We start from the raw sequence: 55,986 nt of genomic DNA, 5'->3' as shown, positions 1-55,986 counted from the left end.
GAATGCCTGAGCATCAAGACGCAGAAGAACCCATTCGCACTTTGCCGCAAGTTACTGATCAACGCCTCCCGCGCGGCTTATGATCAGTTACAGCTGCTTCTCGCAGCTACTGCGTAACATCAGTTACGTTTTGAAATGTCCACCACGACGGCAAGCACCATCAGGCCGGCTTCGGTTTCGATGGGGTTTAGCCCGATTTCAATGGGGAATTCGCGCCCATCCTGATGCATGCCGTACAGGTCACGGCCTATCCCCATTGGCCGGGGGCTGGGCGTAACAAAATAGTTGTTGCGCAGCGAAGGGTGATGAGGTCGAAAACGATGCGGTAGCAGGATTTCAATCGGTTGGCCCAGTATGGCATTACGCGCGTAGCCAAACATCTGTTCTGTTTGGTTATTCACCATTTCTATCTTGCCACTGGCGTCAATCATGACCATACCGTTGGGGGAGGATTCCACCACCAACCGGAAACGGTCTTCCATGCGTTGACGCAGGGTGATATCGCGTATCACCTTGATGTACCCGTTTAATTTGCGACTGCTTCCCCATCTTGGCATCATCATTGCCTGGGCCAGAAACAGGGTGCCATCCTTACGCTTACACCAAAATTCCCTTTCAACAAATCCCAATCCACGGGCCTTTGCCAATTCATCTTGCGCAGCGTCACCGCTGGAAAAGATGGAAAAATGCTGGCCGATTATCTCCTCTGCGGCGTAGCCATACAGGCGTTGGGCACCAATATTCCAGCTGGCTACCAGTCCATCGGTATCCAACAGGTAAATGGCATATTCCTTGGCGTAGTGGATGAATAAGTCGAAGGCGGCGGCTTCGTCAGAGGAATAGGAGTGGTTGCCTGCTTCTATCATGGGCGTGGCCAGGATGTAGATGCGTGATAGAACAATGCAGCACACGACATGCGGCGAATTGAAATAATGGGGGGCCAAACTAGATAAATAGTAAGGGCATCCTCCAACGCTTTATTCCCGTCGCAATACAGGTACTGCCCACGGAATCTTCTTAATTTTATGGAATTGATATGCGGGTCAATCACTTTGCGTGGCATATCTTTCCTGCTATTTTCATAGCAAAGGCTTGGCCTATCAGGCAAGTTTGCATTGCATGTCGTACTGCAGCGGGACGTTGGTATTGCCCTGATTGGCATCCAGGCCTCAGGCAGGGGCGGTTGGACCACCCGTCGATTAGTATCGGCGCGGTATCAAAATTTGGCTGCCGTGGGTGAGTTTGCTTGCGCTTGGCAATGCGTCTTTAGAACCAGTCTAAAGTCTGCTGCGCGTCGGCAATATGGCGTTGAAAACACCCTCGGAATGCTCATTTACCCTGTGTAAACTCCGCATCCTCGGCTGTTTTCGCCTTATCTTGCCCTAGCTCGCGAGACTTTAGACAGGTTCTTAGGTGGGAGGAGGGGCTCAGGGTTTCATTGGGCCAATGTACTTACGTGCGATCACCACGTTGTCGATATATAGCGACATATCGTGTGGACTGGGGGATATGCCGCCGTGGTACACGTCGAGCCAGACGGTCTCGATTTTGAGTTCGGGTGTATTGCGAAAGCGGATATTGGTTTTGTCCATCACCAATTGGCCATTGATCCAGGCGCGCATTACCCCATCCTTGATACCGGGAGTATTGAGCTTCAGGTATTGCTCGACGGCATACCAGCGGTTGTTTTCCAGCAACGCAGCCGGGCCTTTACCCCACGCCCAGATATCGCCCGATGCGTCGTGGATGTCGGCATGGTAGCTATAAGAATTCAACGCGGTCAGGTTGCGCATATGCTTGGCCTCGGCAGGCCGGGCGAAAAAGCCTCCCCGGGCAGACCAGCCGTTATAGCCATCGGTCTTGCGCATGCCCCAGCCTGCGCGGCCGTAGGTGCCGGAAATACCGGGCATCTTGCCGCCGTCCAGCGACGGGTTCCAGTCATCGGCAAAGCGCAGGTAATAGCGGAAGAAGATTTCTTCGGGCTCGGGTTTGCCATCCTTGGCGAACTGATAGCGTAGGTCCAACCCCAGGTTCTTGCCTTTCAGCAGCGTGACGCGCAGCGCTTTGCCCGATAGCGGTACGAACAGGCGCTGGCTGTCTTCCTCCACCGCGGAGGCTTCGCTGCGCAACGACCAGTCACTCCATTCAGTCATCCATAACTTGCTCTCAAAGCCATGTGCGAAGACCACGTCCGGGTCTTTTTCGATGCCTTGATCGCGCGGGTATTTATTGGCCAGCCCTTGCTGTACCTCATTGCTTGCCCTCTCGAACGGTGTTTGGACCCGGAATACACCTATCCTGCCGCCGCTGCCGTATTGCACGTTGGAAGCAAGGTAAAGCGTGGCTTCCTGCAACGAGCCCTTGGTAGGCGGCAAGTCAAAGCGCAATAGGGCATTTTGCTTGGCGCTGACCTTCATCTCGGGCCGGCCGCCCAGGCTCGACAGCGAGGTGCAGTCGAGAAAGGTATCGGCTGCTGGAGACAACCTGCTGCGGCTGCCATCTTTCCATTGCAGCTTCAGCATGGGCCGGCCGCTCAGGTCGGGCGATTCCTTGCTCAGAAACTCAACAACGCCGCTAAGCGGGCCGGGCAGGCTGCGCAACAGCATGCCTTGGTTGGGTTGGCTGGCCGACAGCCATTGTTCTACCAGCGGGGTGACATTGAACTCGATCAGCTGGCGGCCTTGTTGCGCTTTTACATCTTGTGTGGCGTAGGGTTGATTGCCGTAAAGCGTGCCGGCCTTGTCCACCCAGTCGCCCATCGGCTTCTCCCAGGGGAACTTGCCCATGAGCAGGTAGTTTTCGCAAGTAGCGCCCACCATGTCGTCGCTGATAACCAGACCTTTGGGCACTGCCCAAGCCATAGGGAGGGTTTGCAGCAAGAGCAAAGACAAGCAGCAGATACGGTGCAGGCGCATGGCGGGACAGCCTTGTCGGTTTACCCTGTGCGCAGCCGGTCGTCCAGCCACGGTGAGGGGGAGAGGGTTTGCTTTAGTTGTAGATTGCGCAACAAAATCGTTATTTACACATTGGATACGGACGGCCAATTCAGCATGGAACCTCGCCTGGGGTTATTCCTGCGGCCCTGTTTTTTCTTGTTTTGTCGGGCTCGGTTTCTTCTTGGGCAGGGTCCACCAGATAATCAACACTAACAATAGGCCGGCAACGCCCGCCTCTAATAAGAACCACACCATCATTACACCTTGATATCTGTGAGTAAGTCGCCATGATAGCGGGATCGTCCTCGCTACTGAATGCGCTTCATGTCCGCTATGGTTCCGTCCAACCCTGCCCGCACAGCGCGCAGCGATTGGCAAACGCTCAAGACCCTGCTGCCCTACCTTTACAACTATAAGGGCAGGGTTACCCTGGCGCTAAGCTGCCTTGCCCTTGCCAAGTTCGCCAATGCAGGGGTGCCATTGCTGTTGAAGGGTATTGTTGATCACCTCACCGCCAAGCCGGGTTTGGTATTGGCGATTCCTGCGGTGCTGATTCTTGGCTATGGCCTGTTGCGGCTGGCGGTAACCAGCTTTGGCGAGCTGCGTGACGCCATCTTTTCCAAGGTAGCCCAAGGTGCTATTCGTCAAGTGGCGTTGGAAACCTTTCGCCACCTGCATCTGTTGAGCCTACGCTTTCATCTGAATCGCCAAACCGGCGGGGTGACGCGTGATATCGAGCGTGGCACGCGTGGCATTGGCACCTTGTTGCGCCTTATGCTGTTCAATATTCTGCCCATCATCCTGGAAATCGGTCTGGTGACGGGCATTCTGGTGTGGATGTACGACTGGCGCTTTGCTGCCGTCACCTTGGTGACGATTCTGTTATATGGTTTGTTCACCATCTGGGTGACGGAGTGGCGCACACAAAACCGGCGCAAGATGAATGAACTCGATTCCAAGGCCAATGTGCGTGCTGTGGATTCCTTGCTCAATTACGAAACCGTGAAGTATTTCGGTAACGAGCGTTATGAGGCCAGTCGCTACGATGAGTCGATGGCCCGGTGGGAAAAAGCGGCTGTTTTGAATGAAACCTCGATTGGTCTGCTCAACAGCGGCCAAAGCGGCATCATTGCAATGGGGGTGACGGGTTTGGTCTGGCTGGCGGCCGACGGGGTGGTGAAGGGCACTATGACGTTGGGCGACCTTGTAGCGGTCAATGCCTTCCTCATCCAACTCTATGTGCCACTCAACTTCCTGGGCATGGCGTATCGCGAAATCAAACAGTCGCTGACGGACATGGAAAAAATGTTCAGCCTGATGGTGGAGCATGCCGAGATACAGGATGACCCATCGGCCACTGCCTTGCAGACATCTGCCGCCGCAGTGCAATTTGAGCAGGTGGATTTTGGCTACGAAGCAAACCGGCAGATCTTGCAAGGAGTGGACTTCAGCATCCCGGCGGGTAATACGGTAGCGGTCGTGGGTAGTTCCGGCGCGGGTAAAAGCACACTGTCGCGGTTGTTGTTCCGCTTTTACGATGTGAATGGCGGGGCCATTCGCATCAATGGGCAGGATTTGCGCCAACTCACGCAGTCGAGCCTGCGTGCCCACATTGGCATTGTGCCGCAGGACACAGTGCTGTTTAACGACAGCATCTATTACAACATCGCTTATGGCCGGCCTAGTGCCACCCGGGCTGAGATTATTGAGGCCGCGCGGTCGGCGCATATTCTCGGCTTTATCGAACAGTTGCCTGATGGCTGGGAAACCACGGTGGGCGAGCGGGGCCTCAAACTATCGGGCGGTGAAAAACAACGCGTGGCCATTGCGCGCACCATCCTTAAAAACCCGCCCATCCTGATTTTTGACGAGGCGACCTCGGCGCTGGACTCGAAAACCGAAAAAGCCATTCAAGTCGAACTGGCGGCGATTTCGGCCAACCGCACTACGTTGATTATCGCCCATAGGCTGTCCACCGTCGTCGATGCGGATGAGATATTGGTTTTGGAGCAAGGCAGAGTAGTGGAGCGGGGCAGCCATCGCAGCTTGTTGGTGCAGAACGGCGTATATGCTCGTATGTGGGCGTTGCAGCAAAGCGAGCTGGAACAGGAAACCGATACGGCATAACGGAGCACAGCGGCTGCTAAATAAAAATCCACGCGGTGCCATGCGTGGATTTTTTGCTTAATTGCTTAGCCAGGCATCCAATTTACGATTCACTGTCGGGTGCTGCCGCACAGGGCGGGGCCACGGCCTGATTACTGCCCGTGTTGATGAATCCGTCGCTAACCCAGGCATTGATACTCAACCAATTCCACAGCTGGGTTCGCCCCCAAACGCCTTCTACCCAATCACCTTGTACTGTGCAGATAATGGTGACGGTTTCTCCTTCAGGTAAAGAACCAACAATGGGCGCGCTTAAGGAAGGGGATTCACGCAGATTGACCTTGTCGTTGCCTTTGCCCGGCGTAACGATGCCCATAGGTAATGAGCTACCACCGCCATAGTTGCGCAGACTCCCCCCGACATTGACACGCGTGCCATTGCGTATTGCATAGCCCTCATAAGGACGGCTGCCCTCGCGGAAAGTCCAACCTCCAATGATCTTGCTGTCGACGGCAGTCTTGTTGCCGCCATGTTTAAGTGCAAAATGCACGTGTGGTCCTGTCGTCGAGCCACCACAAGGCAGCCCTACGCCGATACGCCCAAGATAGGTCCCCTTGGTAATGGCTGCGCCATTGCCCAGGTCGGTCAGGTTCTTCATATGGTAGTAGCTGGTGCTGAAGCCATTGTCGTGAACGATAGAGATCAGTCCACTGCCATTGCGTACGCAGCTCTGGTACACCCGGCCATCCCGTGGTGCACGCACCACGCCGTCACCGCCCGCGAAGTCGAGCGAGTTATAGGGGCGGCTGGTCTGATCATCGCCATGCGCCCCACCAGTCAACCGCCAGCTATCGTTTTCTGCCCATGGCAGACCCAAGCCCGTCTGTACATCCGCGAGCAACCTGTCCTGTAACTCGGGGGGCAATGGCGCATTGAGCGACTTGAGCAACCAAGGCTTCTCCCCACTGACAAAAAGGTTGTCGGGCGCCTGTTCGATTAGCTGTTTGAACTGCTCAGTGCCCTCGACCCCAACAAGCCAATTGTTTTTCACATACTGGCCCATGAAGAGGCGCGTTTCGGGTGCCTCATCAACTTGGTCAGGCAAGAGCAAGGTGGCACTCCCCATTACCCATTGTTTGCTGGGGTGCGTTTTCTGCACCTCGACCAATACCCCTTTATGCTGTGCCGGCTGCAATTGCAGCAACATGGCCTGGCTGGTGGCCCTCTGTAATTCGGCTTGAAAGTCGGGGCTCGTTTCTGTTGCCAGGAGACGGCAAGGTAGGGCGGCGGAAAAAAGTAGCAAGGCAAGCTGAGTAACGCGATGACTATGCATACAGACCTCCTAGGGAAATACAACGGCGGCCCTGAACGGATTGTTTGGCCGCCGTCGGGCGTTGATTTTCTTTTTGTTGTGCAATAAAAAAATCAACCGTGCCATGGTCGGTAAATGCGTTTTGGTAGTCAATGCTTCAGGCTTGAGTTAAGTACTTGGCGATAAATTAACGCGGCCGGTTCCTGTTGATTCCTTTGGGTAATTGTCTGGTTACAGGCAGCAGTTATTAGCCGAGCGGTTGTTGCTGATAGGTTTGAAAACACCCTCGGAATGCTCATTTACCACGCGTGAACGCCGCATCCTCGGCTGTTTCCGCCTAATCTTGCCTTAGCTCGCGAGAGCTTTAGACAGGTTCTTAGCGTAAAGTCATCAGTGCTTGATTAACGCACACTCACCGTCTGCCCTTTCCAAGCAGGGCTTTGCCAGCGGTAGAAGGTACTCAGGTTGTTCGGCTTGTCGGCCTGCTTCTCTACCGCCAGCGTGTCCATACGCCGCAAGTCGAAGCTGCGCTTGTAGCGATCTTCCACTCTGGTTTCCCGTGCGGTAAGCATCTGGGTGTTGCCTGGCACCCAGCCCGCGAATTCAACGTAGCCAAGGTTGGGGTTGTCCAAGGCCGGAGGCAGTGCCTGCACGTCCCAACCCGCTTGCCCTTGTCGGAATAGCCACATTTCACGCCATGTATCGAGCGGCTGTACCGCCAACGCCAGGGCGGTGCCTTGCGCGTTGGTGGTGGCAGAAGCCGGCCACACGACGCTGAAGGTGCAACGAGTGAGCAGTGGCTTGGTCTGGTCGTGCTTGGCATCGACCAAATGCACACACGTTTCCCCTGGTTGACCGGGGCTGACCGCTATCGACAGCTTGGTTGGCGCCTGTGCCGTATTGCGCGCCAGTGTGGGCTCGGCTGCCCAGCGCGAGGCGCCCACCCGGATCGCGGCATCGTTGTAGGCGGCCTCGTCGGTTTCCATCAGTTCACTTTTATTGATGGCGGCCAATTCGCTTAGTGCCCGGCTGCCTGCTGCTTGCAAGGCGGCGGGGGCAAACTCCGGACGTCTTGCCCGCTGGTAGGCAAGGCTGGCCCAGACGCTGGCCTTGCGTAGCCTAAGGCGATTTTTCAGTACTTCGGGCAGATCACGGGTTTCGATACGGTCCAATACTTCTGCCCGCCAGTTGTCGAGGGCAAAGCGTTCTACCGGCGGTAGGGTGGGCGAGATGCAATCCTCCCGAGTCAGCGCCAGTGCAGCCGTGGCCTTCTGGTTATCGGTAGCCGGCATAGCCAGCACCCGGCGATGCGCGTCACCGTTGTAGCAAAGTTGCATCTGGCCATTGCGCTCGAAGCTGGCCATGCCGACGCCGTAGCTGGCAGCGACTTCCAAATGGGCAGCCACCATGTCGTTCGCGGTGTTGGCGCGGTTGGCGGAAGCACGGCGGGCCAGTCGTTCGGCCATGGTCCCCAGGGCATCGAAGGCCTCGCCATTGATTGCTGCCGCCGGGGCTGCCCGTAGGTAGGTGGCGACATAACTGATACCCAATGCTTCCGAGCCGGGCATATCGCGCAAGAAGCGCACCACCGAGAGCAATTCCGGCGCGGATTCTGGCGTTAAAGACTGGTTGCGTACCTGTGTGGCGCGGACATAGCCCGCACGTTCCCGGCGATGGTCGTATACCTGTAGGTAGTCACCCTTCTGACCTCGAACTTCAAGGCTATCGCCTTGCCACAGAACCGCCTGCCGCGGCGCAGATTCGCGGGGAGCGGCACGCAGTGCGGATTGGTCCTGGCTGACAATGGCGATGGTGGCGAGTGCGGCGGCGAGCATGCTTATTCTCCCTCTACATCGGTGTTGTCCTGCTCGCCCAGGTCTTGGTGGTCTACTTGAGGTGTTGATTGCGCGCTGCCTTGTTTGCCGCCACCAAGTAGGGTGGCGCCGATGAAGCCGCCGTCGGCAGGTGGAGGCGCGATGATGACGGAAACCTTGTCTGAGAGCTTATCTGCCAGGGTCTTTTGGATCAGCAGTGGGTTCTTGGAAATAAGGGCGCCATCACGGGCTAATTGCTCGCTGGCGATCTTGCCGATACGGTCTTGGCGGTAGGCTTCGGCATCGGCCAGCTTTTGGCGCGAATCGGCTTCGCCGGCAGCTTCGATACGGCGGGCCTGGGCATTGGCTTCGGCATTTTTGATGCGGGCGATTTTTTCTGCTTCGGCTTCCAGGCCTCGCTGCTGGATCTGTTTTTCCTTGAACGGCAGCACATGCTTCATGGCTTCGGCTTGTGCTTTGGCGGCGATGATCTGCTCTTCGCCGGCGGCTTCAGCGGCTTTTTCGCGTCGCACTTTGTCGGCCAGGCCTTCCAATTCAGACTGCTTGACCTGCTTGTCTTTCAACTCCAGGGTATAGCGCATCTGCTCGGTCGCCAGTCCTTGCGCCAGCAGCTTTTCCATGCCTGCCTTGTAGTCCGCCGGCAGATCAACCTTGCCCATGGTGACGGTTTGTAACTTGATGCCATCGGCAGCCAGTTTCGGCTTCAATTCGGCTTCTATCAGCTGTTGGATTTCCTGGCGTTTGGTGGAGAAAATCTCGCGTACCGTGTAATGGGCCAGGGTCTTGTAGAGTACGCCCTGGATCACGGGTTCGATGATCTCACCGTTGATGTCTTCCGGCAGGCTGCGAGCCATGCTGGGGATTTTGCTGGCGTCGAGGGCGTAGCGGACGGAAATATCCACGCCGAGAGAAAGCCCTTCCACCGATTGAAAAGCGCCGCTGCCACTGGCGTTGCTCGGGGATGTTGGTCGATAGATCTGATCGCGCAGCGGAAAGCGCCGCAGTTCGTGAAGACCGGGAATCACCAGCGCACTACCATCGCGTACTTCTGTAGACGCTCCGGTCAGCTGGTTCAGCCGAATGCCGATTTCACCGCGGCCTACTCCTTGCAATGGGGGATGCGTATACAGCGTGTATCCAACGATGGCCGCTACGCTCACCGCGAGGATGCTACGGCGCGAGCCCCGCAGATGTTGCGACAGGCTCTTGGCACCGGCTGCCAGGCTGCCTATGGACTGTTGAATACTTATGACAAGGTTTTTGATTCGGGCCGACATGATGTGTTCTCTACGAAGTGGTTGATCTTCAACGGTGGGGGAGGTGCCCCGTCGGAGAGGCGTGAAGATCGCGCTGCCCTCCGTCTTGCATTGAGGGCTATCGTGCCGCAGAGGCCACGGAGCGAGCCATGCCGCCGGCAGGGCTCATCGGTTATCCGGTTGTGGTGATTGTTCCGCCGTGTTTCGGTTTGTTTGCAGGTGTGAGCAAACACTCACACTGCTTGCCGTGATTTAGCGGCGGAAAAGCCGGATACTGGACTGGTTAACTGCCGGATCAATCACCATGTTCAAAGTCGCCGTTGTGGAAGATGACCTTCCCACCAGCCAGCAGATCAAGGGTTGGATACTGTCCACCCAAGAAGGTATCGAGGTGGACCAATGGTTTACCCGCGACGATGCCGAGTCCGCCATTGCGCGCGAAGCGTACGACTTGGTCGTGCTCGATATCGAGTTGGGGCGCGAACGCCATGCCGGCGTTGCCATCATCAATGCCATCAACAAAGGTTGCCGTGGCACTCCAGTGTTGGTGGTCTCGGCCATGCCGGCCACCATCTACCGCAGCATCATGAAAGCCCTGGACGCGTGGGACTATTTGCAGAAAACCACTTTCGAGGAGGCCGATTTCATCGATACCTTCTTGGAAATCATACGTGCGTCCCGGAATAGAAACCGAGACAGCGCTGAGCCCGCGCCCGTGTTCAGCGACGAGCTGTCGATTGATCCGCTGCGCCAGAGCACGCCTTTGTGGCAAGGCAAGCGGGTTAATTTGCCGCTTACTGCCCAGCGCATCCTGGCTACGCTTTACGCGCAACGTGGCCAGGTGGTGTCCTACGACGAGTTGTTCCAGGTGGTGAAGAGTGGCCGTAACCGCGACAACATCAGAAAACACATCAGTACCATCCGCGATGCTTTTCGCGAACTCGATGAGGATTTCGACCGTATCGAGAATATTCCCATGCGTGGTTTTCGGTGGTCCGACCAAACATTCAACGGCCCTCGCAAATGAGGGCAGCCCTGGCTTGGCTAGCTTCTTTTCGCCTGCGTATCTTGTTTCGTTCGGCTTTCCTGTTGCTGGGCTTGGCCATCTTGACCATGGCGGTGTACGTACTGCAGGAGGAAAAACAGCGTAACTACGATAACTATCAATCCGGCTTTGTCAAGACCAAGGAGCAGATATCGGCTAAGTTACGCCACCCTACTGGGCAATTGGCCCTGCTTAATCCACCAGGGCGGGCGTTTCAGACCACGCCGCTTCACCCGGTGCTGCTGCCTTTTTCTGCAATTGATTTCGATGATCAGACCAAGGTACGCAATGCGGTTGAAATGGCAGGCTGTTTGGTTCAGTACAAACATTACGGCAGCCTTTGCGTGGCGATCGGCAACAATCCCTGGGCGGGTGGGTTTATCTATGCTGCCGGCACTTTCGCCAGTACCACGCTGGTGCCCCATCGTATCGGCGATGAACTGCTCGACTCCGCTCACCGTCTGCGGGTAGTGGTTACCTTGCGGGGCCAGACTTACCGTTGGATTGCGCCATTTGAGCCCTTGACGAGCGCGGGCAATCCGCAACGTGAGGGCACCCGTGGCCGGCTTACCGGTTATGTGGATATAGGCAGCCGTAACTACAAAGGTGCACGGCCGGTAAAGGAATTCCGCGGCTGGGTGTGGCAAGGCAGTCAATGCTTGATGGCCGAACAGGCAGGCGGGGGCGATTGCGAAAGGCAGTCCTTTTTCTCCTTGCGCTTGCCGGTCGAGGTATTGCGCGACGCGCTGTTCCAGCGGGAAAAACCGGTATGGCCACCTCCCGATCTCGATCTGATTCAGGTGCGTGTCGAAGCGCTGGCCCCAGGCGATGGCGCGGCATTGTTCGACAGCAATGCCGACGGTGCCATTGCGCCCTTTTCCCTTAACGATTTGCGCCCCTTGCTATTGCCTGGTGAAACCCTGCGCATACGTAAGACGACTGCCGCCAGCGACACCGATTTGGTGCGTCTTGCCGGCAGTGAAGGCACCGAAGGCGAAGTAAGCTCGCCGTTGCTTACCCGCCTGATTCGTTATCTGCCGGTGGAGCGCTATGAAGCCCCCATCGAATTAGAGGATGAAATTGCCACACCGCTCGGCAATTTCACCGTCTACTTCAAAGGTGATGCCCGTAGTGTCAATAAAAGGCTGAGCGCGGTGGCCACGCGCCTTTCGTGGTTTGTCGGTGCGATGCTGTTGGCCATTGGGCTTGCCTGGTTGATTATCGAGATCGGCATTATCCGACGCATCGCCCAGCTGACGCGACGATCAAACCAGCTTTCAAGAACAGCCAAGACCACCAATGGTCTTGCAGACTTCGAGCTGGCCGACCTGCGTGGCAGCGATGAGCTTGGCATCCTGGCCAATTGCCTTAACGACTTGCTACGCCGCGTGAAGGAAGACGCCGAGCGCGAACAGATTCGCGCCGAGCAGGAAAAGGACATGTGGCATGCCGTGGGCCACGAAATCATGTCGCCTTTACAATCGCTGATGGTGTTGCATGGCAAGGCAGACGACCCCAGCCACCGGTATATCAACCGTATGCAGCAAGCCGTTCGCATTCTGTATGGTAGTGCCAGCCCCAGCGAAGCCTTTCAGTCGTCCACCCTGGCAATACAAACGGTGGATATCAATGCATTTCTCCGCAACGTGGCCAACAACGCGGCTTGCGTCGACATCGCCGAGGTTTTTTTTACCGACGGACCCGATTCGATTCTGGTGCGTGCAGACGAATATTCGCTGGAAGACGTCGTCACCCACGTTTTACGCAATGCTGACCGTTATCGGCCGCCCGGCACCCCGATCACCTTGACGCTAACTACCAGTGAAACGACAGCCAGCGTCGCCATCCACAACATCGGCAAGCCCATTCCCCCAGACCTTATTGGCAAGATCTTCGAATATGGCATCTCAGACCAAGCGGAAGCCGCCGCCAATGGCAACCGTGGCCAGGGCTTGTTCGTGGCTAAGACTTATATGGCCAAGATGGGCGGCACAATTACTGTCCACAATGTTGATGATGGGGTGAGCTTTGTGCTGGGATTGCAGCGGGTGATGGGTAGCTGAGGTGGGTACTAGCTTGAGATTTTGGGGTATCACCGTGATCATTTTTAGAGCCTGTTTAGCGTCTCGCGAGCTAAGGCAAGATAAGGCGAAAACAGCCGAGGAAGCGGAGTTTACAAGTGGTAAATGCGCATTCTGAGGGTGTATTCAATGCCATATTGCCGACGCGCAGCAGACTTTAGACAGGTTCTTAAGGGGCAGTCGATATCACCTATGCTCTGCGGTATTGACAGCAAATCTAGTAAACAGGACATCTGGTGACCATATATCGGTAAATTCGGCAGGGCAGGAGCGGGAGCCTATAACCTAGGGTACCCCGCTACGCGGGTTGTTTGTTTTGATAGCAAAATTAGGCTGCATCAAGCAGTCCTTAAAAAATTTGCAGGAGGACCTATGGGTACACCGCCCTTTCCTTATGCCATTCCATTAAAGCTTTGCACCGCGCGGCCATTGGGTCGCAAGTAAGTATTCGTGAAGTATAAAAATCCAATGTAATCATTGATGCGGGTGTGGTTTTATTGTTGGCTGGCGATAAATGGTTTATTCAATCTGCCAGGCCGATATACGCCCATCTGATTTTTATGCTTTGCGGGCACAGGCTGGCAATGGGGATGTTTTGGTAATTTTATTTATTTCCAATGTGCGAATTCAACAAGAGGCGATATTAACAATGACAATTCGCCTTGGTATTGAATGACAACTGCAGTATTGGTACGCAGCGCCTTGCTGTACTTATTTACCTTGTGGCATGAATAGGCGCTGCATAAGCTGTGGAAAAGAAAATAACAGAAATAACCTGATAGGACATTGCCGACATGGGTTGGCAATGTAATTAAAGGAGGATCATCATGCATCTAATAAAGAAGCACGGACAAAGTGCAATAACGGCGGCATTATTCTGTATTGGGTTATTGCCTGCCCAGGCAGCGGAGACAGGTATTACGATTGAAGCAGTCGATGCTTATTCCTGTGGTGCACTATCAAATGATATACCCAATGTTGATAATTTCCGCACTCGAATGTTATCGATAGGGGGTTATACCGCAGGGCTTAGGTATGTGAATGGATTGGTATATCCGACAGACTTTACCGATCCGCAAGTGTTAAGCGGGGGCGCGGATACGTTTAATTTTGACCGTACGGGCGATGCTATTGCCTATTTCAGCGGGCATGGCACATGTGATGACCAGACCAACACCGCTTGTACTACCAATGCAGGTTGTCCCACTGTGGCAGGCTTGCAGAAACAATGTCTCAGATTCACCGATAGCCCGCTTACTGGCCGTTGCGTCTATTCCCGGCCCAGAAATATCGTGGTTGATAAAACAGGGTCATCCTGCCAATTGGTCAATTATTCCACGGGTGGGGTACGCTGGGGCGAAGACCCCACCGCGGGTACCTGGGCAGGTGCGGGCACCAATGGCGGCATTAATCTGGCGATAATAGATAATAGCTGCGGTATTACCCCTGGCATGTATATTCCGCAATTATTGAAGACATTTGCCGGTGTATCTAGCATTGCTTTGATAATGCCTACCCGTGTGGGGTCGGATACCGCTGACGTAGCAAATCGTGGCCGCGCTTTTGCTGATAGATATGTCGCCAATGTTAATTCAGCAGTAGGCCCTTCTTGGACCAGTGCTATCAATTCGGTAACGGGTGGTAGTAGCTGTGCCTTTGGGGGGGGTAGCCACGGCGTAGTGGGGTGCGGCGCGCATATTTATGTATCGCTGGAAGTTAATCAGGCACGGGCAGAATGGGCTAATAGAACAGAATCATGGGTACAGCTTAGGAATGAGGCGAATGATGGTATTGGTTCAGGCTGGATGTCCTGGCTTTATACCTGCAATTACGATTGCAATAATCACCCCTTCTTTTTGCCTTGAAAAAAATAGCCATTAAGCTGGAGGATCAATCATGAAATTGAATAGCGTGAATATTTGTTTATTGCTTGCCTTGGGTACATTGCAAATACCCTTGGCAATGGCGGATGACCTGGAGTTACAGGCGGACAATACGCCTTTGCTAAATACCGAGGGCTTTAAATATGTGCATAGTGTCGAGAAGTCGCGTTTCAATCAGGGCATTGCAGCTCAACGCGAGACGGAGGGACCCTACTTGCGTGTTGTGGGGGACAAAGGCGTATTCATGGAAGACACGGTGACTGGTGCTACATTGCTGGTGCCAAATGCCGTGGCTGGCGGACCTAAATCAACCGCGGCACTTCGGGCGGACCTGCCCCAGTTTTTGACTGACAACCCGGATAAACATAGTGCTGCGGTTAAGGTGTATCTATTGGGCGCGGGGATTCCAGCCAATGAAGTGAGTGGGATGCATGTCACCACGACGATGGGCGGTGGCGGGCCGGCCCTGGCAGGTGTTCAACCGGCTGAGTCGAAGTTGTTGTGGTATACGACTCATCTGGAGCGTTCCTTGAATGGCATACCGGTAGAGGGCTCGTTTGCCTTTGCCACCCTCGACAGCCAGGGAAAGTCCTTTACTGAGGGCGTGTACTGGCCGGCTATCTCGGCACAGGTTGTTCGCAAAGCGGTAGCCTTGAAGCGTAAGCTCAGTTCGCCTGCGGCATTACAGCAGTTCATGGGCAGCGCCAAGGCGGTTCGGTCCGATTTGGCAGGCGCTGAGGCTGGAGAAGTGAAGATTGTGCATACCAGTGCCGGCCACCATGGTGACTTCGAGGCCCAAGCGGTTTACTCCCTGGTCGTACGCAATACAGGGCTCGGTAAAGCCCAGATTGTACGCTTGGATGAGACGGGGGCACCCATCACGCTGGGCGATGAAGTCAAGATGGCGACCAAGAGCGTCATGAAGGTGCAGTAATGATGAAGCCTGAGCTTTACCCGGGCTGATATATCAAGATTTGCTGTCTATTGGGCCTGTATTCGCCCAGATTAAGCGGGCGAATAGAGGCCATCTTCCATCCTTTATGTTGTGCTTCGCCGCCACATACTGCTTTCGGTCGTGCGCTAGCCATGCTTTTTACGCGCGCTCTTTTTTCCGCTGGATTTGGTAGATGGTTTCTTTTTGGCACTCTTTCTGCTCTTCTTGTGGCCCTTCTTGCTGGTTTCTACTTTTTCCGCTTCCTGCACAGGTTTGCCGGCCAGCTGGCTGCGTTCCGCCACGCTTTCATGCGTTACACGACGGCCGCCGTTATAACGCTTGGCCCAGTACGCATCGGTGATTCGCACCACCTGCACTTTGCTGCCCTTGCGTGGTGAATGGATAAAGCGGTCGTCGCCCAGGTAAATGCCCACGTGGGAAAATTTTCGCCCGAGGGTGTTGAAGAACACGAGGTCACCGGGTTTGAGGGCTTCTTTACCCACATCTTCCCCTAGGCGGCTGATGGCGAAAGCATTGTGGGGCAGGGCGATGTTGAGCGACTGCTGGAAAACGTAGCGAATAAACCCGCTGCAATCGAGACCACTTTCGGGTGTGCTGCCACCCCAGCGATAGGTGACACCGATCAGGCCCAACGCTTGCAACATGATGTCTTGCGTGAACCGGGACCCGGCTTGGCTTTCTAACTCGCTTAATGCGTCATCGGCCTGCTCGGGGGCAGGCTGCACGGCAGGGGGGAGAGGCGCAGGAAGCGGCGTGGGTGGGTCTTCATTAGGCTTGGCCAGCGCGATACAGGCCAATGGAATAAGCAGTAAATGGCGAAAATTAAATGACATCCCGGCAACGTAAATGGCTAAAAGGGTTACTGTAAAGAATGGCCGGTAATGGCGATTCCTGCGTATTTATTGAAGCGGGCAGGTTGGTGAACAGCCTGTCGCATTCACAGTTATCCGGCGCTCGTCGACTAGAATCGAGAACATGCTAAAAGAGACAATCAGCTTGATGCGCGATTTACCGCGCATCCGCGAAATTATCGGGGTATTCGCCAGACATGGATTTGGCGATTTGGTTCGCCGCTTGAATGTGCAACGTACCTTCGAGCGGGCCGGCGAATCACTGAGCGTACCTGATGAAGATGCACCACCGGTGCTCGATCCACCGGTACGTGCCCGGTTGGCGCTTGAGCAATTAGGGCCGACATTTATCAAACTCGGACAGGTTTTGGCAACCCGGGTGGATGTTTTTCCACCCGAGTGGGTAACGGAATTTGAGAAGTTGCAGTCCAGTGTGCCGGCCACCGACTTTGCTGAATTGGAGGCAGAGTTGACACGCGCCTGGGGACGACCACCCAGCGAGCGCTTCAGCGAGTTGAGCCTGGAACCGATCGGCTCCGCTTCCATCGCCCAGGTGCATCGGGCCAAACTGCCGGATGGCCAAAACGTCATTCTGAAGATTCGCCGGCCACATATCGTAGCCAAAATCGAGGCGGATTTGCGCGTATTGCACCATCTGGCCACGCTGGTTGAATTTGAATTTCCCGATAGTCGCCAATACCAACCCGTGCGGATTGTCGAGCAGTTTTCCAAGTCGCTTCGACGTGAACTCGATTTGGCCCAGGAAGCCCAACACCACCACCGCTTTGCCGAAAACTTTGCGAATGATCCCTATATTGTCATTCCCACGATTTATTGGGAGTACACCAATGAGATCGTCAACGTGCAGTCCTATATCGATGGGGTGGCCGGCAATGAGCTGAGCCTGCTGGAACCTGCTGGATTGGACCGCAAGCTGCTGGCCCAGCGTGGTGCGAATGCTGTATTGCAGATGATCCTGATCGATGGTTATTTCCATGCGGATCCGCATCCGGGCAATGTCATCTATCTACCCGACAACCGCATTGCCTTTATCGACTTCGGTATGATTGGGCGCTTGCCCGCGCCACGGCGTGACGAAATTGTCGATTTGCTGGCAGCGCTGGCTGGGCGTGACGAGCGGGGCATCCTCAATGTGTTGATCGACTGGACCGCCGACGCGCCGGTTGATGAGGAAAAGCTGGCCAGGGATCTGGCCGAGTTCATGTTCAATTATGAAAATCTTTCCCTGAAGGACATCCGTTTCGGCCAGTTGCTCAATGATGTGATCGCCATCATGCGTGAGCATTCGATCACCCTCCCGGCCGACTTGACCCTGTTGTTCAAGGCACTGATCACACTGGAGGGGCTGGGCCGTCAGCTTGACCCGGATTTTCAGTTGGTGCCCCACCTGACACCCTTCGTGCGCCAAGTGTTGCTGAGCCGCTACGCTCCTTTGGCGTTGCTCAAGAAAGGACAGCGCAATATCTGGGAGCTGGCATCACTGATTGGCGGTTTACCGCGCGATGCGTCGCGACTCATCAAGGCTGCCCGGCGCGGCAAGGTAAAGATCGACCTGGACTTGAAGCGGCTAGATCACTTTGGGCAACAAGTAGACCGGGCAGCCAGTCGGCTGACGTTGGGTATCGTGACCGGTTGCCTAATTATCGGGTCGAGCATTGTGATGACCGTACCTGCCGGCCCACGGCTATTTGGCCTGCCTGCTTTCGGTTTTCTCGGCTTCCTGATTGCCTTCCTGAATAGCCTCTGGCTGATCTGGTCAATTTGGCGTGCGGGTAAGACACCGCTTTAGCCAAGACTGGCAAATACTCAACCCTAAGTTGGAAGATCGGTTTGTAATATCAGGTGCGTAGATGGCGTGTAATATGCTGACTCGAGAGCACAGCCTGATCGGAGCTGATTCTGATGAAGCTGGGCATACTGGCCTGCAGCGCAAGCGTATCTGCTTTCTTGGCAAACAATGGATATATCCGTCTAAGGCTTAATTTCGTGCTTGGGCTTGAATCGTCTCTCATGCCTAAACCTACTAGCCGCTGTATTGGGTGTATGACGAGCTTGTTTTAGATTTCGTGGGGTCTCTACATGTCTTTCGAGCTTAGTCGTCGACACTTCCTTGCACAGGCCTCCGTCTTTCTTGCAGCTGTTGCATCGCCACCCAGCGTATTTGCGGCGAGCGACTTAGTTGATGTTTTGCTTGGCGGCTGTCGTTACAAGGATATCGATAAAAATGTCGTCAAGTGTTCTCTCGTACGTGTTGTGCCTGCACAGGGTGATGTGCAACACGCCAGCGTAGATTTCTTCCCGCATGGTCTGGCGTTCATCGGCAGTATTCGGAAGTGCGTGTTTGCGTTTGAAAAAATCGGCCCAGGTGCTGGGCTGGTTGACCTGGAAAAAATGCAATTAGTTGAGTCAATCCCTCCAGTAAAAGGCCGTTTATTTTATGGTCACGGGGCATGCAGTATGGACGGCCAATTACTTTATTCCACTGAAACTGCCATAACCGGGATGGGTGCTATCGGTGTGCGGGAGATAAACAGTTTGCAGTATCTGGGAGACTTCCCAACATATGGCAGTCATCCCCATGATTGCCACTTAATTGAAAATGGTGATGTACTTGTCGTGACTAACGGCGGGGGAGATCAAGCCAGCGGCCAGCTCGCATCCATCTGCTATATCGATGTCCAGTCTCAAAAGCTTTTAGAGCGTATTGAGATGACCGATGAGCGCTTTAATGCAGGGCATTTATTTCCGCTGGCGGGGCGTCAGTCCATTCTTCTTTCGGCGCCACGCCGTAACTTGAACGAGGAGCATCTCGGTGCAGTGAGTATCCAGCGAAACAATCAAGCGCTGGACGTCCTGAGTCAGCCACCTGATGTGGTTAACAATATGTTTGGTGAGGCTTTAAGCGTGCTGGCTCTCCCCGGGGCAGATTTTTTTGTTGCTACTCATCCTACGCCAGGCATGGTCACCATCTGGCAACTGAGTTCGGGTAAGCTGCTTAAGCGGTTTGATTTACCTCGCACTCGTGGCCTTGCGCTGTCTCGTGACCAGAAAGGTATCTGGATCAGCCATGGCGTGGGAGCGGGGCTGGTGCAAATGAAATTGGCCGATTTCAGTCTGGGTTCACATATGCCTGCTACCTACATTACAGGTTCACACCTTTTCTCTCTTTAACGAGGCAGGTGTGGCAAACAGTAAACAGCTTCTTAGGGTATTTCAACGGCCAGATAACCCCGCAAAATATGCTGTTCTGCATTATGGCGCCGGTTGGCTTCTGCTGGTACGTGGACGATCAGCACCAGTTTGTCAGCTTCTTTTAGCTGTAAGGTGACCAGGGGTTCGGCCACGGGTATTTCCAGCGCGTGTCGTTCGGCCATTTCACGGGCAGAAGCCATCATCGCGACTTTGCAGCTGGCGCAAGCCTCGCGGGCCAGTTCCAGCAGGCGTGCTTCAGCCCCGCGCCAGTCTTGGCCGCATGCAATGGGGACGCTGAACTGATGCATGATGAAGTCTCCCATCAAGCTGTCGCGTACTACTGCGTGGCTCCAGAGTAGGCTGTTGGGAATAGCGATGGCGCGGCCGGTACGTTGATGGCTTTCAGGGTCGTCTTCGATCAGTGTGGTGGAGAACAAATTGGTATCAACCACGCTACCTCTATGTTCGCCAATCTGTATGCGGTCGCCCACCACATAAAGCTGTCCGCCACTGCGCAGCATGGAACCTGATAGACAAAGGATTATTTCCTTACCTGCCACGACCAGTGCTACCGCAAAGGCGGCCAGTGATACCAACAGGGCGTGCAGCTCGCTAGCCCAGACCACCACCAAGCCAATAATGAATGCGGCAATCAGACTGTTTCGCAGCGTAACCTGCCAACGCCGTCGTTGCTCCAGAGTGAAATTGGGGTTATGCGTGATGAGCTTGCCGAGACTGTAACGTATCACCAGCAAAGTCAGCAGTAGCGCAAGGCTGGCGAGCCCATCCGCCAGTGTGGTGCGATCAGAAAGATAGGCCTGTAGGGGTAACGCGGACGGCATTGACGACTTCTAATTAGTAGATCTTACGATTGAGATTGGCTTTGTGCAGGATTGTAGACGCAAGTTCCTCTATGGACTTGCTGGTCGTATTGAGGTGCGGAATGCTGGCGTTACGATACAGCGCTTCCGCTTCTGCGACTTCAAAGCGGCAATTGTCCAATGATGCATAGCGGCTGTCTGGTTTACGTTCCGAGCGAATTTGCGAGAGCCGGTCTGGGCTGATGGTGAGGCCGAACAACTTGTGCCGGAACGGTTGCAGGGGCTTGGGTAAGCCCGACTGGCCAAAGTCGTCGGGCGTTAATGGGTAGTTTGCTGCCTTGATACCATATTGCAGTGCAAGGTAGAGGCAGGTTGGGGTCTTGCCAGAACGTGATACGCCCACCAGGACAATATCCGCGGAGTCCAGATCGGCGGGCTTGATGCCATCATCGTGCGCCATGGCGAAGTTCACGGCTTCGATACGCGTGTTGTACTCATGGAAGTTCTCGATGCTGTGGCTTTTGCCGACGGTGTGTGAAGACTCTTGCTGCAGCTCGGCTTCCAAGGGTTCGATAAATGCTTCGAAGAAGTCAACCACATGGGCTTGTGGGACATGGATGATGTCGCGGATTTCTGTCTTGACAAAGGTGGAGAATACCAGTGGGCGCGCGCCTTCTGCTTCGGCGGTCTGGCGTATCCTATCGGCAACCTGGTGCGCCTTATCGAAGGTATCGATAAAGGGTAGGGTAATGCGCTTGAATTCGATGCCTTCGAACTGCGTGATCAAGCTATGTCCAAGCATCTCGGCAGTGATGCCGGTGCGGTCAGAGATAAAAAATACGGTACGGCGATTCTGCATGGCGGAGCTTTCTTGAGGCGGTTTTTTTAATCATCTTGCCACAGGCTGTCAATGTGCCGCTAATCGGTTGTGTGGGGGCAATTCAGCCCTTGGCAGTTTGGTCTTTTATTCCAACCAGGCGGTCACATTCAAGGTAAGCGATATTGCCGTAATCGCCAGCGTGGTAATTAAAACGACCTTATCTACTAAGGCGGCATTCCACGCACGCTTAGTAATATTCTGCAATAGTTGGTGGATATATGTACCGTTAGGTTTCCCTTCACCCAGGGCTGCCTTGATTTTCCAGTGCCAGTCAGAAATGGGGCAATAACCTGCTCCAAACCATATGCCCAGAATGAACCATGAGCCCAGCGTAAGTAGGATCAAAACAAGATGCATTGGCCGAAGTGACGGAAATGCCCAGCCGATCATGACAAAAATAATGATAGAGATATGCACAACATGGAATATCCCATTTAAAAGCGAGTAGAAAATTACGTGTCTTTTCATTTTGATGCGTGAGTATGCCGGGCAATTTTGTTGGCATGTTGAAGCACTTTTTTAAATGCCAGCAGGTATTGATCCAGCAATGCGGCGAAAGATCATAGTTAAGAAGGGAAATTCTATCATGCGGCCATTGTCCCTTTCAGTGATCGGCACGGAAATGGCGAGTAATCTGGCCGTATCCCCAATATTCATCATGCCGGCACAGCAGCATCTTGCCCTCGCCAGCAGACGCAGGCTTGCTGCGTATGCATGTCAGTTAAGCCTTTTCCTTTATCGGCGGGAAATCATACAGGGGCCGGAAGCGGATAGTTTTGGCTAACGAAGTGCTTTGGGAAGGCACGATGCCGCATCACTAAAAGTAGGAAGCAAGAGGCAATATCTGTTCGTTTTGAACGCCGCTTCCCTATTCCTTGCTGAAGAAATGGGGGCTGGATGTCAGGAGTCTACTCGGTGTTTTTCTTGTAGTTTCGCAGTCCGCACTACATTTTTTGATGTACCGGGGCGTGCGCCCCATGAGGAATTACCCTAAATAGCCTGTTCCTACGCTATTTTACGGGCTGCAAGGCCCGCAGCAACAGGCTAGAATCGCCACCTCGATTTCCCCCACATCCCCAGCAAGGAAGCACAAAAATGGCAGACAACAACGTCATCTGGTTTGACGAACTGCGCATGACCGACGTAGAGCGCGTAGGTGGCAAGAATGCCTCGCTCGGCGAGATGATCAGCCAGTTAGCCGCCTCGGGCGTACGTGTACCAGGTGGTTTTGCTACTACAGCCGAGGCGTACCGCGCCTTTCTGGCCCATGATGGTCTCTCGGCCCGCATCAATGGGGCATTGGACGCACTGGATGTGGAAAATGTCACGGATCTTGTTCAGGTTGGTAAACAAATCCGCCAGTGGGTGATTGACCAGCCTTTCCCCGCTCAGTTGGATGCCGATATCCGTCAGGCTTTCGCCAAGATGGAAGCCGATTCGGGCGCTACCATTTCGGTAGCGGTACGTTCATCAGCCACGGCTGAAGACTTGCCGGATGCATCGTTTGCCGGCCAGCAAGAAACCTTTTTGAATATCGTGGGCGCCGATAACGTCATCCATGCCATCAAGGAAGTATTTGCCTCGCTGTATAACGACCGTGCTATTTCTTATCGGGTGCACAAGGGTTTTGCCCATTCTGATGTGGCTTTGTCTGCGGGTATTCAACGCATGGTGCGTTCCGATAAGGGCGCCGCCGGGGTGATGTTCACCATTGATACCGAATCGGGCTTTGATGACGTGGTTTTTGTCACGTCGAGCTATGGCTTGGGTGAGACAGTGGTCCAGGGGGCGGTGAATCCCGATGAATTCTATGTATTCAAGCCGAACGTGGCTAAGGGCAAGCCGGCTATTTTGCGGCGCAACCGTGGTTCCAAGCTGATCAAGATGGAATTCACTGCCGAAGCCAAGGCCGGTAAGTCGGTGCGTACGGTGGATGTATCCGATGTGGAACGCAACGCTTTCTCGATTTCGGATGCCGAGGTCGAAGAGTTAGCCCGCTATGCCTTGATCATCGAAAAGCACTACGCCCGCCCGATGGATATCGAATGGGGCCGTGATGGGGTCGATGGCAAGCTGTATATCTTGCAAGCCCGGCCTGAGACCGTGAAGTCGCAGGAAGCGCGTGTTGATACGCTGCGTCGGTATCGTTTGAACAGCAAGTCAGCTATTTTGGCGTCAGGACGTGCTATTGGGCAGAAGATTGGCGAGGGCGTGGTTCGTCTGATCAAGAACGCAGCCGAGATGGATACGGTCAAGCCCGGTGATGTACTGGTAACCGATATGACCGACCCCGATTGGGAGCCGGTCATGAAGCGTGCTTCGGCCATCGTCACCAACCGTGGCGGCCGTACCTGCCATGCAGCCATCATTGCCCGCGAGCTGGGTATTCCTGCTGTTGTGGGTTGTGGCGATGCCACCCGTGTGCTGAACGATGGCGACTATGTCACGGTTTCTTGCGCTGAAGGTGATACCGGCAACATCTATGAGGGCAAGCTGGCGATCGAGATCATTGATCTGAAGCTCGATTCGATGCCCAAGAGTCCCGTCAAGTTGATGATGAACGTGGGCAACCCCGAGCTGGCTTTCGACTTCAGCCATCTACCTAACGAAGGGGTTGGTTTGGCGCGGCTGGAGTTCATCATCAATCGCATGATTGGCATCCACCCGAAAGCCCTGCTGGCCTATCCAGACATTCCGTGGGACTTGAAGCAACAGGTTGACGAACGCATTGGTGGTTATGCCTCTGCCGTGGATTTCTACGTCGAAAAGCTGGTGGAGGGCATTGCGACCCTGGCGGCGGCGTTCTACCCGAAAAAGGTCATCGTGCGCATGTCCGACTTCAAGTCGAACGAGTATTCGAATCTGATCGGCGGGCAGAACTACGAACCGCATGAAGAAAACCCGATGATAGGGTTTCGTGGGGCCTCGCGCTATATCAGCGAATCGTTCCGTGATTGCTTCGAGTTGGAGACCCGCGCCCTGAAGAAAGTGCGCAATGTGATGGGGCTGACCAATGTCGAAGTGATGATTCCATTTGTGCGTACGCTGGATGAAGCGCGCAAAGTGGTCGATTTACTGAAAGAGCAGGGCCTGGAACGTGGTAAAGATGGTTTACGCTTGATCATGATGTGTGAAATTCCATCGAATGCCATCTTGGCCGACCAGTTCCTCGAATACTTCGATGGTTTCTCGATTGGTTCCAATGACATGACGCAATTGACACTGGCGCTGGACCGCGATTCGGGCGGGCCCATTGCCTCGTTGTTTGATGAGCGTAACGATGCAGTGAAAGCCATGTTGTCGATGGCGATCAAGGCATGCCGCGCCAAGGGCAAGTACATCGGTATCTGCGGGCAGGGCCCGTCAGACCATCCTGACTTTGCCAAGTGGCTGGTAGAGCAAGGTATCGAGACTGTGTCGTTAAACCCGGACACCGTGGTGGAGACTTGGCTGTATCTTGCTAAAGAACTCGGTTGATTGTCCGGTTTGGCGAGTGAAAAGGCACCTTCGGTTGCCTTTTCTATAGGTCTTTGCCTTTGTCAAGATTGAGGCATGGTGGGGTGTCGGAGTAGAATACGGAATTACCACCTGTGCGTTTTCAGCCAATGACCAAGTTTATCTTCGTTACCGGCGGCGTTGTCTCCTCTCTGGGGAAAGGCATCGCCGCCGCGTCGCTTGCAGCCATCCTTGAATCGCGCGGCCTCAAGGTCACCATGATGAAGCTCGATCCCTACATTAATGTGGATCCGGGCACCATGTCCCCCTTGCAGCATGGCGAAGTCTTCGTGACCGAAGACGGTGCCGAAACCGATCTTGACTTGGGCCACTACGAGCGCTTCATCCACGCCAAGATGAAGAAAGCCAACAATTTCACCACCGGCCAGATCTATGAGTCGGTCATCAAGAAAGAACGCCGTGGCGATTATCTGGGCAAGACAGTCCAGGTCATCCCGCATATCACCGATGAAATCAAGCATTTCGTCGGCCTGGGTGCTGCAGATGCCGAACTGGCTGTAATCGAAGTCGGCGGCACGGTCGGCGACATCGAATCATTGCCTTTCTTGGAAGCGATTCGCCAGATGGGTGTGCAGCTGGGGCGTGAGAACACCTGCTTCGTGCATCTCTCTTATGTGCCTTACATAGCGGCAGCTGGCGAAATCAAGACCAAACCCACCCAGCATTCGGTCAAGGAACTGCGTGAAATCGGTATTCAGCCTGATGTGCTGATCTGCCGCGCCGATCGTATGGTGCCCGATGATGAGCGCCGCAAGATCGCCTTGTTCACCAATGTGGCCGAGAAGGCGGTTGTGTCCTGCCCGGATATGGCCAGTATCTACATGATTCCGCGCGTGCTTTCCGAGCAGCATATCGACGACATCATTTGTAAGCAGCTACAACTGGATCTACCCCATGTCGATCTGGGCGTGTGGGATCGGATTGTCGACGCCATCGAGAACCCCAAGCAGACGGTGAATGTCGCCATGGTGGGTAAGTATGTTGACCTGACCGAGAGCTACAAATCGTTGATTGAAGCGCTCAAGCATGCCGGCATCCATACTCAGAGCGCGGTGAAGATCCACTATGTGGATTCAGAGGAACTCGAAGGCGGTAACCTCGACCAGATCAAGAACATGGATGCCATTCTGGTGCCCGGTGGTTTTGGCAAGCGTGGCGTGGAAGGCAAGATTCGTGCGGTGCAGTATGCGCGTGAGAACAATGTGCCTTACCTCGGCATCTGTTTAGGCATGCAACTGGCGCTGATTGAATACGCCCGCCATATGGCAGGCATGACTGAAGCTAACTCGACTGAATTTACGCTTGATACCCCCTACCCGGTGGTGGCGTTGATCGATGAATGGGTTAACCATGATGGCAGGATCGAAGTGCGTGATGAGAATTCGAACATGGGCGGCACCATGCGTTTGGGTAGCCAGGAGTGTGATCTGAAAGCCGGATCGCTCGCTGCCCGTGTGTATGGCGCTACGCGCATCACCGAGCGCCATCGTCATCGCTATGAGGTGAACAATCACTATCTGTCGCGGCTCGAAGCGGCGGGTTTGCGAGTCAGCGGTCGGTCCACTGATCCGAACCACCTGTGCGAAACGATTGAATTGCCGGATCATCGCTGGTTCTTTGGTTGTCAGTTCCACCCGGAATTCACCTCGACGCCACGTGATGGCCATCCGATGTTCAAGGCTTATGTGGAAGCCGCGATTGCCTACGCACGTGAACAGGGGCGTGACGGCTTAAGTTGCTGATCCCCGCCTTGTAGCGACTGACGCTTGGCATTGCACCCTGTAAGGTATGCAATAAGACATTGTTAGGTTCTAACCCGTGCGGTGTGAGGTGTGAGGTGTGAGGCGAAGCATGGCCCCATCTCACACCTCCCGCCTCACTCCTCACGGAGTAGTACATCATGAAACTTTGCGGCTTCGATATTGGCCTGGACAAACCTTTCTTCCTGATCGCAGGGCCGTGTGTCATCGAAGGTGAGCAATTCGCCATCGATACGGCCGGGGCATTGAAGGAAATCACCACAGAACTGGGCATTCCCTTCATCTACAAGTCGAGCTTTGACAAGGCGAATCGCTCCAGCGGAAAGTCTTTCCGTGGTACCGGCATGGATGAAGGTTTACGTATCCTGGCCAAGGTGCGCGAACAGATTGGCGTGCCGGTGTTGACGGATATCCACGAAATTGACCAGATCAAGCCGGTGTCGGCGGTGGTGGATGTCTTACAGACCCCCGCGTTCCTGTGCCGTCAGACGGATTTCATCCGTGCCTGTGCGCAAAGTGGCAAGCCGGTAAACATCAAAAAGGGCCAATTCCTTGCTCCCGGCGATATGAAGAATGTCATGGACAAGGCGCGTGAAGCCGCGCGCGATGCAGGGCTGCCGGAAGATAACTTCATGGCGTGCGAGCGCGGTGCCAGCTTTGGCTACAACAATCTGGTCTCAGATATGCGCAGCCTTGCCATCATGCGCGACACGGGGTGCCCCGTTGTGTTTGATGCGACGCATTCGGTGCAGTTGCCCGGTGGGCAGGGCGATAAGTCCGGCGGCCAGCGCGAGCATGTGCCGGTTTTGGCGCGCGCCGCTGTTGCTGTGGGCGTTGCGGGCCTGTTTATGGAAACGCACCCCAACCCGGCTGTGGCGATGTCGGATGGCCCCAATGCCTGGCCTTTGCCGCGTATGAAGGAATTGCTGGCCGTATTGAAAGCGCTGGATGGGTTGGTGAAACACCAGCCCCTGCACGAGAACACGCTGTAAAGCAGTTGTTTGAAGGTTGAACGCACTTGCCTACATATAGCGGGCGTGTTCAACATCACCTGATTCGAATCCTCCACATCGCTATCAAGGAAATATACCGATGAGCGCAATCGTAGAAGTCATCGCCCGCGAGATCCTCGACTCGCGTGGTAACCCGACTGTTGAAGCCGACGTGCTGCTGGAAAGTGGCGTGATGGGCCGTGCTGCCGTGCCAAGTGGCGCCTCCACCGGCGAGCGCGAAGCGCTGGAATTGCGCGATGGCGATAAAGCCCGTTATCTGGGCAAAGGTGTGTTGAAGGCTGTGGAGCACGTCAACACCGAAATCTGCGAAGCCATCATCGGTCTGGATGCATCCGAGCAGGCGTTTATCGACCGCACCATGCTGGAGCTTGACGGTACCGACGATAAAGGCCGCCTGGGCGCCAATGCCATCCTGGCGGTGTCGATGGCCGTAGCCAAGGCCGCAGCGGAGGAGGCGGGCCTGCCGCTATACCGATATATCGGCGGTTCGGGCCCAATGGCTTTGCCGGTACCGATGATGAATGTGATCAATGGTGGCGAGCATGCCAATAACAGCCTGGACTTCCAGGAGCTGATGATTGTGCCTGTTGGCGCACCCAGCTTCCGTGAAGCGCTACGCTACGGTGCTGAAATCTTTCACAATCTGAAGAAGATTCTGCACGACAAACACTTGCCTACCCAGGTTGGCGATGAGGGCGGCTTTGCACCCGACGTAGCGAATGCCGAAGCCGCGCTGGAACTTATCAAGGCAGCGGTGGAAAAGGCGGGTTACAGTTTTGGTGGCGACATCATGATCGCCCTTGATTGCGCCGCGTCCGAGTTTTACGACAAGGCTTCTGGCAAATATGTGTTCAAGAAGAGCGATAAGCGTGAGTTGACCTCCGCTCAGATGGTGGATTACCTCGCCAGCTTGGCTGATAACTACCCCATCATATCGATTGAAGACGGCATGGGTGAGCGTGACTGGGATGGTTGGAAGTTGTTGACCGACCGCCTGGGTGACCGGGTGCAACTGGTCGGTGACGACTTGTTTGTGACCAACACCAAAATCCTGGCCGAGGGCATCGAAAAGGGTATCTGTAATTCGATTCTGATCAAGGTAAACCAGATTGGATCGTTGACTGAAACACTGCAGGCTGTCGACCTCGCCAAGCGTAATCGGTACACCTCGGTGATGTCCCATCGTTCGGGCGAAACCGAAGACAGCACGATTGCCGACCTGGCAGTGGCCACCAACTGTATGCAGATCAAGACAGGCTCCCTGAGTCGTTCGGACCGTATGGCCAAGTACAACCAGCTGCTCCGTATCGAGGAGGAGCTGGGTGATGCGGCTTACTATCCTGGCCGTGCTGCCTTCTATCAGTTGAAGAAGTAAGTAGATTCTGTTTCAAGATGTAAAAAAGAAGGGGGCGCTGCTTTTTTGCCCCTATTCTTTTGCCCGTTTGGTCTGATCCCACCTACAATCGCGCCCATGCGTCTTCTTGCCCTCATTCTCGCTACCTGTGTTGTATTGCTTCAGTGGCCGCTCTGGATAGGCAAGGGCAGCTGGTTGAAGGTATGGCAGATCGAAAATCAACTCGGCGAGCAAAAAAAGCAGAATCAAAAGTTGGAAGCACGCAACAACGCGCTGGAAGCTGAAGTGCGAGATCTAAAAACAGGTACGGATGCCATTGAAGAAAGGGCGCGCAACGAGCTTGGCATGGTTCGGCAGGATGAGGTCTTTTTCCAGATTCTGGACCCGAAACCGTCGTCGATTGCGCCTAAACCACCGGTAGCGCCGCCCGAGCAACCTGCGCCTGACGCCATACCCTCAGCCCCGCTGAGTGATGACACCCAGCCAAATCCCACCGAGCCCCCGCCGCCAGAACCAATAGACCCTTGAGCCTAAATGGCAGTGTGGAGACTTGGCGGGTAGTTATTTGCCGCTTTGCTTGTAGTCGTTCGTTATTTTGTTTCGCAGATAGGCGGGTGGATTAAGGGTGTAAGAACCTGTCTAATGTCTGCTGCGCGTCGGCAATATGGCGTTGAAAACACCCTCGAAATGCTCATTTACCCTTTGTAAACTCCGCTTCCTCGGCTGTTTTCGCCTTATCTTGCCTTAGCTCGCGAGACTTTAGGCAGGTACTAAGCAGTTTCTTCCCGTTAAAATGGCCCCATGCCTGTATTTGACCCCAAGCCTATCCTAGCCAACCTGCCCAATCTGCCGGGCGTGTACCGCTTCCTCTCCACCAAGGAGGATGTGCTTTATGTGGGTAAGGCGATCGACCTCAAGCGGCGGGTATCCAGTTACTTCCAGAAGAATGACCAATCACCCCGCATCAAATTGATGCTGGGCCAAGTGGCGGATATTCAGACCACAGTGGTGCGCTCGGAAGCGGAAGCGTTGATTCTGGAAAACAACCTGATCAAAGCGCTGGCGCCGCGTTACAACATCCTGTTTCGCGATGACAAGAGCTACCCCTATTTGATGCTCAGCGGCCATCGCTACCCCCGTCTTGCGTACTACCGGGGCGCATTGGATAAACAGAATCAGTATTTTGGCCCCTTCCCCAATGGCTATGCGGCACGGGAAAGCATTCAGTTATTGCAGCGGGTATTCAAGTTGCGGACTTGTGAAGATTCGGTATTTGAACACCGTACCCGACCTTGCCTGTTGTTCCAGATCAAACGCTGTAGTGGTCCCTGTGTCGAGCAGATTCCTGCCGAGCAATATCAGCAGGATGTACTCAACGCCACGCAGTTCCTGCAAGGCAAGGCTAATGACTTGTTGACCGATCTGGACGCCAAGATGCGTATTGCTGCCGCCAGTTGGCAATTCGAAGAGGCTGCGGCCTATCGCGACCAGATACATGCCCTGGCTAAGGTTCAGGAGAAGCAGTTTGTCTCCAGCAACGCCAGTGAAACCGATGCCGATATCGTCGCCTGTGTGGTTGAGAATGGCTTGGTCTGTGTCAATCTGGTCATGATCCGTGGTGGGCGTCACGTTGGCGACAAGTCGCTCTTCCCTGCGCATGGCGAAGGTTACGATGCCCAAGGGGCATTGGAAGCCTTTCTGGTGCAGCACTATCTGGACCGCAATATTCCGCCGGTCATTGTTTGCAATAGCAGCAGTGATAACGTGACCTTGGACGAACTGCTCAGTGCCCAAGCCGGCCGCAAGATCTCCATTGTGTCCAATCCCATAACAGAACGACGGGTGTGGCTTGAAATGGCGTTGAAAAATGCCGTGCTCGCCATTCAGCAGCGGTTGTTGTCGGAATCAACCCAGCTGGGTCGGATAGAGGCGCTGCAAGTAGCGCTGCAACTGCCAGATACAGCTCAACGCATTGAATGCTTTGATATCAGCCACACAATGGGAGAGGCGACAGTGGCGTCCTGTGTGGTTTATGACAGGCTGGGTATGCAGCCCAAGGAATATCGGCATTACAATATTGCCGGGATAACGGCAGGCGATGACTATGCTGCCATGCGTCAGGTGCTGACCCGTCGCTATGGCAAGATTGCCCAGGGTGAAGGTATGGTCCCGGATGTGATTTTGATCGATGGCGGTAAAGGCCAGATTGGCGTGGCGGTGGAGGTCATTGAAGAGGTAGGGTTGCAGGGTGCGCTCTTGGTTGGGGTGGCAAAGGGTGAGTCGCGCAAGCCAGGGCTGGAACAGTTGATTGTTCCTTCGCGGAACCAGACGCTACAATTGCCGCGCGATTCAGCCGCCTTGCATCTGGTTCAGACCATCCGCGACGAAGCCCACCGTTTTGCCATCACCGGCCATCGTGCCAGACGTGGTAAAGCAAGGGTGGCGTCGAGCCTGGAAGAAATCGAAGGTATTGGCGCCAAGCGCAGGCAAAAGCTGCTAAGCCGTTTTGGTGGCCTGCAAGGTGTTAAGGCAGCGAGCGTGGAAGACCTTTGCCAAGTAGAGGGTATCAACCAAACGCTGGCTGAAAAAATCTATCAAGCATTACACTGAGGCTGTGCATCCAGCAATCTTGCCAGGACGTGGTGCCGTTTACATTTAAACAGGCTGCAACTGGAAGACCCCAACTCCTTTTGACTGGCGACATGCCCTTTAACCTTCCCAATCTGCTTACCTGGGCGAGAATCATGACGATTCCGCTCATTCTCGGTATTTACTACTTTCCCGATAGTTGGCTGCTGCCGGCGACCAAGAACATGGTCGGCGCGATTTTATTCATGCTTGCGGGCATTACCGATTGGTTTGATGGCTATCTGGCTCGCAAATGGAACCAGCTATCCGCTTTCGGCGCCTTTCTCGACCCGGTGGCCGACAAGCTGATGGTGGCGGCTGCGCTGATCCTGCTGGTGCAACTGGGCCGGGCAGAAGCATGGCTCGCAGCGATCATCATTGGTCGCGAGATCACCATTTCTGCATTACGTGAATGGATGGCGCAACTGGGGAACAGCAAGAGCGTGGCGGTATCGTTTGTCGGCAAGGTGAAAACGGCAGCGCAGATGGTGGCGATTACCGTGCTGCTGTTCCATGAAAACGTTATTCCCGGCGTCAACATGCAGTTGCTGGGCTCGCTTTGCCTCTTGATTGCCGCCGTGCTGACACTCTGGTCGATGGGCTATTACCTGCGCATGGCCTGGCCCCAATTAACCGGCCGCCAGTAAAGCCGGATCGGCTCCCGCCATCGGTTGCTAGCGTGCCTGAGCACGTGATAAGTTCGATCTCCCCGAACGCAACTAATTGGCTGTGGAGTAAACAATGGCGCAGACCCTCTATGACAAGCTCTGGCAGAGCCATGTGGTACACGAAGAAGCCGATGGTACCGCGCTACTGTATATTGACCGTCATCTGGTCCATGAAGTCACCAGTCCGCAGGCATTTGAAGGACTGAAACTGGCAGGGCGCAAGCCTTGGCGCATCTCTTCCATTGTGGCGACGGCAGACCACAACACCCCGACGGACCATTGGGACCAAGGCATCCAAGACCCAATCTCACGTCAACAGGTGGAAACGCTAGACGCCAATATCCGTGAAGTCGGGGCGTTGGCGTATTTTCCCTTTAAGGACAAAGGCCAGGGCATCGTCCATGTGGTTGGCCCTGAGCAAGGCGCAACGCTGCCGGGCATGACAGTGGTTTGCGGTGACAGTCACACTTCCACTCATGGGGCTTTTGCCTGTCTGGCGCATGGGATCGGCACATCGGAAGTGGAACATGTCCTGGCTACTCAGACGTTGGTCGCCAAAAAGTCCAAAGCCATGCTGGTCAGGGTAGAAGGTAAGTTGGGTCATGGCATTACCGCCAAGGATGTCGCGCTGGCTATCATCGGCAAGATTGGTACTGCCGGTGGGACGGGTTACGCGATTGAGTTTGGCGGCTCGGCGATTCGTAGCCTCAGTATGGAAGGCCGGATGACGATATGTAATATGGCGATCGAAGCGGGTGCGCGCGCCGGGATGGTGGCTGTAGACCAAAATACGATTGATTATCTGCACGGCCGCCCGTTTGCCCCCAAGGCTGTACACTGGGACCAAGCCGTGACTTATTGGCGCACTCTGGTTTCAGATGATGGGGCCCGGTTTGACGCTGTTGTTGAACTGGATGCCGCGAGTATCGCCCCGCAGGTGACTTGGGGTACCTCGCCCGAGATGGTGGTCACCATTGATGATCGCGTGCCTGACCCTGCGGCTGAGTTGGACCCCACCCGTAAGACAGGTATGGAGCGTGCGCTAAACTATATGGGGTTGGTAGCCAATACGCCCATAAACGAAATTGCAGTCGATAAAGTATTTATTGGTTCGTGTACCAATAGTCGTATTGAAGACCTCCGCGCGGCAGCCGCTATTACCAGGGGCCATAAGAAAGCTACCAATGTGAAGGCGGTGCTGGTCGTGCCGGGTTCTGGACTCGTCAAGCAGCAGGCGGAGGCCGAAGGGCTGGACAAGGTATTCATCGATGCCGGCTTCGAGTGGCGTGAGCCAGGTTGTTCGATGTGCTTGGCGATGAACGCCGACAGGCTTGAGCCGGGTGAGCGCTGTGCTTCGACCTCGAACCGAAATTTTGAAGGCCGGCAGGGGCAGGGTGGGCGTACGCATTTGGTAAGCCCCGAAATGGCGGCCGCGGCGGCTATCGCTGGCCACTTTGTCGACGTGCGTACGTTTGCCTGAATTCGGCTTTATAACGAAACCTGGGAGCGGATCAATTGAAACAATTGACGCTCTCAGCTCACTGCCTGCAAGACATTGCAGGGCATGGGCAAGGATATCAAAGCGGGTGGCGAAGTCATGAACGCGCTGCCGATAATGCTGGCAGTTGATTGCCGGCGGGTATAGAGAGACAAGCATGCAAGCATTCACTACTTTGAACGGCGTGGTATGCCCGTTGGACCGGGCCAATGTTGATACCGACGCCATCATTCCCAAGCAGTTTCTCAAGTCGATCAAGCGGTCGGGCTTTGGCCCCAATCTGTTCGATGAATGGCGCTATCTGGACCATGGCGAACCCGGCATGGATAACAGCAAGCGGCAGCTCAACCCGGAATTCGTGTTGAACTTTCCACGTTACAAGGGTGCCCAGATACTGTTGGCGCGGGAAAATTTCGGCTGCGGCAGCTCGCGGGAGCATGCACCCTGGGCGCTGGAGGACTACGGTTTCCGCGCCGTCATCGCGCCGTCGTTCGCCGATATCTTCTTCAACAATTGCTACAAGAATGGTGTGCTGCCGATTGTGCTGCCTGCCGAAACCGTTGAGCAGCTGTTTCAGGAAGCCCAGGCAAATGAGGGATATCGGCTGACGATTGATCTTGCGGCGCAAACTGTCACCACGCCCGCTAGCGTAAGCTTTGGTTTTGATATTACGGGTCATCGTAAGCACTGCCTGTTCAATGGTCTCGATGAAATTGGTCTGACGCTGAATCACGCAGACAAAATTAAAGCCTTCGAAGCCCAACGCCGTATCGAACAGCCCTGGCTGTACGCCTGATTGCGCCGCTATGCACGGATGGCTTACCTTTATCGCCCGGCTGCCTGTGCAGGTGCTCAGTCGACTACGGCAGCATGCCTGGTTGACGTTTGGTTTGATGGGGGTGTGCTTTCTTGGCTTTGGTATCTGTTCGTTGAACCTGATTATGTTGCTGCAAGCCAATCTGGACCTCTTTCTGGAATACGGCTGGCAGGTAGCGCAGGAGGGCGCGCTCAGACAGTTGCTTGAATTGCTGGTGCTCAGCTACGTTGCGCTGGCCTGTTGGGTGGGATTCAAATGCTGTGAAAAGCTGCTGGTGGATAGATTGACGCGTGACCCACGGAGAAATTGCGATGCTGGCTAGTACTCAGAGCGAATTGGAACAGATACGTATCGATTGTCAGGCGCTGGTGCGTAAACGGGCACGGCTGTCGGCCGGGGCGGCGATTATTCCGGTGCCGGGTATGGATATGCTGACCGATGTCATGGTCTTTTCTGAGTTGCTCGAAACCATCAGCGCCCGCTTTGGCCTTTCGCATACCCAGCTGGCAGAACTGGACCCCGCCAGCCGCCAGTATCTGTTGTTGCTTGCGGGGCGGGTGGGCAGTGACTTCATTGGGCGATTGATCAGCCGGCAGTTGTTGAGTCTGGTCTTACGCAAGTTGGGTACCCGGATGCTGGGTAAAACGGTGATCCGCTTTGTGCCGCTGGCGGGGCAAGCTGTCGCCGCCACACTGAGTTACCGGATGGTGGCCCGTCTTGGCGATAACCATATAGATGATTGTTATCGGGTTGCGCTTGCGCATACTGAGCAAGCTAAAGACTTAGCGACTATAGATGCCAAAGTAACCCGTATTAGACGTAAAGCTGAACCAAAATAATCAAGTGGCGTTTCTCATTTAATCATCAGAGGACTCGGTGGATATTTGCAGTGTGTTTCAGTAAGCCAATCTTGGATTGATTAATGCAGCCTGGACAACCTAACCTTGCAAAGGAGTAGATCATGAAGTCAATTGGTCGCGTTTCATTATGGGTGGGTTTGGCGGCTGTATTAATATCATCAAATGTTTTCGCACAACCTCCTTATAAGTTTGGTGATGCCACCCACCTTCTTGATGGTACCGGCTTGTATTATCAGTACCAGACCGGGGATGCGGCACATGTCACATTTGATAATGGATTAATGAGCTATGAATGGGTGGCCGGCGCGGGGAAAGGGCGGTCGGATAAAGACATCCCTTATAACTCCAGGCAGATTGAAGAAAATGTTTATCTCGTTCAGTGGGATCAGAAAGACCATCCGGATTTTATGACGCTCTATATCGACTTGAATAAAAGAATTATTTATTCGTCGGGTGTACGTCTTTATGGAACACCGACGCAATCGGCTGTTTTTGATGGAGGGATTATCCAGCACATTGAAACGGAAGAATAATATTTTGGTTTATGAAAAGATGGCTTTTTGTCGTTGCCATTGAAAGTGCGCCAAGTCAGTAGTTTAACGAGTTGTTCTAAATCGGAGCGTGTTGCTTACTTTTGATAAGCACGTCGAAAAGCTATAGACAGCAATCAATATCTCGTGTGCAAATTGAGCATCTGATTGTTAGAACCTGTCTAAAGTCTTGTGAGCTAAGGCAAGAGAAGGCGGAAACAGCCGAGGAAGCGGAGTTTACAAATGGTAAATGAGCATTCCGAGGGTGTTTTCAACGCCATATTGCCGACGCACAGTAGACTTTAGACAGGTTCTTAGGCAAGCCAGTGGCCTATGCGCTGCTGGCGGGTCAGGCCATCCTGACTGGATGCTGCCCACCTTGGTGGTACTGACATTGACGATTATGATCGGGTTGCCCTGGCTAATACAGCGCAGCCAAAGATATATAGAGAAGGATTACGCATGAAGATTGCCATTCTCCCCGGTGACGGTATCGGCCCGGAAATCGTTGCACAAGCCGGGCGTGTGCTCGATAAATTGAAAACCGAAGGCTTACCGGTGGAAACCACAACCGTGCCGCTGGGTGGCGCGGCCTATGACCAGTATGGCGATCCTTACCCTGCTGTCACGCGCGATGCGGTGCGTGCTGTCGATGCTATTTTGCTTGGCGCCGTTGGCGGGCCTCAATACGATGCCTTGCCGAGGGAAAAGCGTCCCGAGCGCGGCTTGTTGGCGATCCGTAAGGACTTAGGGCTCTTTGGCAACCTGCGCCCCGCCATCCTTTACCCGGAACTCGCCGGTGCTTCCACATTGAAGCCCGAGGTTGTCTCGGGGCTCGATATCATGATTGTTCGGGAGCTGACAGGGGATATCTATTTCGGCCAACCACGCGGCATCCATGTTAACGCCGAAGGCGAACGTGAGGGCTTCAACACCATGCGCTATAGCGAGTCGGAGATCCGCCGTATCGCCAAGGTGGCATTCGATATCGCAATGAAGCGTAACAAAAAGCTTTGCTCGGTTGATAAGGCTAATGTGTTGGAATGCACCGAGTTCTGGAAGGAAATCGTCACCGACGTTGCCAAGCAATACCCCGAGGTGGCGTTGAGCCATATGTATGTCGATAACGCTGCCATGCAGCTGGTGCGCAACCCCAAGCAGTTCGACGTTATTGTCACCGGGAATATCTTTGGCGATATCCTCAGCGACGAAGCCTCCATGTTGTCCGGTTCGATCGGCATGCTGCCCAGTGCGTCGCTTGATGCCCATAACAAAGGGTTGTACGAGCCCTGCCATGGCTCGGCACCCGATATCGCCGGCAAGAACTTGGCCAACCCGTTGGCAACCATACTGTCGCTGGCCATGATGATGCGCTACACCTTTGCGCGAGAGGACTTGGCGAAGCGTATCGAAGGCGCGGTGCAGACAGTGCTTCGCAAAGGCTATCGTACCGCCGACATTTACGAGCAAGGCACCGAAAAGGTCAGTTGTTCGGTCATGGGCGATGCGGTTGTTGCGGTACTTTAATGGCGGAGGATACGCTGAGATTACGTAGTGCAGTACCGGCGGATGCGGAAGCTTTTGCCCGTATTGCGGCAGATCGTTGGTTGGCTGTGCTGCGCATTGAATTGGGTGTATTCGTTGACAAAAAGGCAGCGTATCGTTTGTACCAGAAGTTTGGATTTGAAGAGGAAGGCATCCAGCGCGGTTTCGCGTTTCGGGATGGTTGTTATCAGGATGTACGCCTGATGGCACGACTTAACCCGTGCCTTCTTCAGCAGTAAGTTTTATTTATTTAGGAAGAACACATCATGTTGAAAGTTGGTTTGGTTGGTTGGCGTGGCATGGTTGGCTCGGTGCTGATGCAGCGTATGCGCGAAGAGAATGACTTCGCCCATATTGACCCGGTTTTCTTCACCACCTCGAATGTCGGTGGCCATGGCCCCGACGTGGGACGCGGCGTATCGGTGCTGAAGGATGCCAAATCCATCGTCGAGCTGAAGGCTATGGATATCATCATTACCTGCCAGGGCGGTGACTACACCACCGAAGTCCACCCACAACTGCTCGCTGCCGGCTGGAACGGGTACTGGATTGACGCGGCATCTACGCTGCGCATGGAAGACAACGCCGTCATCGTGCTCGACCCAGTCAACCTCGATGGCATCAAAGCTTCGATTGCCAAGGGTGGTAAGGATTTCATCGGTGGCAATTGCACCAATTCCATCCTGTTGATGGGTGTGGGCGGTTTGTTCAAAGCTGGCCTGGTTGAATGGGCGTCGTCGATGACGTACCAAGCGGCATCGGGTGGCGGGGCGCAGCATATGCGCGAACTGCTGACACAGATGGGCCAGCTGAATGGTTCGGTTGCCCACCTACTGGCCGACCCCGCTTCGGCGATTCTCGAAATCGACCGCCGTGTAGCCGAGACCATGCGGGATGACAAGCTCCCAACCGAACACTTCGGCGCACCGTTGGCCGGCAGCCTGATTCCGTGGATCGACAAGCAGCTCGATAACGGCCAGTCCAAGGAAGAATGGAAGGGCCAGGCTGAAGTTAACAAGATCCTGGGTAATACCAAAGCCATTCCGGTGGATGGTCTGTGTGTGCGCATCGGCGCTATGCGCTGCCACAGCCTCGCGTTGACCTTGAAGCTGAACAAGGACTTGCCATTGGCCGAAATCGAAAGGTTGATCAAAGGCACCAACCAGTGGGTGAAGTTCGTGCCGAATGACCGTGCGATTACGGTCAAGGAACTGACACCGACTGCTGTGACGGGCAAACTCGATATCGCCGTGGGCCGTGTCCGCAAGCTGAACATGGGTCCGGAATATGTGTCGGCCTTTGTCTGTGGTGACCAGCTCTTGTGGGGCGCGGCCGAACCCTTGCGCCGCACCCTGCGCATTTTGCTCGACAAGTAAGTAGAACAAAGCTTTACGGCCCGGCTTTATGGCCGGGCCGTTTGCATTCCTGGTGATACCTCATGCAGACCACGTTGCTAAGCAATGATGATTTCGAGTTGCGGCGCTTACGCGCATCCGATGCCGCCGCCCTATTCAACGCCATTGATGCTTCGCGGCCAGAAATCAGCCAATGGCAAAGCTGGTGTGGGCCGGACTACCAACTGGAGCATACCGCGCAATATGTCAGCGCTAGCGAGGTCAATTGGGATGCCGGCACCGAATACGCCTTTGTGGCCCAGTGCAAGCAGTCCAGACAGATACTGGCCATGGTCACCATCAACCATATCCGGCGCGACCATCAGTTCGGCAATCTGGGTTATTGGACTCGCTCCAGTCATGCCGGGCGGGGTATCGCCAGCCAAATAGCCCTTGCGGCAGCCCGTTTCGCCTTGCAAGTATTGGGCTTGGTGCGGGTTGAGATTATTGCCGAGGTAAAGCATCAGGCCAGCCAGCAGGTAGCGCGCAATATCGGCGCTGTTGAAGAGTGCATCGCAAGAAATCGTTTGCTCTATCGCGGTGAGCCGCGTGATGCGCTGCTGTTTTCCTTTATCGCTTCGGACTTGATGTAATTGCCTGCTACTGCACAGCTTGCTCAATCTTATCGGACATGCCCCGCTATAGAAGCCACCGCTCTCCAGCATCCCCGTACAGATTGTGACGATGCATGACCCATTCCCCATGCCCATGAAATACACCCGTTGGCGTGATTGGCTGCCTGATGCGGCAACGGTCAGTTGGCCGGAGCGTCTTCGTGCAGGCTTGGGCGGTGCATTGGCCATTCTGCTGGTCGGCCTTATTGCGTCCAGTGTCAGCGCAGGCTTCGGCTCGGTATTGATGACGGCCTCAATGGGCGCATCGGCGGTTATCGTGTTTGGCTTACCTACCAGCCCGCTGGGCCAGCCTTGGCCATTGCTGGGTGGCCACCTTAACTCTGCAGTTATCGGCGTGTTGTGTCAGCAGTTTATCCCTGAACCACATCTGGCAGCTGCGTTGGCAGTAGGCTTAGCAATCGTCGCCATGCTGGCTTGCCGCTGTGCCCACCCACCCGGTGGCGCAACGGCGCTGACGGCGGTGATTGGCGGCCCTGCGATTCACCAATTGGGGCTCGTATATCTACTCCATCCGATCTTGACCGGTGCGGTCGCCATCCTGGCGGTAGGGTTCGTAGTCAACAATCTGCTGCCGGGCCGGCAGTATCCGCTGCGCAAGCACCTGAACAGCAAGCATGGCGCAAAAGATCCCGAGCCGCTGGCGCGTGGCCCAGTGCAGGAGGCCGATATCACGCGCGCGGTGGCGGAGCTTGATCTGCTGGTGGACCTGACACCCGCCGAGCTGGCGCGACTCTACATTTCAGCCGAGCGCCATGCCGCCAGCCGGCTGGCCGGCAGTTTACGTTGTGGTGATATCGCCTCTCGCGATGTGTTGGTTCTATCGGCAGACCTAATGGCCGAGCATGCCTGGCGCTTGCTGCGTCAGCGTGAGATTAGCAGCGCGCCGGTAATGGATGGGCAAGGTAGGGTTATCGGCCTTTTCTCACCCGCCGCAATGTTGCAGGATGTACCGACCCTGACATTGGCACAGGATGCGCTGAGTCAACTGCAAGGGAAGCCGGTTACCGCCTTGATGCGCGCCAATCCGCCCCAAGTGGGCGTCAATACGCCGGTAACAGACCTGTTGACGCAAATGAGCGTCAGTGAAGAACACCTCACCCTCGTCTTGGACGAAGCGGGCGGCTTATATGGTCTGATCAGCCAGACCGACTTGATCGCCAGCCTGTTTCATCAACAGCTTTTTGCCACCCAAGCCGGCCCCGCCGGTTCGCAGACCTAGACCATGCTACCTACCATCGAAAACCGCCTTGCCCAGGAATTGAACTGCCGTCCCAATCAGGTGGCGGCAACTGTGACATTGTTGGACGAAGGCGCCACCGTCCCCTTTATCGCCCGTTACCGCAAAGAAGTTACCGGCGGCTTGGATGACACTCAGCTACGTTTGCTGGAAGAGCGCTTGCGCTACTTGCGCGAGTTGGAAGATCGCCGTGTGGCGGTGATTTCGTCGGTGCAGGAGCAAGGCAAGCTGACGCCCGAGTTGCACGCAGCATTCCTGAGCGCCGACAACAAGCAGCGCCTGGAAGATTTGTATCTGCCCTACAAGCAAAAGCGCCGCACACGAGCCCAGATTGCCCGCGAAGCAGGCCTTGCCCCATTGGCTGAAGCCTTGTTGGCGAATCCCGTGCTGAACCCCGAGACGGAAGCTGCAGCGTATGTCAGCGAAGAAAAAGCTGTGCCGGATGTAAAAGCCGCATTGGATGGCGCACGGTATATCCTTATCGAGCAATACGCTGAAGACGCGGGCCTCTTGGGTGAGCTACGCGAATTGCTGTGGAGTCGCGCCGAATTGGTCGTCAGCTTGGCCGACGAAGCCAAGCGCGAAGAAGGTGCCAAGTTCGCCGATTATTTCGACCATCGCGAACCGTTGGCCAAGACGCCTTCGCATCGTGCGCTGGCGATTTTGCGCGGCCGTAACGAGGGCATCCTCAATTTCACCCTGGCGCTGCCCGAAGATGCTGACCTTGCGCCAGGCCGGCAAAGCGTCGGCGAAGGGCGTGTGGCGTTGCGCTTCAATGTCCGCGACCAGGGTAGGGCGGCCGACCGTTGGCTGCTCGATGGTGTGAGGCTGGCTTGGCGGGCGAAGATTTTTCTCTCGCTGGAGGTGGAACTCACCAACCGGATTCGTGAAGCAGCTGAAGTGGAGGCCATCAAGGTATTCGCCAGCAATCTAAAGGACCTGCTGCTGGCAGCGCCCGCCGGCCCGCGCGCCACGCTGGGCCTGGACCCCGGTCTGCGCACGGGTGTCAAGGTGGCTGTGGTCGACAACACCGGCAAGCTGGTCGCCACTGACACAATCTACCCCCATGTACCGCGTAATGATTGGGATGGCAGTTTGCATAAGCTGGCCAAGCTGGCTGCCGCCCACAAGGTGGAGTTGATTGCCATCGGCAATGGCACCGCCAGCCGCGAAACCGACAAGCTGGCAGCCGAGCTGATCAAGCTGCATCCGGAATTCAAGATGCAGAAGATTGTCGTGTCGGAAGCCGGGGCGTCGGTTTACTCGGCATCTGAATTGGCGGCCAAGGAATTCCCCGAGCTGGATGTCAGTCTGCGTGGCGCAGTATCGATCGCTCGCCGCTTGCAAGACCCCTTGGCCGAGCTGGTCAAGATCGACCCGAAAGCCATCGGTGTGGGCCAGTATCAGCATGACTTGAACCAGGGCGAGTTGGCGCGTTCACTCGATGCGGTTGTGGAAGATTGCGTGAATGCCGTGGGTGTGGACGTGAATATGGCCTCTAGTGCTTTGCTGGCACGGGTATCGGGGCTGACGCCGACGCTGGCCGGCAATATCGTGGCACATCGCGATACGCACGGCGCATTTGCCAGCCGCGCCGCGTTGAAGGCGGTGCCACGATTGGGCGAAAAGACGTTCGAGCAGGCCGCTGGTTTTTTACGGGTCATGAACGGTGACAATCCGCTCGATGCCTCATCAGTTCACCCGGAGGCCTATCCCGTAGTGGAGAAGATACTCGCCAAGAGCCGGCGTGAAATGAAGTCGGTACTGGGTGATTCCTCCTTCCTCAAGCAACTGAATGCCGCTGAGTTCACGGACGAACGCTTCGGCCTGCCAACGGTGAAAGACATTCTGGCTGAACTGGACAAACCGGGTCGTGACCCGCGCCCGGAATTCAAGACCGCGACTTTCCAAGAAGGGGTGGAAGACATCAAAGACTTGCGCCTGGGCATGATTCTGGAAGGCGTGGTCAGCAATGTGGCGGCGTTTGGCGCATTCGTGGACATCGGTGTGCATCAGGATGGTTTGGTGCATGTGTCGGCGCTGGCGAACAAGTTCGTCAAAGACCCGCGAGATGTGGTCAAGGCCGGTGACGTGGTCAGGGTAAAGGTGATGGAGGTCGACGTAAAGCGCGCGCGGATTGCCCTGACCATGCGCCTGGAAGACCAGCCCGGTGCGGCAGGCAGTGGCCGGCCTGCCCAAGCTGAGCGGCCTGTCAACCCAACCCGCCAGCGTACGGAGAGCAAGCCGGCTCCCGCCGGCGACAATGCCATGGCGGCGGCTTTTGCTGCATTGAAACGGAAGTAGGCCGTTAGCTGAGGTAGTAAAACAAAACACCCCGCGTTGGCGGGGTGTTCTCCTAATGCATAGAAATATTCTACTTGCAAGGTCGAGCCTATTTTTTTAATGCTTGCTGGAGCCTCATCTGCTGGGGCGGCGAGGTGACGGGGGCGGGGGGCAAACAATAACCGATTGTTTATCAATGCCGTCTTCTGGATTTTGCGTACCGGAACCCCATGGCGAGATCTTCCACCCGATCTGTGGGAGGCTGGAAAAACACGCATTGACGCTTTTGTCGATGGCGTGACAAGGGAGTTTGGGGGAAATTGCTCGAACAGTTGATAACCGACCCGGACGTTGAATGGCTGATGATTGATGCTTCCCACATCAAGGTTCATCCCGACGCGGCCGGAGCGTGTGGCGGCAATCAGGCGATGGGTGTGACAAAAGGGGGCTCAATAGCAAGCTACATCTGGCAGTAGATGCGCACGGCATGCCAATCCGCATTCTGCTGACGTCAGGCACCACCGCTGATTGTACCCAGGCAAGCACGTTGATCGAAGGGTTGACGGCTCATAGCCTGCTCATGGATCGCGACGCGATCATTGAGCAAGCCCACAAGCAGGGTATGCAAGCCGTTGTTCCACCACGTAAACATCGCAAAGTGCAGCGCGAGTGGGCAGGAATTCCAGCTTGGCGTTGTAGCCGGTTCGACGAAAAGCTTCCCGTACAATTTCGGTAATCACGCCACCGTTGGGTAGATCAGGCCCAAAGTAGGGTGGATAGACTGATGTGACGAGATGGACTTCTTGAGGGGCTGCTGCCAGCGGTGCAAGGTGGGCTAGGCATAGAGCCATCGTCAGAAGGATTTGCCGCAGCCATGAGAAACCGTTTCGATAGCACATAACAACTCCTATCCATTCGTTTGTTGCGCGGCTTTACGGCAGGCTGTGTGATAACGAACGCGTACGGCATCTCGCCAAATAGGGGCTGGGCTTCACCGTAAGTATATAAGTCAGTTTGTCTATTTTCTGCTGGGCGGGCGTATTGCGCGCCGCTATTGGGACAGTTGATACATGCGCCGCAGTCTTTCAGCTTGATTCTTGACCAGCCACGGGTCTTTAGCCAAGACGAGGAAGGCGCGGTTGAAATAGGGACGTGCTTCTTGATTCTGGCCCAAGGCCAGCAGATTTTCGCCAATCTCTTCGTAGACGTAACCATCTTCCTCGCCGGTTTGCTGCCACGCTTTTTCCAGGGCCAGTTGAAGGGGTAGCGCGATGTCAGGTTGTTCCATCACCCGGTGCAATTTGGCGACGCTCCAGCGCGCCATCAGGAGCGGTTTGCCCGTCTTGCGCACCTCGTGCCAGGCTTGGGCACGTTGCAGGTATTCCAGTGCCCGGGAATAGTCTTTCTGGTCGTAGAAAATCCAGCCCAGATTGTTATAGAGCGTGCCCAGCCAGTATTGACTGCGTGGGTCGCGGCTTTTTTCGGCGGTGTTGATGGCCTTGTGATGCCAGTCCAGGGCGCTGCGCTCGTCAACAGTGGCCAGCATATGCATGGCGTCGATAGCAAAGAAATCACGTTGTTGCTGTGTGGCCTGAACATAAGCGCCGTGAAACCAACGCCACGCCTTTTGGCGATCTCCGGCGGCTTGCCATAGACGGCCCCGTTCGAGGGAATACCGCAGGCTCAGCGTGGGGGACTGGTCTGACAGCACGTCCCGTACCTGATCCAACGTGGCCTGGGCTTCGTCCAGCCGCCCTTGCAAGCCTTGCGCACGCGCGAGCTGGGTGAGTGCTTCATTGGCGGTAAATTGATCGCCGGCCTGCTTTGCCTTGTTGATGGCTTGGCGCAGCTGTTTTTCAGCTTCCTCTGGCTGCATGTTGTTCCAAAGCGCGTCGATATCGGTGGCAGCGACATGAGTTGCCAGCAGTAGGGGTAGCCAGACACCTCGCATCAGCAGGCGGTCCGGATGAATCGGTTTTCCACCAATTCGTCGAGGAGATAGCTGAAGTCCTCAGCGCTTTCTGAGTCGGGCGCATAGCTGAATACATCCAGGTTTTTACCGCTACCTTCCATGACGCTTTGACTTTCGAACACCCGGGTACGGCAGAAGTCGCGGCCATAACGGCGGGTTAACTCCGTGGCGACGTGCTCGGAGGTAATCTGCCCGCGCTGGTATCGATTGATGAACACCTTGCGGGGGCGGTGCAGGCCTTTTGACGTTAAGCCGTTCAGTGTCTGGTCCAATTGCAGTGCCCCGTTCATGGCCAGGTATTCTGCGGTTACCGGCACGAGCACCACATCAGCGGCGATGAGCGCGGATAAGGACAGCACGCCCAGCATGGGGCAGCAGTCGATCAGCACCGGCGTACCGGCGGCCGACAGCATTTCCAATTGCATCGCTTTTTTGAGTCGTCGCAGATCGCGGCGGTTTTGGCTCAGCAGCATATCGACCTTGGCTAGTTCCATATGGGATGGAATCAGATTGACCTGGTTGGGGAGTTGGGTGACCAGTTCGGACAGGGGCGTGTGTTGCTGGAAAAAGCTGTAGACGGTGCGCTCCACCTTCGGTTTTAGGCCTGACATCGCGGTCAGATGGGCTTGCGGGTCGAGGTCGATCGCCAGGGGGGTCAAACCATTACGCGCCATGGCTGCGGCAAGATTGGCCGTGGTGGTGGTCTTTCCCACCCCGCCTTTTTGATTAAAGACTGCAATGATGGTCATAGAGTCTGGTTTGTCCTGGTGTGACGCTAATCAAAGGCCTGGTGTCAGGGTCTGAACAAAGGGAGCCCTTAGAACCTGTTTATAGTCAGCTGCGCGTCGGCAATATGGCGTTGAAAACACCCTCGGAATGCTCATTTACCACTTGTAAACTCCGCTTCCTCAGCTGTTTTTGCCTTATCTTGCTCTAGCTCGCGAGACTTTAGTCAGGTTCTTAGAACCTGTTCATGCTCATATTGCGTAGCCGTGATCAGAGTTCATGTGCTGCTCGAAATCATCATGTACCAAAGTACATTCTGGTTTCTCCACTGCGCTTCACCCCGCTGACGACTACTCGCTACAGATCATAGACAGGTGCTTAGGGCCGGCCGAGGCTGCGGGTACCCCCCGTTTATTGGTGAGTTGGCGCAGTCAAATTAAGCCAATTGGCGTTGACCACTATAGGCATGAATACGCCCAGCCGGAAAGTTTGCGTCTGATAAGACGCAGGGCTGGGCGCGGTGGTTTACAACACTTCAGCGGCGTGGTCGGCTAGGCGTGAACGTTCGCCGCGTTGTAGCGTGATATGCCCTGAATGGCCCCAACCCTTGAAGCGGTCTACGACATAGGTCAAGCCCGATGAGCCCTCGGTGAGGTAAGGCGTGTCGATCTGGGCGATGTTGCCGAGGCAGACCACCTTGGTGCCAGGGCCGGCACGGGTGATAAGGGTCTTCATCTGCTTGGGCGTCAGGTTTTGCGCTTCATCAATGATGAGGAATTTGTTCAGGAAGGTGCGCCCGCGCATGAAATTGAGCGATTTCACTTTGATGCGTGAACGAATCAGGTCACGCGTGGCAGCCCGGCCCCATTCACCTGACTCACCGTCGGTTTGGTTGAGTACATCAAGGTTGTCTTCCAATGCCCCCATCCAGGGCGCCATTTTCTCTTCCTCGGTCCCGGGCAGGAAGCCGATATCCTCACCGACCGGTACAGTCACCCGCGTCATGATGATCTCGGTATAGCGTTTTTCTTCCAGCGTCATCATCAAAGCCGATGCCAGTGTCAGCAGGGTTTTACCGGTGCCGGCCTGGCCCAGCAGTGTGACGAAATCGATATCGGGATTCATCAGGAGGTTGATGGCGAAATTCTGTTCACGATTTCGTGCGGTGATCCCCCAAATCGCGTTTTTGGGATGGCTATAGTCTTTGATCGATTCCAGGACAGCTGTCTTGCCGTCAATGGACTTCACCATGGCAAGGAAAGGTTTTTCGCCTTCCTGCCATATCATTTGATTCAACAGCAGGCCGCCGCAATCGGGGCCATGAAGCTGGTAGAACGCCCGGCCGCCTTCCTGCCAGCTCTTCATGTCCTTGCCGTTTTTTTCCCAGAATCCCTGGTCGATCTCACGCACGCCGGTGTAGAGCAGGTCGGTGTCTTCCAGCACCTGGTCGTTGAAGTAGTCTTCGGCCGCCAGCCCGAGGGCCCGCGCCTTGATGCGCATATTGATGTCTTTGGACACCAATACCACTTCGCGCTCTGGTTGCTGCTGCGCGAGCTGCATGACCACGGTCAGGATCTGATTGTCGGCTTTGCCTACGGGTAGGTCGGCCGGCAGTTCAATCTTGGTGGCTTGGGTTTGCAGGAAGAGATAACCGTGGGCCATCCCCTTTGATGGTACTTCCAGCGAGACGCCGTCGCCGATCTGGGTTTCCTTGCCACTGACAATCTCATCGAGAAAGCGGCTAGCCTGACGGGCATTGCGTGCGACTTCGCTCATGCCCTTCTTGTGACCATCCAGCTCTTCCAGGGTCACCATAGGAAGACAGATGTCGTGCTCTTCAAAGCGGTACATACTGGTTGGGTCGTGCATCAGCACATTGGTGTCCAGCACAAAGAGTTTGGTGCTCTTGGCTTTACGGTCGGCGGCCATAGTCTTCCTCGGGCTAGTGATAGGTCGGGACGGACCCGACTTCGCATAAACACCGCTAAAACCGCACTGTTGCTGGCTAATACGGTGCAGTTCTTCACAGTGCTGTTATGGAGGCCGCCGTGCAAGCGGCCCGAAAAACAAAACGCCCGTCACAGGGGACGGGCGTTTCACTTATTTCATACTCTGCACGTAGCTCAGTACCTCGCTCACATGGTCGGGGACTTTTACCCCGCGCCATTCCTTGATGATGTGTCCCTTGGCGTCAATCACGAAGGTGGACCGTTCCACGCCGCGCACTTGCTTGCCATACATGTTCTTCATTTTCATCACGCCGTAGGCTTCGCAGAGGATTTCGTCCGGGTCAGACACCAATTCGAAAGTGAAACCCATCTTGGCTTTGAAGTTCTCGTGTGACTTGAGGCTGTCCCGGCTGGCGCCGAATACCTTGGCCCCCGCCGCTGAAAAGGCAGCGTGCTGGTCGCGAAAATCGTTGCCTTGTGCTGTGCAGCCAGGGGTATTGTCCTTAGGGTAGAAATAGAGCACGTAGGGGGTGCCGATGAGTGCGGTGGTATCAAAAGTCTGGTTGCCGGTCATGGGCAGGGACAGCGCAGGGGCTGCAGTCATTACGTCCTCCGGTTTGATTTGATTGTGGTTAAAAACCCCTGCGCATTCAAGAAGACGGGGGTGATGATTTCATGCCAACGCCAGGGTTGGCGCGGAAGTGATTGTTTTGATTGGAGTGGGTCGATTTCTGGCTGTTGCGATTTAATTGATTTCGACACCTGTTTTGCAGGATTGGCTTACACCAGTTCGTTGAGTAGCTCCTTCACTCGCACCGCGCGAATGGCCGGGTCGGGCAGGGCGCTTTCTACACGCAGCTTGTCCGGGCCGGCGAGTTTATAGTTGCGTTTGGTTTGAATCAGCTTCATGACTTTCATCGGGTCGATGTTGTTTTGCTGGGCAAACTGCACTGAAATGGCGACTTCCGAGGCATCGAGCTTGATGACACCTAGCGGCTTGGCCTGCAGGCGTAAACGATGGCAATCGAACAGGATCTTGCCGGGTGGGGGCAGCAGGCCGAAACGGTCGATCAACTCTTGCTGCATGTCATCCAGGTCGTCGTTGCTGCCGCAGTTGGCGAGGCGTTTGTAGATCACCAGCCGTTCGTGCACATCGGGGCAATAGTCTACCGGCAGCAGTGCAGGGCTGTGCAGATTGATCTCCGTCGCGACACCGAGGGGTGCATTCAGGTCGGGCTCGATGCCTTTCTTCAAGGCCTTGACGGCCTCATTGAGCATGGCTGAGTAAAGTGAGAAGCCGATTTCCTGCATTTCACCGCTTTGGTCGTCACCTAGCACCTCGCCTGCGCCGCGGATTTCCAGATCATGCATGGCAAGATAAAAGCCCGAGCCCAGCTCTTCCATCTGCTGAATCGCTTCCAGTCGCTTTTGTGCCGAAGCAGTGAGGGACTTGATATCGGGCACCAACAGATACGCATAGGCTTGGTGGTGCGATCGACCGACCCGGCCACGCATCTGGTGTAGCTGCGCCAGCCCAAACTTGTCGGCTCGGTTCATGATGATGGTGTTGGCATTCGGGATATCGATGCCGGTTTCGATAATGGTGGTACAGAGCAGGACGTTGAAGCGCTGTTGGTTGAAGTCGCGCATCACCTGTTCGAGGTCCCGCTCACGCATCTGGCCATGGGCCACACCGATACGCGCCTCTGGTAGTAAGGCTGCAAGTCGTTCATGCATATTGGCGATGGTGTCCACCTCGTTATGCAGGAAGAACACTTGGCCACCGCGTTTGAGCTCGCGCAACACCGCTTCGCGGATTACGCCGTCGCTCCAATTGGCCACGAAGGTCTTGATCGCGAGCCGGCGGGAAGGGGCGGTAGCGATTACCGAGAAATCCCGTAGGCCTTCCAGTGACATCGCCAGGGTACGGGGAATCGGCGTGGCGGTCAGGGTCAGTACATCGACTTCGCTGCGCAAGGCTTTTAGCTGTTCTTTGTGGCGCACGCCAAAACGATGTTCTTCATCAATGATGACAAGGCCCAGGTTCTTGAAGTGGATGCCGTTCTGCACCAGCTTGTGGGTGCCAATGACAATATCGATGCTGCCCGATGCCATCCCGGCAACGGCGGCGTCGACTTCTTTCTTGGAGCGAAAACGGCTCAGTTCGGCGATCCGTACAGGCATATCGGCGAATCGGTCGGAAAAGTTCTGGAAATGCTGTTCGGCCAGCAGCGTGGTGGGCACCAGTACAGCCACCTGCTTGCTATCGGCGACGGCCACGAAGGCCGCCCGCAGGGCGACTTCGGTTTTGCCAAAACCAACATCACCACAAATCAGGCGGTCCATGGGCTGACCGGAAGTCATGTCCACAATCACCGCTTCAATCGCACCAGCTTGGTCGGGTGTCTCTTCAAAGCCGAAGCCGGCTGCGAAGGCTTCGTAATCATGGGGTTTGAAGCCAAAGGCATAGCCCTCCCGCGCGGCACGGCGGGCGTACAGGTTCAGTAGTTCGGCAGCTGTATCGCGCACCTGCTCGGCAGCGCGGCGCTTGGCTTTTTCCCACTGGCCGGAACCGAGCTTGTGGAGTGGGGCGCTGTCTTCCGCACCGCCGGCGTAGCGGCTGATGACATGCAGTTGCGACACGGGCACATACAAGGTGTCGCCGCCGGCATATTCGAGGTGCAACATTTCGGTGTTGCCCTCGCCTAAATCCATGCTGACCAAGCCCTTGTAGCGGCCGATTCCGTGCTGTTCGTGCACCACCGGGTCGCCGATCTTCAACTCGGACAGGTCGCGCAGCATGCTCTCGGTATTGCTGCGTTTTTGTGCTTTGCGCCGGCTGAGCGAGCTGCTATGGCCATAGAGGTCGGACTCGGTAATCAACGCGACCTTGCCGGCGATAAAGCCATTCGCCAGCGGCGAGACCCCCAGCAGAATCTTGTCGTGCCGGCCGAAGAAATCGCCCCACGCCTCGATCAGTTTGGTAGGCAGTCCGTATTCCTGAAAGTACTGGCTCAGGGTTTCGCGCCGCCCGATTGATTCGGCCAGCAGCAGGATACGGCCGTCAAAGCCGCCGACAAAGGCCTTCAACTTGGTAATGGGGTTGTCGGCACGCCTGTCTACGCGCAGGTCCGGTAATGCCACGCTGGCTTCGCGCCACGCTGTTTCTGTCGCATTTTCAACCGCAGGGCCATCGTTACTCAGTTCCAGCCGCCGATAGGGCTTCATCAGGGCAAAGAACTGATCGATAGGTGTAAAGAGCTCGGTAGGCGGCAGTAATGGCTTGTCTTTGTCGCCAGCCAGCATCTTGTAGCGGCTGTTGGTGTCGGTCCAGAAATGCTCGCAGGCTTGCATCAGCTCGCCGTGCTGCACCAGCAGCGTGTCCGCCGGCAGGTAGTCAAACAGGGTGGCGGTACGGTCGAAGAACAGCGGCAGGTAGTACTCCACACCCGGTGGAATCAGGCCGTTGGAAATATCCTTGTACACCCGCGACTTGCTGGGGTCGCCCTCAAAGACCTCCCGAAAGCGCGAGCGGAACTTGGCGCGGCCGCCGTCGTCAAGTGGAAACTCCCTTGCCGGCAGCAGGCGGATATCCGACACGGGGTAGATGGACCGCTGGGTATCGACATCAAACGTGCGGATGGAGTCGATTTCATCGTCGAACAAATCCAGCCGGTAGGGCAGGGGGGACCCCATGGGGAAGAGGTCGATCAAGCCGCCACGGACCGAAAACTCGCCCGGCCCGTAGACTTGGGTCACATGGTTGTAGCCGGCAAAGGTCAGGTCGGCCCGTAGTTTCTCCACGTCCAGTTTGGTTTTGGCCTTCAGCAAAAAGGTGTAGGCAGCCAGGTATTCCACCGGCGGTAGCGGCATCAATGCCGTTTGCACCGGCACGATGACGACATCGGCTTCGTTCTGGCGTATCTGCCATAAGGTGGCGAGGCGTTCGGAAATCAGGTCGTGGTGTGGCGAAAAGCTGTCGTAGGGCAGCGTCTCCCAGTCCGGCAGCAGGACAACGGTCTTGTTTGGCACAAACCAGCTGATCTCGTCTTTGAGACGGGCAGCGGTCTGTGCATTGGCGCTTAATATCAATAAGGGCCGCGCCTTGCCGCTCAGATCAGCAAGCAGGCTGGCATCGCTGGAGCCCGCAGGCAGGGCCAGTCGAGTACGTTGTCCGGCGGGAGGAAGGGCAGAAAAGGGCAGCAGCGGCATGGTGCGGACAAGCGGGTAGCAGCAGAAGCGGTCGATTATAGCCCGGCTAGCGCGCTTGGCTGTGTTTGTCCAACCATTCAGTAAACTCATGGGCAGGCATGGCGCGGGCATACAGCCAACCCTGTGCCTCAACACAACCCATGCCCGATAGACATTTGGCTTGTTCGGTTGTCTCCACGCCTTCGGCAATGATGGAATAGCCCAGGCTGCCGGCCAAGCCAATGATGGCCCGGCAAATGGCGGCGTCGCCACTGTCGCCAGGCAGGCCACGCACAAAACTCTGGTCGATTTTCAGTCTGTCGATAGGCAGTCGTTTCAGGTAGGCCAACGAGGAATATCCCGTGCCGAAGTCATCGATTGCCAACTGCACACCCAGTAGTTTGAGCGCACGCAACCGATTGGCGACAGCATCGATATTCCGCATCACGACGCTTTCGGTGACTTCCAGCTCCAGGTAAGCGGGGTCCAGATCGCAATGGCTCAGAATTTTTTCCACCAACCGGGGCCAATTCTGGCGTTGGAATTGCACGGCCGAGACATTAACAGCCACGCGCAGTGGGGACTCCCGTCCTTGGTTCCACAGGGCGGCAGTGCGGCAGGCCTCGGCCAATACCCATTCGCCGATGGGGAGGATGAGCCCGGACTCTTCTGCGACCGGGATAAATTTGGCGGGTGAGATACCACCCAGGACGGGGTGGGTCCAACGCACCAAGGTTTCCATGCCGATGACGGCACCCGTGTGCATGTCTATCTGTGGCTGATAGGCCAGCCACAGCTCGCTGTTGTCGATTGCCCTACGTAGGTCCTGCTCCAACTCGAATGGCGCACAGGCTTCGTGGGAGAGATCCGGGGTATACATCCGTACGGCTTCGGTGCCTTCCTGCTTGCAGCGGTGCATGGCCACCGTGGCATGGGCCAGTACGGTGACGGCATCTTCGCCATGCTCGGGAAAGCACGCCACACCGATGCTGGGCCGAATCAGTATGGTGTCGCCATTCAGGGTGAACAGGGCATTGAAGCAAGACGAGAGGCGACGCCCAACGTACATCACATCTTCACGGGTTTGTATACCGGGCACAACCGCGCCGAATTCATCGCCGCCAAGACGGCTGAGCAAGGCCCCCTTCAAGCCAAGCGACTGGATGCGCTGACCTATTTCACTCAGCAACCGATCGCCCATTTCACGGCCATATACTTGATTGATGACGCGCAAGCGGCTGAGGCTGAGTACCGCAATCGCGGCGCGTTCCTTACGGCTGCGTGCCTCTTTCAGCAAGACCGCCAGCCGTTTTCGGAAAGCGTCGGCATTCAACAACCCGGTGAGCAAATCAACCGAGGCCAGTTCACGAATTCGATGTTCTGCTTCCATCCATTCGCTCAGGTCACTGAACACCGCCAGGTAGTTTTCAACCACACCCGCTTCGTCGCATACCGCCGAGATGGTCAGCCATTCGGGGTATACCTCGCCATTCTTGCGGCGATTCCAGATTTCCCCCCGCCAGTGGCCCAGTTGAATCAGCCGTTGCCACATGGCTTCAAAGAATTCGGGGTTATGTCGGCCTGAGGCAAGTAGCGAAGGCTTGCGGCCCATTACTTCTTCTTCACTGTACCCGGTGATCGTGCAAAAACGGGGGTTGACGGCCATGATGACCGTATTTTTGTCGGTGACGATGACACCGTCGCTGACCCGGTCCACCATGCGATTCAGCAGGTAAAGCCGTGCCATATGGTGCTGTTGATGCCATTTTTCAGCAATCGTATCCGTGAGTGTGCGCAGCAGGGCGAGACATTCAGCTTTGAAGAATGCCGCCACATCGCTGCCGATGATGAGCCACCCCAACGGTTTTCCCTTGCAAGACAAGGGCAGTACGACTATTGCATTGATACCGACTTGCGCGCGCAGGGCTTGGTGGACGGGGATGGTTGTGTTCTCGAGGTCGTCATAGACATGCTGGTCGTCTGTCTGGCCCGTGTTTTGAGCAATCGTCAGCAGGTGGCTGGCCAGTAGTGTTTGATCAACACCAGGTGCTGGTCCTGACATGAAAGTTATTGTGGGTGGCTGGTTCTCTAGTGCAACGAGCACGACACCAACCAGGTTGATGCCGGGTGTGAGAGCCAATGCATTACAGGCGTGTTTGTAGAGGGCAGCGACATCTTCAAGCGGGCTTTTGAGATCGGCCACACTACAGATTGCCTGACGTAACTTTTCAGTTACTGCAGTATTTTGATGTGGCTGAAGGTTCGGCAACGGTTTGCTTCCGTTTGATCCCATGGCTCATATCATAGTTGGCTTCCCGAGCATAAGAAAAACTATCGGACATTGTGTTGATACGATAGTCATCTGCCGTAGCAAGCAAGCGATTGATCGAATAATATATAAAGTACTATGACCCTCAACTCAAGCAAACTTGCCCTGCACTTTTCTCACGCGAATAGCTTTCCCGCGGGCAGCTACCGTAAATTCTTAAGCTATTTTGAAGCCGACTATGACGTGGGTTTTTTGGAGATGCTGGGTCACAATCCCGACTATCCCGTCAGTGATTGCTGGCCTGCGTTGATTGATGAGTCTGTCGCGTTTATTGCGTCGCGTTATAACCAACCGGTGATTGCCGTCGGCCATTCCTTGGGCGGCTTTGTGTCGTTCATGTGTGCATTGCGCCGACCGGATTTATTTCGCAGCCTTGTGCTACTGGATTCGCCGATATTCAGCCGGCGTGTATCCAGCCTGTTGTGGTTGGGCAAACGACTGGGTTTTATTGATCGCATCACCCCAGGCCGCGGTACGCGTACGCGCCGGCGTGACTGGCCCGACGAGGAAGCGGCTTATCAGCACTTCAGCGGCCGCGGCATGTTTGCCAATTTCGACCCAGAATGCCTGCGTGACTACGTTACAGCAGGCACCGTCATGAGCGCCAATGGCGTTACCCTTAAGTTTAGTCCCGAGGTCGAATACGGTATTTACTGTGGTTTGCCACACAACTTCCCACACTACCGCGGTATGTTGAAAGTACCGACGACGTTTATTGGCAGCAGCCGGTCCAACTATGTAAGGAAAGCTGACTTGCAGAGCATGCGGCGTCATTTCGGTATCCGCTTGCAGGAAGTCGAAGGCGGCCATCTGTTCCCATTTGAAAACCCGGCCATGGCTGCCAATGCAGTCAAAGCGGCAATTCATTCATAACCCAATCTATAGCGCTTATTCCAGCCAGGCCCACAAGGCTGCCCAATGGAATGAGCAAACGGTGCCCGGCGCCACAACCTGCCCATATGAAACATTACCATGACCAAGCCTTACGTCCGTCTCGATAAGAATAACGCAGCCGTGCTGCTGATTGATCATCAGACTGGCCTGCTGTCGCTGGTGCGGGACATTGATCCTGACAAATTCAAAAACAATGTGCTGGCATTGGCGGACATGGCTCAATATTTCAAGCTGCCCACCATCCTCACCACCAGCTTTGAGAAGGGCCCAAAGGCACCTTCAACGACATCACCCGTAACGCGGCGTGGGATAGTATGTCGGCGGCCGGCGCCCAATTGATGACGTGGTTTGGTGCTGACCGCAACCTGATGAGTAGCTACAGCACTTTGTCGCAGCCCAGGTAGGTATCGCCGTAACCAAACCAAAGGGCACCTCGAAAAACCTTCCATCCATGGCATGATTCTGACATCCGAAAGTCAGCCCTCCCATCATGATCAAATCCAGTCTGTTTGCCAGTGAAGAACGTGAAGCCAAGCTTGATCAGCTGGGCGATGCGCTGAAGGTCCTGGGGACCCATGTCGATTTTACCGCACTGGCGGCAGACATTGACCGAGCAGCGCCTCGACCCAGCCGCGCCCGCGGCGGCCGGCCGCCGTTTCCGACCGAATTAATGGTTCGGGTACTGCTGGTTCAGCAATTGTTCAACCTCAGCGATGAGCAGATGGAATTCCAGTTGCTGGATCGCCTGAGTTTCCAGCGCTTTGTCGGTCTACGCAGTAGCAGCCAGATTCCAGACCGTACCACCATTTGGACCTTCAAGGAGCGGCTCATTGCCGCAGGTGCGAGTGACAGCCTCTTTGAGGCGGCCAATCGGCAGTTAGCCAAGCATGGCTATATTGCACGCGGTGGTCAGATGGTGGATGCCAGCATCGTGCAAGTCCCGAAGCAGTCGGTGAGTCGGGAAGAGAAAGCCATGATTCAAGAACGCGCCATGCCTGCTAACTGGTCGCCGT

44 protein-coding genes and 1 pseudogene are annotated in these 55,986 nt (G+C 55.4%); 29 read left to right on the top strand and 16 right to left on the bottom strand.

Annotated elements, in window-relative coordinates:
- Positions 1-119 precede the first annotated feature (119 nt).
- Positions 120-866 carry a PAS domain-containing protein gene (locus CSQ89_RS03105; protein WP_099404733.1) on the bottom strand — a complete coding sequence of 249 codons (747 nt, stop codon included), beginning with the start codon at positions 864-866 and terminating at the stop codon, positions 120-122.
- Positions 867-1,427: 561 nt separating this feature from the next.
- The gene (locus CSQ89_RS03100; protein WP_099404729.1) at positions 1,428-2,915 is read right to left on the bottom strand and encodes a polysaccharide lyase; all 1,488 of its coding nucleotides are present in this window, start codon (positions 2,913-2,915) and stop codon (positions 1,428-1,430) included.
- Between the two features lie 345 nt (positions 2,916-3,260).
- On the opposite strand from CSQ89_RS03100, the gene CSQ89_RS03095 reads away from it, so the two are divergent.
- On the top strand, positions 3,261-5,063 hold the full coding sequence (locus CSQ89_RS03095; protein WP_308418109.1) for an ABCB family ABC transporter ATP-binding protein/permease: 1,803 nt from the start codon (positions 3,261-3,263) through the stop codon (positions 5,061-5,063).
- Between the two features lie 82 nt (positions 5,064-5,145).
- Here the strand turns inward: CSQ89_RS03095 and CSQ89_RS03090 are convergent, their stop codons facing one another.
- The 3 genes from CSQ89_RS03090 to CSQ89_RS03080 form a co-directional block, all read right to left on the bottom strand.
- Entirely contained in the window at positions 5,146-6,375 is a 1,230-nt protein-coding gene (locus CSQ89_RS03090) for a M23 family metallopeptidase (RefSeq protein ID WP_099404728.1), read from the bottom strand.
- A gap of 380 nt (positions 6,376-6,755) precedes the next feature.
- Positions 6,756-8,189 carry a hypothetical protein gene (locus CSQ89_RS03085; protein ID WP_099404727.1) on the bottom strand — a complete coding sequence of 478 codons (1,434 nt, stop codon included), beginning with the start codon at positions 8,187-8,189 and terminating at the stop codon, positions 6,756-6,758.
- Between the two features lie 2 nt (positions 8,190-8,191).
- Positions 8,192-9,466 (bottom strand): SPFH domain-containing protein, encoded by a 1,275-nt coding sequence (locus tag CSQ89_RS03080; protein ID WP_099404726.1) that lies wholly within the window; start codon positions 9,464-9,466, stop codon positions 8,192-8,194.
- A gap of 283 nt (positions 9,467-9,749) precedes the next feature.
- Here CSQ89_RS03080 and CSQ89_RS03075 point away from each other — a divergent pair, with 283 nt between their 5' ends.
- The 4 genes from CSQ89_RS03075 to CSQ89_RS03060 all read left to right on the top strand — a co-directional run bounded on the left by CSQ89_RS03075 (position 9,750) and on the right by CSQ89_RS03060 (position 15,388).
- A complete protein-coding gene (locus tag CSQ89_RS03075) occupies positions 9,750-10,472 on the top strand; it encodes a response regulator transcription factor (protein ID WP_099404725.1) in 723 nt (240 codons plus the stop codon).
- A complete protein-coding gene (locus CSQ89_RS03070) occupies positions 10,469-12,553 on the top strand; it encodes a sensor histidine kinase (protein WP_099404724.1) in 2,085 nt (694 codons plus the stop codon). The genes CSQ89_RS03075 and CSQ89_RS03070 overlap by 4 nt, the downstream gene beginning before the upstream one ends.
- A gap of 845 nt (positions 12,554-13,398) precedes the next feature.
- Complete coding sequence (locus tag CSQ89_RS03065) at positions 13,399-14,436, top strand: hypothetical protein (protein WP_099404723.1); 1,038 nt, start codon at positions 13,399-13,401, stop codon at positions 14,434-14,436.
- A gap of 31 nt (positions 14,437-14,467) precedes the next feature.
- Positions 14,468-15,388 (top strand): hypothetical protein, encoded by a 921-nt coding sequence (locus tag CSQ89_RS03060; RefSeq protein ID WP_099404722.1) that lies wholly within the window; start codon positions 14,468-14,470, stop codon positions 15,386-15,388.
- A 146-nt stretch (positions 15,389-15,534) separates the two neighbouring features.
- On the opposite strand, the gene CSQ89_RS03055 is transcribed toward CSQ89_RS03060, so the two are convergent.
- Positions 15,535-16,242, bottom strand: a complete 708-nt coding sequence (locus CSQ89_RS03055) for a C40 family peptidase (protein WP_099404721.1) — start codon at positions 16,240-16,242, stop codon at positions 15,535-15,537.
- A 142-nt stretch (positions 16,243-16,384) separates the two neighbouring features.
- Between CSQ89_RS03055 and CSQ89_RS03050 the strand changes: the two genes are divergently transcribed.
- Both CSQ89_RS03050 and CSQ89_RS03045 read left to right on the top strand, forming a co-directional pair.
- Positions 16,385-18,070 (top strand): ABC1 kinase family protein, encoded by a 1,686-nt coding sequence (locus CSQ89_RS03050; RefSeq protein WP_099404720.1) that lies wholly within the window; start codon positions 16,385-16,387, stop codon positions 18,068-18,070.
- A gap of 290 nt (positions 18,071-18,360) precedes the next feature.
- Complete coding sequence (locus CSQ89_RS03045; protein ID WP_099404719.1) at positions 18,361-19,452, top strand: DUF1513 domain-containing protein; 1,092 nt, start codon at positions 18,361-18,363, stop codon at positions 19,450-19,452.
- Between the two features lie 32 nt (positions 19,453-19,484).
- On the opposite strand, the gene CSQ89_RS03040 is transcribed toward CSQ89_RS03045, so the two are convergent.
- The 3 genes from CSQ89_RS03040 to CSQ89_RS03030 form a co-directional block, all read right to left on the bottom strand.
- Entirely contained in the window at positions 19,485-20,315 is an 831-nt protein-coding gene (locus CSQ89_RS03040) for a mechanosensitive ion channel domain-containing protein (RefSeq protein WP_099404718.1), read from the bottom strand.
- Positions 20,316-20,328: 13 nt separating this feature from the next.
- Positions 20,329-21,153 (bottom strand): posphoenolpyruvate synthetase regulatory kinase/phosphorylase PpsR, encoded by an 825-nt coding sequence (gene ppsR, locus CSQ89_RS03035; protein ID WP_099404717.1) that lies wholly within the window; start codon positions 21,151-21,153, stop codon positions 20,329-20,331.
- 105 nt (positions 21,154-21,258) lie between these two features.
- Positions 21,259-21,642: a DUF2784 family protein gene (locus CSQ89_RS03030; RefSeq protein ID WP_099404716.1), complete on the bottom strand. Its 384-nt coding sequence runs from the start codon at positions 21,640-21,642 to the stop codon at positions 21,259-21,261.
- A gap of 627 nt (positions 21,643-22,269) precedes the next feature.
- On the opposite strand from CSQ89_RS03030, the gene ppsA reads away from it, so the two are divergent.
- The 19 genes and pseudogenes from ppsA to CSQ89_RS02930 all read left to right on the top strand — a co-directional run.
- Positions 22,270-24,651, top strand: coding sequence for a phosphoenolpyruvate synthase (gene ppsA / locus CSQ89_RS03020; protein WP_099404714.1), 2,382 nt, complete (start codon positions 22,270-22,272; stop codon positions 24,649-24,651).
- A gap of 128 nt (positions 24,652-24,779) precedes the next feature.
- A complete protein-coding gene (locus CSQ89_RS03015; RefSeq protein ID WP_099404713.1) occupies positions 24,780-26,432 on the top strand; it encodes a CTP synthase in 1,653 nt (550 codons plus the stop codon).
- 158 nt (positions 26,433-26,590) lie between these two features.
- Positions 26,591-27,442, top strand: coding sequence for a 3-deoxy-8-phosphooctulonate synthase (gene kdsA, locus CSQ89_RS03010; RefSeq protein ID WP_099404712.1), 852 nt, complete (start codon positions 26,591-26,593; stop codon positions 27,440-27,442).
- A gap of 100 nt (positions 27,443-27,542) precedes the next feature.
- Positions 27,543-28,838, top strand: a complete 1,296-nt coding sequence (eno, locus tag CSQ89_RS03005) for a phosphopyruvate hydratase (RefSeq protein WP_099404711.1) — start codon at positions 27,543-27,545, stop codon at positions 28,836-28,838.
- Positions 28,839-28,934: 96 nt separating this feature from the next.
- Positions 28,935-29,345 carry a cell division protein FtsB gene (gene ftsB, locus CSQ89_RS03000; RefSeq protein ID WP_099404710.1) on the top strand — a complete coding sequence of 137 codons (411 nt, stop codon included), beginning with the start codon at positions 28,935-28,937 and terminating at the stop codon, positions 29,343-29,345.
- Between the two features lie 273 nt (positions 29,346-29,618).
- Positions 29,619-31,427, top strand: a complete 1,809-nt coding sequence (gene uvrC / locus CSQ89_RS02995) for an excinuclease ABC subunit UvrC (protein ID WP_099404709.1) — start codon at positions 29,619-29,621, stop codon at positions 31,425-31,427.
- Positions 31,428-31,519: 92 nt separating this feature from the next.
- Positions 31,520-32,092, top strand: a complete 573-nt coding sequence (gene pgsA, locus CSQ89_RS02990; protein ID WP_099404708.1) for a CDP-diacylglycerol--glycerol-3-phosphate 3-phosphatidyltransferase — start codon at positions 31,520-31,522, stop codon at positions 32,090-32,092.
- A 94-nt stretch (positions 32,093-32,186) separates the two neighbouring features.
- On the top strand, positions 32,187-33,593 hold the full coding sequence (gene leuC / locus CSQ89_RS02985; protein WP_099404707.1) for a 3-isopropylmalate dehydratase large subunit: 1,407 nt from the start codon (positions 32,187-32,189) through the stop codon (positions 33,591-33,593).
- A 175-nt stretch (positions 33,594-33,768) separates the two neighbouring features.
- Positions 33,769-34,407 carry a 3-isopropylmalate dehydratase small subunit gene (gene leuD / locus CSQ89_RS02980; RefSeq protein ID WP_099404706.1) on the top strand — a complete coding sequence of 213 codons (639 nt, stop codon included), beginning with the start codon at positions 33,769-33,771 and terminating at the stop codon, positions 34,405-34,407.
- 10 nt (positions 34,408-34,417) lie between these two features.
- Entirely contained in the window at positions 34,418-34,750 is a 333-nt protein-coding gene (locus tag CSQ89_RS02975; RefSeq protein ID WP_099404705.1) for a hypothetical protein, read from the top strand.
- On the top strand, positions 34,740-35,267 hold the full coding sequence (locus CSQ89_RS02970; RefSeq protein ID WP_099404704.1) for a hypothetical protein: 528 nt from the start codon (positions 34,740-34,742) through the stop codon (positions 35,265-35,267). Before CSQ89_RS02975 ends, CSQ89_RS02970 begins: the two co-directional genes overlap by 11 nt.
- 122 nt (positions 35,268-35,389) lie before the next feature.
- Positions 35,390-35,821, top strand: a complete 432-nt coding sequence (locus tag CSQ89_RS02965; RefSeq protein WP_099404703.1) for a MoaF-related domain-containing protein — start codon at positions 35,390-35,392, stop codon at positions 35,819-35,821.
- A gap of 459 nt (positions 35,822-36,280) precedes the next feature.
- Complete coding sequence (leuB, locus tag CSQ89_RS02960) at positions 36,281-37,345, top strand: 3-isopropylmalate dehydrogenase (RefSeq protein WP_099404702.1); 1,065 nt, start codon at positions 36,281-36,283, stop codon at positions 37,343-37,345.
- Positions 37,345-37,602, top strand: coding sequence for a hypothetical protein (locus tag CSQ89_RS02955; RefSeq protein ID WP_199065174.1), 258 nt, complete (start codon positions 37,345-37,347; stop codon positions 37,600-37,602). Before leuB ends, CSQ89_RS02955 begins: the two co-directional genes overlap by 1 nt.
- A gap of 27 nt (positions 37,603-37,629) precedes the next feature.
- Positions 37,630-38,739, top strand: a complete 1,110-nt coding sequence (gene asd / locus CSQ89_RS02950; protein ID WP_099404701.1) for an aspartate-semialdehyde dehydrogenase — start codon at positions 37,630-37,632, stop codon at positions 38,737-38,739.
- A gap of 62 nt (positions 38,740-38,801) precedes the next feature.
- Positions 38,802-39,350: a GNAT family N-acetyltransferase gene (locus CSQ89_RS02945; protein WP_099404700.1), complete on the top strand. Its 549-nt coding sequence runs from the start codon at positions 38,802-38,804 to the stop codon at positions 39,348-39,350.
- Between the two features lie 91 nt (positions 39,351-39,441).
- Positions 39,442-40,611, top strand: a complete 1,170-nt coding sequence (locus tag CSQ89_RS02940; RefSeq protein ID WP_099404699.1) for an HPP family protein — start codon at positions 39,442-39,444, stop codon at positions 40,609-40,611.
- A gap of 3 nt (positions 40,612-40,614) precedes the next feature.
- On the top strand, positions 40,615-42,933 hold the full coding sequence (locus CSQ89_RS02935; protein WP_099404698.1) for a Tex family protein: 2,319 nt from the start codon (positions 40,615-40,617) through the stop codon (positions 42,931-42,933).
- Positions 42,934-43,036: 103 nt separating this feature from the next.
- Positions 43,037-43,582, top strand: a pseudogene (locus CSQ89_RS02930) (IS5 family transposase); the annotation flags it as partial.
- Here the strand turns inward: CSQ89_RS02930 and CSQ89_RS22840 are convergent.
- The 7 genes from CSQ89_RS22840 to CSQ89_RS02900 all read right to left on the bottom strand — a co-directional run bounded on the left by CSQ89_RS22840 (position 43,509) and on the right by CSQ89_RS02900 (position 53,953).
- Positions 43,509-43,811: a hypothetical protein gene (locus tag CSQ89_RS22840; protein ID WP_186293360.1), complete on the bottom strand. Its 303-nt coding sequence runs from the start codon at positions 43,809-43,811 to the stop codon at positions 43,509-43,511. The pseudogene CSQ89_RS02930 and the gene CSQ89_RS22840 sit on opposite strands and share 74 nt — an antisense overlap.
- 152 nt (positions 43,812-43,963) lie before the next feature.
- Entirely contained in the window at positions 43,964-44,863 is a 900-nt protein-coding gene (locus CSQ89_RS02925) for a tetratricopeptide repeat protein (RefSeq protein ID WP_099404697.1), read from the bottom strand.
- Complete coding sequence (locus tag CSQ89_RS02920; RefSeq protein WP_099404696.1) at positions 44,863-45,633, bottom strand: ParA family protein; 771 nt, start codon at positions 45,631-45,633, stop codon at positions 44,863-44,865. The genes CSQ89_RS02925 and CSQ89_RS02920 overlap by 1 nt, the downstream gene beginning before the upstream one ends.
- A 502-nt stretch (positions 45,634-46,135) precedes the next feature.
- Positions 46,136-47,539, bottom strand: coding sequence for a PhoH family protein (locus tag CSQ89_RS02915; protein ID WP_099404695.1), 1,404 nt, complete (start codon positions 47,537-47,539; stop codon positions 46,136-46,138).
- A gap of 171 nt (positions 47,540-47,710) precedes the next feature.
- Positions 47,711-48,163: a peroxiredoxin gene (locus tag CSQ89_RS02910; protein ID WP_099404694.1), complete on the bottom strand. Its 453-nt coding sequence runs from the start codon at positions 48,161-48,163 to the stop codon at positions 47,711-47,713.
- A gap of 176 nt (positions 48,164-48,339) precedes the next feature.
- The gene (gene mfd, locus CSQ89_RS02905; protein ID WP_099404730.1) at positions 48,340-51,771 is read right to left on the bottom strand and encodes a transcription-repair coupling factor; all 3,432 of its coding nucleotides are present in this window, start codon (positions 51,769-51,771) and stop codon (positions 48,340-48,342) included.
- A gap of 46 nt (positions 51,772-51,817) precedes the next feature.
- A complete protein-coding gene (locus tag CSQ89_RS02900) occupies positions 51,818-53,953 on the bottom strand; it encodes a putative bifunctional diguanylate cyclase/phosphodiesterase (protein ID WP_158228882.1) in 2,136 nt (711 codons plus the stop codon).
- A 204-nt stretch (positions 53,954-54,157) separates the two neighbouring features.
- Here CSQ89_RS02900 and CSQ89_RS02895 point away from each other — a divergent pair, with 204 nt between their 5' ends.
- The 3 genes from CSQ89_RS02895 to CSQ89_RS02885 form a co-directional block, all read left to right on the top strand.
- Positions 54,158-54,952 carry an alpha/beta fold hydrolase gene (locus CSQ89_RS02895; protein WP_099404692.1) on the top strand — a complete coding sequence of 265 codons (795 nt, stop codon included), beginning with the start codon at positions 54,158-54,160 and terminating at the stop codon, positions 54,950-54,952.
- Positions 54,953-55,051: 99 nt separating this feature from the next.
- Entirely contained in the window at positions 55,052-55,312 is a 261-nt protein-coding gene (locus CSQ89_RS02890; protein ID WP_308418108.1) for a hypothetical protein, read from the top strand.
- A gap of 151 nt (positions 55,313-55,463) precedes the next feature.
- Positions 55,464-55,986: transposase (locus CSQ89_RS02885; protein ID WP_143747047.1), on the top strand; the 523-nt coding region annotated here is incomplete at its 3' end.

This window comes from Chitinimonas sp. BJB300 (assembly GCF_002735695.1).
GTDB lineage: Bacteria > Pseudomonadota > Gammaproteobacteria > Burkholderiales > Chitinimonadaceae > Chitinimonas.
Note: the sequence above shows the minus strand (reverse complement) of the source record. Positions and strands in the feature narration are given on the sequence as shown.

Bases quoted from the DNA above. Each gene is read 5' to 3' on its own strand.
- CSQ89_RS03105 (WP_099404733.1), bottom strand. From the start codon at position 866: ATGATAGAAGCAGGCAACCACTCCTATTCCTCTGACGAAGCCGCCGCC.
- CSQ89_RS03100 (WP_099404729.1), bottom strand. From the start codon at position 2,915: ATGCGCCTGCACCGTATCTGCTGCTTGTCTTTGCTCTTGCTGCAAACC.
- CSQ89_RS03095 (WP_308418109.1), top strand. From the start codon at position 3,261: ATGTCCGCTATGGTTCCGTCCAACCCTGCCCGCACAGCGCGCAGCGAT.
- CSQ89_RS03090 (WP_099404728.1), bottom strand. From the start codon at position 6,375: ATGCATAGTCATCGCGTTACTCAGCTTGCCTTGCTACTTTTTTCCGCC.
- CSQ89_RS03085 (WP_099404727.1), bottom strand. From the start codon at position 8,189: ATGCTCGCCGCCGCACTCGCCACCATCGCCATTGTCAGCCAGGACCAA.
- CSQ89_RS03080 (WP_099404726.1), bottom strand. From the start codon at position 9,466: ATGTCGGCCCGAATCAAAAACCTTGTCATAAGTATTCAACAGTCCATA.
- CSQ89_RS03075 (WP_099404725.1), top strand. From the start codon at position 9,750: ATGTTCAAAGTCGCCGTTGTGGAAGATGACCTTCCCACCAGCCAGCAG.
- CSQ89_RS03070 (WP_099404724.1), top strand. From the start codon at position 10,469: ATGAGGGCAGCCCTGGCTTGGCTAGCTTCTTTTCGCCTGCGTATCTTG.
- CSQ89_RS03065 (WP_099404723.1), top strand. From the start codon at position 13,399: ATGCATCTAATAAAGAAGCACGGACAAAGTGCAATAACGGCGGCATTA.
- CSQ89_RS03060 (WP_099404722.1), top strand. From the start codon at position 14,468: ATGAAATTGAATAGCGTGAATATTTGTTTATTGCTTGCCTTGGGTACA.
- CSQ89_RS03055 (WP_099404721.1), bottom strand. From the start codon at position 16,242: ATGTCATTTAATTTTCGCCATTTACTGCTTATTCCATTGGCCTGTATC.
- CSQ89_RS03050 (WP_099404720.1), top strand. From the start codon at position 16,385: ATGCTAAAAGAGACAATCAGCTTGATGCGCGATTTACCGCGCATCCGC.
- CSQ89_RS03045 (WP_099404719.1), top strand. From the start codon at position 18,361: ATGTCTTTCGAGCTTAGTCGTCGACACTTCCTTGCACAGGCCTCCGTC.
- CSQ89_RS03040 (WP_099404718.1), bottom strand. From the start codon at position 20,315: ATGCCGTCCGCGTTACCCCTACAGGCCTATCTTTCTGATCGCACCACA.
- ppsR (WP_099404717.1), bottom strand. From the start codon at position 21,153: ATGCAGAATCGCCGTACCGTATTTTTTATCTCTGACCGCACCGGCATC.
- CSQ89_RS03030 (WP_099404716.1), bottom strand. From the start codon at position 21,642: ATGAAAAGACACGTAATTTTCTACTCGCTTTTAAATGGGATATTCCAT.
- ppsA (WP_099404714.1), top strand. From the start codon at position 22,270: ATGGCAGACAACAACGTCATCTGGTTTGACGAACTGCGCATGACCGAC.
- CSQ89_RS03015 (WP_099404713.1), top strand. From the start codon at position 24,780: ATGACCAAGTTTATCTTCGTTACCGGCGGCGTTGTCTCCTCTCTGGGG.
- kdsA (WP_099404712.1), top strand. From the start codon at position 26,591: ATGAAACTTTGCGGCTTCGATATTGGCCTGGACAAACCTTTCTTCCTG.
- eno (WP_099404711.1), top strand. From the start codon at position 27,543: ATGAGCGCAATCGTAGAAGTCATCGCCCGCGAGATCCTCGACTCGCGT.
- ftsB (WP_099404710.1), top strand. From the start codon at position 28,935: ATGCGTCTTCTTGCCCTCATTCTCGCTACCTGTGTTGTATTGCTTCAG.
- uvrC (WP_099404709.1), top strand. From the start codon at position 29,619: ATGCCTGTATTTGACCCCAAGCCTATCCTAGCCAACCTGCCCAATCTG.
- pgsA (WP_099404708.1), top strand. From the start codon at position 31,520: ATGCCCTTTAACCTTCCCAATCTGCTTACCTGGGCGAGAATCATGACG.
- leuC (WP_099404707.1), top strand. From the start codon at position 32,187: ATGGCGCAGACCCTCTATGACAAGCTCTGGCAGAGCCATGTGGTACAC.
- leuD (WP_099404706.1), top strand. From the start codon at position 33,769: ATGCAAGCATTCACTACTTTGAACGGCGTGGTATGCCCGTTGGACCGG.
- CSQ89_RS02975 (WP_099404705.1), top strand. From the start codon at position 34,418: ATGCACGGATGGCTTACCTTTATCGCCCGGCTGCCTGTGCAGGTGCTC.
- CSQ89_RS02970 (WP_099404704.1), top strand. From the start codon at position 34,740: ATGCTGGCTAGTACTCAGAGCGAATTGGAACAGATACGTATCGATTGT.
- CSQ89_RS02965 (WP_099404703.1), top strand. From the start codon at position 35,390: ATGAAGTCAATTGGTCGCGTTTCATTATGGGTGGGTTTGGCGGCTGTA.
- leuB (WP_099404702.1), top strand. From the start codon at position 36,281: ATGAAGATTGCCATTCTCCCCGGTGACGGTATCGGCCCGGAAATCGTT.
- CSQ89_RS02955 (WP_199065174.1), top strand. From the start codon at position 37,345: ATGGCGGAGGATACGCTGAGATTACGTAGTGCAGTACCGGCGGATGCG.
- asd (WP_099404701.1), top strand. From the start codon at position 37,630: ATGTTGAAAGTTGGTTTGGTTGGTTGGCGTGGCATGGTTGGCTCGGTG.
- CSQ89_RS02945 (WP_099404700.1), top strand. From the start codon at position 38,802: ATGCAGACCACGTTGCTAAGCAATGATGATTTCGAGTTGCGGCGCTTA.
- CSQ89_RS02940 (WP_099404699.1), top strand. From the start codon at position 39,442: ATGCATGACCCATTCCCCATGCCCATGAAATACACCCGTTGGCGTGAT.
- CSQ89_RS02935 (WP_099404698.1), top strand. From the start codon at position 40,615: ATGCTACCTACCATCGAAAACCGCCTTGCCCAGGAATTGAACTGCCGT.
- CSQ89_RS22840 (WP_186293360.1), bottom strand. From the start codon at position 43,811: ATGTGCTATCGAAACGGTTTCTCATGGCTGCGGCAAATCCTTCTGACG.
- CSQ89_RS02925 (WP_099404697.1), bottom strand. From the start codon at position 44,863: ATGCGAGGTGTCTGGCTACCCCTACTGCTGGCAACTCATGTCGCTGCC.
- CSQ89_RS02920 (WP_099404696.1), bottom strand. From the start codon at position 45,633: ATGACCATCATTGCAGTCTTTAATCAAAAAGGCGGGGTGGGAAAGACC.
- CSQ89_RS02915 (WP_099404695.1), bottom strand. From the start codon at position 47,539: ATGGCCGCCGACCGTAAAGCCAAGAGCACCAAACTCTTTGTGCTGGAC.
- CSQ89_RS02910 (WP_099404694.1), bottom strand. From the start codon at position 48,163: ATGACTGCAGCCCCTGCGCTGTCCCTGCCCATGACCGGCAACCAGACT.
- mfd (WP_099404730.1), bottom strand. From the start codon at position 51,771: ATGCCGCTGCTGCCCTTTTCTGCCCTTCCTCCCGCCGGACAACGTACT.
- CSQ89_RS02895 (WP_099404692.1), top strand. From the start codon at position 54,158: ATGACCCTCAACTCAAGCAAACTTGCCCTGCACTTTTCTCACGCGAAT.
- CSQ89_RS02890 (WP_308418108.1), top strand. From the start codon at position 55,052: ATGACCAAGCCTTACGTCCGTCTCGATAAGAATAACGCAGCCGTGCTG.